56 protein-coding genes and 1 riboswitch (2 of these 57 running past the window's edge) are annotated in these 54,691 nt (G+C 72.3%); of the genes, 22 read left to right on the top strand and 34 right to left on the bottom strand.

Annotated features, from left to right (window positions below; translation table 11 throughout):
* Nucleotides 1–728: the 3' portion of an acyl-CoA dehydrogenase family protein gene (locus tag D581_RS0103705; protein WP_018955883.1), read on the top strand. It extends 931 nt beyond the left edge of the window; 728 of the gene's 1,659 nt are visible here — the last part of the coding sequence; its start codon lies off the left edge, out of view; the stop codon is at nt 726–728.
* 169 nt (nt 729–897) lie between these two features.
* Here the strand turns inward: D581_RS0103705 and D581_RS0103700 are convergent, their stop codons facing one another.
* A complete protein-coding gene (locus D581_RS0103700) occupies nt 898–1,638 on the bottom strand; it encodes a TioE family transcriptional regulator (protein WP_026290163.1) in 741 nt (246 codons plus the stop codon).
* 58 nt (nt 1,639–1,696) lie between these two features.
* On the opposite strand from D581_RS0103700, the gene D581_RS0103695 reads away from it, so the two are divergent.
* The 8 genes from D581_RS0103695 to D581_RS0103660 all read left to right on the top strand — a co-directional run bounded on the left by D581_RS0103695 (nt 1,697) and on the right by D581_RS0103660 (nt 10,712).
* Nucleotides 1,697–2,923, top strand: coding sequence for an erythromycin esterase family protein (locus tag D581_RS0103695; protein WP_018955881.1), 1,227 nt, complete (start codon nt 1,697–1,699; stop codon nt 2,921–2,923).
* Nucleotides 2,924–3,032: 109 nt separating this feature from the next.
* A complete protein-coding gene (locus tag D581_RS0103690) occupies nt 3,033–3,932 on the top strand; it encodes a TIGR03620 family F420-dependent LLM class oxidoreductase (RefSeq protein WP_026290162.1) in 900 nt (299 codons plus the stop codon).
* 126 nt (nt 3,933–4,058) lie between these two features.
* Nucleotides 4,059–5,153 carry a Rieske 2Fe-2S domain-containing protein gene (locus D581_RS0103685; protein ID WP_026290161.1) on the top strand — a complete coding sequence of 365 codons (1,095 nt, stop codon included), beginning with the start codon at nt 4,059–4,061 and terminating at the stop codon, nt 5,151–5,153.
* 407 nt (nt 5,154–5,560) lie between these two features.
* The gene (locus D581_RS0103680; RefSeq protein WP_018955878.1) at nt 5,561–6,322 is read left to right on the top strand and encodes a DeoR/GlpR family DNA-binding transcription regulator; all 762 of its coding nucleotides are present in this window, start codon (nt 5,561–5,563) and stop codon (nt 6,320–6,322) included.
* Between the two features lie 202 nt (nt 6,323–6,524).
* Complete coding sequence (locus D581_RS0103675) at nt 6,525–7,892, top strand: ABC transporter substrate-binding protein (protein ID WP_026290160.1); 1,368 nt, start codon at nt 6,525–6,527, stop codon at nt 7,890–7,892.
* Nucleotides 7,889–8,851: a carbohydrate ABC transporter permease gene (locus D581_RS0103670; protein WP_018955876.1), complete on the top strand. Its 963-nt coding sequence runs from the start codon at nt 7,889–7,891 to the stop codon at nt 8,849–8,851. The genes D581_RS0103675 and D581_RS0103670 overlap by 4 nt, the downstream gene beginning before the upstream one ends.
* Entirely contained in the window at nt 8,848–9,726 is an 879-nt protein-coding gene (locus D581_RS0103665; protein ID WP_018955875.1) for a carbohydrate ABC transporter permease, read from the top strand. Before D581_RS0103670 ends, D581_RS0103665 begins: the two co-directional genes overlap by 4 nt.
* Complete coding sequence (locus D581_RS0103660; RefSeq protein ID WP_018955874.1) at nt 9,723–10,712, top strand: zinc-dependent alcohol dehydrogenase family protein; 990 nt, start codon at nt 9,723–9,725, stop codon at nt 10,710–10,712. The genes D581_RS0103665 and D581_RS0103660 overlap by 4 nt, the downstream gene beginning before the upstream one ends.
* 297 nt (nt 10,713–11,009) lie before the next feature.
* Here D581_RS0103660 and D581_RS1000000141875 read toward each other — a convergent pair whose 3' ends face one another.
* The 4 genes from D581_RS1000000141875 to D581_RS0103645 form a co-directional block, all read right to left on the bottom strand.
* Nucleotides 11,010–11,087 (bottom strand): 50S ribosomal protein bL37, encoded by a 78-nt coding sequence (locus D581_RS1000000141875; RefSeq protein WP_373292019.1) that lies wholly within the window; start codon nt 11,085–11,087, stop codon nt 11,010–11,012.
* A gap of 167 nt (nt 11,088–11,254) precedes the next feature.
* Nucleotides 11,255–11,683, bottom strand: a complete 429-nt coding sequence (locus D581_RS0103655; RefSeq protein WP_018955873.1) for a hypothetical protein — start codon at nt 11,681–11,683, stop codon at nt 11,255–11,257.
* Between the two features lie 94 nt (nt 11,684–11,777).
* Nucleotides 11,778–12,335 carry a nitrobindin family protein gene (locus D581_RS0103650; protein WP_018955872.1) on the bottom strand — a complete coding sequence of 186 codons (558 nt, stop codon included), beginning with the start codon at nt 12,333–12,335 and terminating at the stop codon, nt 11,778–11,780.
* 184 nt (nt 12,336–12,519) lie between these two features.
* Nucleotides 12,520–13,413 carry a siderophore-interacting protein gene (locus D581_RS0103645; protein WP_026290159.1) on the bottom strand — a complete coding sequence of 298 codons (894 nt, stop codon included), beginning with the start codon at nt 13,411–13,413 and terminating at the stop codon, nt 12,520–12,522.
* Nucleotides 13,414–13,564: 151 nt separating this feature from the next.
* On the opposite strand from D581_RS0103645, the gene D581_RS0103640 reads away from it, so the two are divergent.
* On the top strand, nt 13,565–14,593 hold the full coding sequence (locus tag D581_RS0103640; protein WP_032752462.1) for a S66 family peptidase: 1,029 nt from the start codon (nt 13,565–13,567) through the stop codon (nt 14,591–14,593).
* A 35-nt stretch (nt 14,594–14,628) separates the two neighbouring features.
* The gene (gene bla / locus D581_RS0103635) at nt 14,629–15,588 is read left to right on the top strand and encodes a class A beta-lactamase (protein ID WP_018955869.1); all 960 of its coding nucleotides are present in this window, start codon (nt 14,629–14,631) and stop codon (nt 15,586–15,588) included.
* An 8-nt stretch (nt 15,589–15,596) separates the two neighbouring features.
* Here bla and D581_RS0103630 read toward each other — a convergent pair whose 3' ends face one another.
* From D581_RS0103630 to D581_RS0103620, 3 genes are all read right to left on the bottom strand, one after another.
* Nucleotides 15,597–16,160, bottom strand: a complete 564-nt coding sequence (locus D581_RS0103630; RefSeq protein ID WP_018955868.1) for a type 1 glutamine amidotransferase domain-containing protein — start codon at nt 16,158–16,160, stop codon at nt 15,597–15,599.
* A 118-nt stretch (nt 16,161–16,278) separates the two neighbouring features.
* Nucleotides 16,279–17,370: a glutamate--cysteine ligase 2 gene (locus tag D581_RS0103625; RefSeq protein WP_018955867.1), complete on the bottom strand. Its 1,092-nt coding sequence runs from the start codon at nt 17,368–17,370 to the stop codon at nt 16,279–16,281.
* A gap of 29 nt (nt 17,371–17,399) precedes the next feature.
* Nucleotides 17,400–17,627, bottom strand: coding sequence for a DUF5133 domain-containing protein (locus tag D581_RS0103620; RefSeq protein ID WP_018955866.1), 228 nt, complete (start codon nt 17,625–17,627; stop codon nt 17,400–17,402).
* A gap of 346 nt (nt 17,628–17,973) precedes the next feature.
* Here D581_RS0103620 and D581_RS0103615 point away from each other — a divergent pair, with 346 nt between their 5' ends.
* Entirely contained in the window at nt 17,974–18,222 is a 249-nt protein-coding gene (locus D581_RS0103615) for a hypothetical protein (protein WP_018955865.1), read from the top strand.
* 180 nt (nt 18,223–18,402) lie between these two features.
* Here the strand turns inward: D581_RS0103615 and D581_RS1000000141870 are convergent, their stop codons facing one another.
* From D581_RS1000000141870 to D581_RS0103575, 8 genes are all read right to left on the bottom strand, one after another.
* A complete protein-coding gene (locus tag D581_RS1000000141870; protein WP_018955864.1) occupies nt 18,403–18,531 on the bottom strand; it encodes an LPFR motif small protein in 129 nt (42 codons plus the stop codon).
* Between the two features lie 198 nt (nt 18,532–18,729).
* Entirely contained in the window at nt 18,730–18,933 is a 204-nt protein-coding gene (locus D581_RS0103605) for a cold-shock protein (protein WP_003964323.1), read from the bottom strand.
* Nucleotides 18,934–19,415: 482 nt separating this feature from the next.
* The gene (locus tag D581_RS0103600; protein ID WP_018955863.1) at nt 19,416–19,814 is read right to left on the bottom strand and encodes a DUF6221 family protein; all 399 of its coding nucleotides are present in this window, start codon (nt 19,812–19,814) and stop codon (nt 19,416–19,418) included.
* A 94-nt stretch (nt 19,815–19,908) separates the two neighbouring features.
* Nucleotides 19,909–20,364 (bottom strand): VOC family protein, encoded by a 456-nt coding sequence (locus D581_RS0103595; protein WP_018955862.1) that lies wholly within the window; start codon nt 20,362–20,364, stop codon nt 19,909–19,911.
* A 3-nt stretch (nt 20,365–20,367) separates the two neighbouring features.
* Nucleotides 20,368–22,029, bottom strand: a complete 1,662-nt coding sequence (locus D581_RS0103590; protein WP_018955861.1) for an MFS transporter — start codon at nt 22,027–22,029, stop codon at nt 20,368–20,370.
* A 185-nt stretch (nt 22,030–22,214) separates the two neighbouring features.
* Nucleotides 22,215–23,231: an FAD-dependent monooxygenase gene (locus D581_RS0103585; RefSeq protein WP_018955860.1), complete on the bottom strand. Its 1,017-nt coding sequence runs from the start codon at nt 23,229–23,231 to the stop codon at nt 22,215–22,217.
* Nucleotides 23,228–23,761 carry an isoprenylcysteine carboxyl methyltransferase family protein gene (locus D581_RS0103580; RefSeq protein ID WP_018955859.1) on the bottom strand — a complete coding sequence of 178 codons (534 nt, stop codon included), beginning with the start codon at nt 23,759–23,761 and terminating at the stop codon, nt 23,228–23,230. Before D581_RS0103580 ends, D581_RS0103585 begins: the two co-directional genes overlap by 4 nt.
* Before the next feature lie 15 nt (nt 23,762–23,776).
* The gene (locus D581_RS0103575; protein WP_018955858.1) at nt 23,777–24,829 is read right to left on the bottom strand and encodes a 3-oxoacyl-[acyl-carrier-protein] synthase III C-terminal domain-containing protein; all 1,053 of its coding nucleotides are present in this window, start codon (nt 24,827–24,829) and stop codon (nt 23,777–23,779) included.
* Nucleotides 24,830–24,947: 118 nt separating this feature from the next.
* Between D581_RS0103575 and D581_RS0103570 the strand changes: the two genes are divergently transcribed.
* From D581_RS0103570 to D581_RS0103555, 4 genes are all read left to right on the top strand, one after another.
* Entirely contained in the window at nt 24,948–25,871 is a 924-nt protein-coding gene (locus D581_RS0103570) for a UbiA family prenyltransferase (RefSeq protein ID WP_018955857.1), read from the top strand.
* A 164-nt stretch (nt 25,872–26,035) separates the two neighbouring features.
* Nucleotides 26,036–28,987, top strand: a complete 2,952-nt coding sequence (locus D581_RS0103565; RefSeq protein WP_018955856.1) for a CARDB domain-containing protein — start codon at nt 26,036–26,038, stop codon at nt 28,985–28,987.
* Nucleotides 28,988–29,122: 135 nt separating this feature from the next.
* Nucleotides 29,123–30,202, top strand: coding sequence for a dihydrodipicolinate reductase (locus tag D581_RS0103560; protein WP_018955855.1), 1,080 nt, complete (start codon nt 29,123–29,125; stop codon nt 30,200–30,202).
* Nucleotides 30,199–30,681, top strand: a complete 483-nt coding sequence (locus D581_RS0103555; RefSeq protein ID WP_018955854.1) for a carboxymuconolactone decarboxylase family protein — start codon at nt 30,199–30,201, stop codon at nt 30,679–30,681. The genes D581_RS0103560 and D581_RS0103555 overlap by 4 nt, the downstream gene beginning before the upstream one ends.
* A gap of 90 nt (nt 30,682–30,771) precedes the next feature.
* Here the strand turns inward: D581_RS0103555 and D581_RS0103550 are convergent, their stop codons facing one another.
* Together D581_RS0103550 and D581_RS0103545 are read right to left on the bottom strand one after the other, a co-directional pair.
* Complete coding sequence (locus tag D581_RS0103550; RefSeq protein WP_199787765.1) at nt 30,772–32,415, bottom strand: GMC oxidoreductase; 1,644 nt, start codon at nt 32,413–32,415, stop codon at nt 30,772–30,774.
* Nucleotides 32,416–32,590: 175 nt separating this feature from the next.
* A complete protein-coding gene (locus tag D581_RS0103545; protein WP_018955852.1) occupies nt 32,591–33,433 on the bottom strand; it encodes a LysM peptidoglycan-binding domain-containing protein in 843 nt (280 codons plus the stop codon).
* A gap of 3 nt (nt 33,434–33,436) precedes the next feature.
* A riboswitch (cyclic di-AMP (ydaO/yuaA leader) is annotated at nt 33,437–33,591 on the bottom strand.
* A gap of 488 nt (nt 33,592–34,079) precedes the next feature.
* On the opposite strand from D581_RS0103545, the gene D581_RS0103540 reads away from it, so the two are divergent.
* Nucleotides 34,080–35,471, top strand: coding sequence for an FAD-dependent oxidoreductase (locus tag D581_RS0103540; RefSeq protein ID WP_018955851.1), 1,392 nt, complete (start codon nt 34,080–34,082; stop codon nt 35,469–35,471).
* 37 nt (nt 35,472–35,508) lie between these two features.
* Here the strand turns inward: D581_RS0103540 and D581_RS0103535 are convergent, their stop codons facing one another.
* Entirely contained in the window at nt 35,509–38,043 is a 2,535-nt protein-coding gene (locus D581_RS0103535; protein WP_018955850.1) for a SpoIIE family protein phosphatase, read from the bottom strand.
* A 160-nt stretch (nt 38,044–38,203) separates the two neighbouring features.
* Nucleotides 38,204–38,821: a hypothetical protein gene (locus D581_RS0103530; protein WP_018955849.1), complete on the bottom strand. Its 618-nt coding sequence runs from the start codon at nt 38,819–38,821 to the stop codon at nt 38,204–38,206.
* Between the two features lie 243 nt (nt 38,822–39,064).
* Here D581_RS0103530 and D581_RS01000000136785 point away from each other — a divergent pair, with 243 nt between their 5' ends.
* Together D581_RS01000000136785 and D581_RS0103520 are read left to right on the top strand one after the other, a co-directional pair.
* Nucleotides 39,065–40,729: a helix-turn-helix domain-containing protein gene (locus tag D581_RS01000000136785; protein WP_051114535.1), complete on the top strand. Its 1,665-nt coding sequence runs from the start codon at nt 39,065–39,067 to the stop codon at nt 40,727–40,729.
* A 112-nt stretch (nt 40,730–40,841) separates the two neighbouring features.
* Nucleotides 40,842–41,849: a PHP domain-containing protein gene (locus tag D581_RS0103520; RefSeq protein ID WP_020679166.1), complete on the top strand. Its 1,008-nt coding sequence runs from the start codon at nt 40,842–40,844 to the stop codon at nt 41,847–41,849.
* Nucleotides 41,850–41,970: 121 nt separating this feature from the next.
* On the opposite strand, the gene D581_RS0103515 is transcribed toward D581_RS0103520, so the two are convergent.
* Nucleotides 41,971–42,162 (bottom strand): DUF6381 family protein, encoded by a 192-nt coding sequence (locus D581_RS0103515; RefSeq protein ID WP_018955846.1) that lies wholly within the window; start codon nt 42,160–42,162, stop codon nt 41,971–41,973.
* Between the two features lie 282 nt (nt 42,163–42,444).
* On the opposite strand from D581_RS0103515, the gene D581_RS0103510 reads away from it, so the two are divergent.
* Both D581_RS0103510 and D581_RS0103505 read left to right on the top strand, forming a co-directional pair.
* Nucleotides 42,445–42,627: a DUF6480 family protein gene (locus D581_RS0103510; RefSeq protein ID WP_018955845.1), complete on the top strand. Its 183-nt coding sequence runs from the start codon at nt 42,445–42,447 to the stop codon at nt 42,625–42,627.
* Nucleotides 42,624–43,298 carry a hypothetical protein gene (locus D581_RS0103505; protein ID WP_018955844.1) on the top strand — a complete coding sequence of 225 codons (675 nt, stop codon included), beginning with the start codon at nt 42,624–42,626 and terminating at the stop codon, nt 43,296–43,298. The genes D581_RS0103510 and D581_RS0103505 overlap by 4 nt, the downstream gene beginning before the upstream one ends.
* Before the next feature lie 170 nt (nt 43,299–43,468).
* On the opposite strand, the gene D581_RS0103500 is transcribed toward D581_RS0103505, so the two are convergent.
* Together D581_RS0103500 and D581_RS0103495 are read right to left on the bottom strand one after the other, a co-directional pair.
* On the bottom strand, nt 43,469–43,648 hold the full coding sequence (locus D581_RS0103500) for a hypothetical protein (RefSeq protein ID WP_018955843.1): 180 nt from the start codon (nt 43,646–43,648) through the stop codon (nt 43,469–43,471).
* A gap of 75 nt (nt 43,649–43,723) precedes the next feature.
* On the bottom strand, nt 43,724–44,113 hold the full coding sequence (locus D581_RS0103495) for a hypothetical protein (RefSeq protein ID WP_018955842.1): 390 nt from the start codon (nt 44,111–44,113) through the stop codon (nt 43,724–43,726).
* An 87-nt stretch (nt 44,114–44,200) separates the two neighbouring features.
* Here D581_RS0103495 and D581_RS0103490 point away from each other — a divergent pair, with 87 nt between their 5' ends.
* Nucleotides 44,201–44,566, top strand: coding sequence for a DUF779 domain-containing protein (locus D581_RS0103490; protein ID WP_018955841.1), 366 nt, complete (start codon nt 44,201–44,203; stop codon nt 44,564–44,566).
* A 42-nt stretch (nt 44,567–44,608) separates the two neighbouring features.
* Here D581_RS0103490 and D581_RS0103485 read toward each other — a convergent pair whose 3' ends face one another.
* From D581_RS0103485 to D581_RS0103435, 11 genes are all read right to left on the bottom strand, one after another.
* Entirely contained in the window at nt 44,609–45,352 is a 744-nt protein-coding gene (locus D581_RS0103485; RefSeq protein WP_026290156.1) for a hypothetical protein, read from the bottom strand.
* 123 nt (nt 45,353–45,475) lie between these two features.
* Nucleotides 45,476–45,670, bottom strand: coding sequence for a hypothetical protein (locus D581_RS0103480; RefSeq protein ID WP_018955839.1), 195 nt, complete (start codon nt 45,668–45,670; stop codon nt 45,476–45,478).
* 117 nt (nt 45,671–45,787) lie between these two features.
* Nucleotides 45,788–46,666 (bottom strand): phosphatidylinositol-specific phospholipase C/glycerophosphodiester phosphodiesterase family protein, encoded by an 879-nt coding sequence (locus D581_RS0103475; protein WP_018955838.1) that lies wholly within the window; start codon nt 46,664–46,666, stop codon nt 45,788–45,790.
* A 276-nt stretch (nt 46,667–46,942) separates the two neighbouring features.
* Nucleotides 46,943–47,623, bottom strand: coding sequence for an ATP-binding cassette domain-containing protein (locus tag D581_RS0103470; RefSeq protein ID WP_018955837.1), 681 nt, complete (start codon nt 47,621–47,623; stop codon nt 46,943–46,945).
* Nucleotides 47,616–48,545 carry an ABC transporter ATP-binding protein gene (locus D581_RS0103465; RefSeq protein WP_486585787.1) on the bottom strand — a complete coding sequence of 310 codons (930 nt, stop codon included), beginning with the start codon at nt 48,543–48,545 and terminating at the stop codon, nt 47,616–47,618. The genes D581_RS0103470 and D581_RS0103465 overlap by 8 nt, the downstream gene beginning before the upstream one ends.
* Nucleotides 48,546–48,610: 65 nt before the next feature.
* Nucleotides 48,611–49,468 carry an ABC transporter permease gene (locus tag D581_RS0103460; protein WP_018955835.1) on the bottom strand — a complete coding sequence of 286 codons (858 nt, stop codon included), beginning with the start codon at nt 49,466–49,468 and terminating at the stop codon, nt 48,611–48,613.
* Nucleotides 49,461–50,426: an ABC transporter permease gene (locus D581_RS0103455; protein ID WP_018955834.1), complete on the bottom strand. Its 966-nt coding sequence runs from the start codon at nt 50,424–50,426 to the stop codon at nt 49,461–49,463. Before D581_RS0103455 ends, D581_RS0103460 begins: the two co-directional genes overlap by 8 nt.
* A 23-nt stretch (nt 50,427–50,449) precedes the next feature.
* Nucleotides 50,450–52,066, bottom strand: a complete 1,617-nt coding sequence (locus tag D581_RS0103450) for an ABC transporter substrate-binding protein (RefSeq protein WP_026290155.1) — start codon at nt 52,064–52,066, stop codon at nt 50,450–50,452.
* A 134-nt stretch (nt 52,067–52,200) separates the two neighbouring features.
* Nucleotides 52,201–53,319 carry an acyl-CoA dehydrogenase family protein gene (locus D581_RS0103445; protein ID WP_018955832.1) on the bottom strand — a complete coding sequence of 373 codons (1,119 nt, stop codon included), beginning with the start codon at nt 53,317–53,319 and terminating at the stop codon, nt 52,201–52,203.
* Nucleotides 53,316–54,509, bottom strand: coding sequence for an acyl-CoA dehydrogenase family protein (locus D581_RS0103440; protein WP_018955831.1), 1,194 nt, complete (start codon nt 54,507–54,509; stop codon nt 53,316–53,318). The genes D581_RS0103445 and D581_RS0103440 overlap by 4 nt, the downstream gene beginning before the upstream one ends.
* On the bottom strand, nt 54,506–54,691 hold the end of the coding sequence (locus D581_RS0103435) for an NADPH:quinone oxidoreductase family protein (protein ID WP_026290154.1). Its footprint extends 780 nt past the window's final position; only the last 186 of its 966 coding nucleotides appear in the window; its start codon lies beyond the right edge, outside the window; it ends in the stop codon at nt 54,506–54,508. The genes D581_RS0103440 and D581_RS0103435 overlap by 4 nt, the downstream gene beginning before the upstream one ends.

Genomic DNA, 54,691 nt, shown 5'->3' with positions numbered 1-54,691 from the left:
TCGGTTCCGCCGCCGGCATCCGTGCCGCGCTCGCGCAGGCGGCCCACCACGCGCGCCACCGCTCGGTGTTCGGCGCCCGGCTGTTCGACCAGCCCCTGATGCGCAATGTTCTGGCGGACCTGTCCCTGGAGTCCGAGGCCGCCACGACCCTGGCCCTGCGCCTGGCGGGAGCCGCCGACCGCGCCCACCGGGGCGACGACGGGGAGCGCGCCTTCCTGCGCCTGGCCACGGCCATCGGCAAGTACTGGGTGTGCAAGCGGCAGCCCGTGGCGGTGGCCGAGGCGCTGGAGTGCCTCGGTGGCAACGGGTACGACGAGGCGTCCGGCATGCCTCGGCTGTACCGCGAGGCCCCGCTCAACGGTATCTGGGAGGGCTCCGGCAATGTCAACGCCCTCGACATGCTGCGGGCGTTGACGCGGGAGCCCGCGTCGCTGGAGGCCTTCCACGCCGAGATCGAGGCGGCGGCCGGGGCGGACGCGCGCCTCGACACGGCCTGGCGGGAGCTGCGGGCCGAGCTGGCGCGCACTCAGGACGCGCAGCTCCGGGCCCGCCGGGTCGTCGAACGGGCCGCCCTCGTGCTCCAGGGATCGCTGCTGGTGCGCCACGCACCGGCGGCGGTGGCCGACGCGTTCTGCGCGTCCCGCCTCGCGGGGGACCAGGGCCTCGCCTTCGGCACGCTTCCCGCGGGCACGGACTTCGCGGCACTGCTGGGGCGGCTGCCCGCCTGACGGGGCCCGGGAGAGGCGGCTGCCCGCCTGACGGGACCGGGGAGAGGCGGCCGCCCGCCTGATGCGACCGGGGAGAGGCGGCCGCCCGCCTGATGCGACCGGGCGGGTCGGCGGGCGCCTTGCCCCCGCCCGGCGTACGGGCCCGTGCCGGCGGCCCGCTGTCGTTCCGTCAGGGGACGTCGTGTGCGTGGCGGAGGTAGGCGTCCAGCTCGGCGGCCCCGGCCAGCATCGCCCTCCCCCGCGCGGCCAGCCGGGCGTGCCAGTCGCGCAGGGCGGCCGCCAGCGGCTCCAGACCGCCGGCCGCCCGGACCTGCGCGATCAACGGTGCGATCTGCTCAAGACGGTAGCCGCCCCGCCTGAGCTGGTGGGCCAGTCCGGCGTCCCGTACGTCGGCCTCGGTGTACACCCGGTAGCCGGTCCGCGGGTCGCGGCGCGGGGTCACGAGTCCGGCGCGCTCCCACTTCCGCAGCGTGGCGGGTCTGATTCCCAGCTTCCTGGCCAGCGGTCCGACGAACACCCCGTCGGCGCTCGCCGCGCCGTCGGGTGCGGGGGTGACGCCGGGCCCCAGATCACCGAGGGCCCGCTCGACCGCTCGCAGTGTGCGCCGGTCCTCCAGGAGCTGGGCGTGGCTCTCGTCGACGATGCGGAACGCCTCCTCCTGATCGTCGCGGTTCACCGCCCGCATGATCGACGCGGCGGTCCCGTGCCCATGCCCGGGAACCAGCGCGAGGAACGCCGCGAGGGCGTACGCGTGCAGCGGCGCGTAGGTGCGGTAGCCGTGGGGGGTGCGCCCGGCGGCCGGGAGGATTCCCGCCGCCTCGTAGTTCCTGACGGCCTGCGTCGACAATCCGTGCCGACGGGCCAGATCGACGGGCCGGAGTCGTCCTACTGTTTGAGGGTTCTGCCTCATGCATCCCAAGATATCGTGTAGAAGTCTCAACCGAGGGTTCAACGATACGGTTGAAGCCATGGCCAACGACATCCAGGACATCGCCCACGCCGTCGACGCGGCTTCCGTCATAAGGCTGTTCGCCTCCCCGCCCCGGGTGCTGACTCTGGGCGAGCCCACCCACGGGGTCGACGCCCCTCTCCTTCTGCGCAACGCGCTCTTCCGGCAGCTCGTCGAACGGGAGGGCTACCGCACCATCACCATCGAGAGCGACTGTGTGGCGGGGCTGCTGGTGGACGACTACGTGACGACGGGCGCGGGCACGCTCGACGAGGCGATGGGGCGGGGGTTCGGCCACGGACTCGGCGAGTCGGCGGCCAATCGTCAACTGGTGAGCTGGATGCGCGCGTTCAACGACGGCCGGCCCGCGCCCGACCGGGTCCGCTTCGCCGGCTTCGACGGGCCGCTGGAGATGGCGTACGCGGCGAGCCCTCGCGAGGCCCTCACCTCGCTCCACCGCGTTCTCGCCGCCCATGTGGACCCGGGCCTGCTGCCCTGCACCGCCGCAACGCTCGACCGCCTCCTCGGCCCGGACGACCGGTGGACCGACCCGGCGGCGATGCTGGACCCGTCCGCGTCCTTCGGGCGGTCGGCCGAGGCCGGGCGACTGCGTCTGCTCGCCGATGACCTGGGCGTGCTGCTCGACGCCTGGACGCCGCACCTGATCGCGGTGGCCTCGCGGGACGCGTTCGACCGGGCGCTGCTGTACGCACGGGCCGCCTCGGGGCTGCTGCGGTACCACTTCTGGATGGCGGACACGTCACCGAGCCGGCTGTCACGGCTGACGGGCCTGCGGGACCAGATGATGGCCGGCAATCTCCTCGCGCTCGCCGAGCGGGGGCCGGTTCTGGCGCACGCCCACAACAGCCATCTCCAGCGGGACATGAGCTCGATGCGGATGGGCGGCCGGCGGCTGGAGTGGTGGAGCGCGGGCGCCGTCGTCGACGCCCGCCTGGGCGAGGAGTACGGCTTCCTGGCCACCGCCTTCGGCACGATGAGGCACCAGGGGGTCGACGTTCCGCCGCCGGGCACCCTCGAAGGAACCCTGTACGCGCTCCCGGAGGAGTCCTGCCTGGTGGACGCCTCCGAACTGGCCGCCGTCCTCGGTGCCACGGACCTCGTCCGGCGCACCTCCCCGTACTTCGGGTACGCCCCGCTCGACCCGGCGCACCTGACCCGTATCGACGGAGTCGTGTTCATGAAGGACGTTCAGGGGGACGTTCAGGGGAACGTTCAGGGGGAGTGAAGACGCTCGTGACACGCGCCGGAGAGCTCCTCCGCCCACTCCGCGCGTCCGGACGAGTGAATCGCCGTCAGGTCAGGAATACGTGGGCCCGGCCATAGTTGACCACACCATGACTTCTGAGATTTCCGGAACGGGCAGGGCGTTTCGACGCGTGGGGATCTGGAGCGGCGCCCTGCACGCTTCACGGGTGGACGACGCGGGCGGGAAGGCGATCGCGGAGGCGCTCGCCGAGCTCGAAGCACTGGGGTACGGCACCGTCTGGATCGGGGGCAGCCCGACGCCCGAGGACGCGGCGGCCGTCGTGGCCGCCACCCGGTCCATCACGGTGGCCACCGGCATCCTGTCCATCTGGAACCACACGGCCGAGGAGGTGGCGGCCGCGATCGCGGCGATCGATCCGGCGGCGCGCCGTCGCTTCGTCCTCGGTCTGGGCGTCAGCCACGGTCCGATGGTGCCGCAGTACGCGAAGCCGTACAGCGCGATGGTCTCCTACCTCGACGCGCTCGACGCCGCCGAACCGTCGGTGGGCTCCGGTCATCGGGTCCTGGCGGCCCTCGGTCCGAAGATGCTGAAGCTCGCGGCCGGCCGGTCGCTGGGGGCGCACCCCTATCTCGTCACCACCGAGCACACCGCGGAGGCCCGTGAGGCGCTCGGCCCCGACGCGCTGCTCGCCCCGGAGCTGACGGTGGTGCTGGACACCGATCTCGACCGGGCGCGCACCACCGCGCGGACGATGCTGGGGATGTATCTGCGGCTGCCCAACTACACCGACAACCTGCTGCGTCTGGGATTCACGGAAGGCGACTTCGACGGCGGCGGCAGCGTCCGTCTGCTCGACGCCCTCTTCGCGCTGGGCGACGCCGGGCAGGTGAGGCGCCGGACCCGGGAGTACTTCGACGCCGGCGCCGACCACGTCGCGTTGCAGGTGCTCACCGCCGAGGAGGGCGGCGGCGGCCTGCCGCGTGCCGCATGGCGTGAGCTGGCCGAGGCTTTCGGCGACGAGCTCTGACGGGCGCGGACCCGGACCGTCAACACGTCGCACCCATTGCCCCGTTCGGGTGCGGTGCGGCGTGTCGGGAGGATTTCGGGGCGGCTCTGGGCAGCCTCCGTGCGAACCGACCGTGGAGGGGAAGTCGTGGGAGTGGCACGTGAGTACGGGCGCACCATCAGTGAGGGTCCGACACCGGCCGATACGGCGGGAGCGCCCGCCTTGCCCTATCCGAGCGGCTGGTCCGCCCTGGCCTTCTCGCACGAGCTGCGGCCGGGCACCGTGCTCACCCGGCCACTCGCGGGGCGCGACGTCGTCCTGTACCGCACCGGCACGGGGGCACTCCGCGCCGTCCGTCCGTACTGCCCGCACCTGGGGGCCCATCTCGGTCTGGCGAAGGTCGAGGGGGAGGATCTCACGTGTCCCTTCCACTTCTTCTCGTTCGGACCCGACGGCACCTGTGTGCGCACGGGGTACGGCACGCCGCCGCCGCGGTCACCGCTGACGCAGCTGCCCGTCCAGGAGGTGAACGGGGGCGTCTTCGTCTGGCGGCACCACGACGGCCGGGATCCGGACTGGTCCGTCCCGCAGTGGCACGAGATCGGGCGCAGGCCCGCGCGTACCGCCGCCTGGGAGCTGGCAGGCAACGTCCAGGAGGTCATCGAGAACTCGGTCGACCTCGGACACTTCGCCACCCTGCACGGCTGGGCGAAGGCCGAGATCGACGGCCCTGTGGCGTACGACGACGCGACGTTCCATGTCGCCATGCGGGCCTATGAGTCGGCGCCGCTCATGGGCGACTTCACCGTCGACGTGAAGGTGGACGGCTATGGACTCGGCTGTCTGCACGCTGACGTCCACACGCCCCGCTTCGGGCTGCGGATGTGCACGATGGTGATGCCGACGGCCATCGGGCCCAACCGCATGCAGTTCCGCCAGCTGAACCGCATCGCCTTCGACGAGCCGGGCCGACTGCCGCCCGGGCTCGCCCGAATCGTCAGCCGTACCGCGGCGCGGCTCCTGGACCGCCCCGTCTTCCGGGCCAGTTGCGAGTTCACCGCCGCCGACTTCCCGATCTGGCACCACAAGCAGTATCAGCAGCCACCCCGGCTGGCTTCCGGTGACGGACCGATCGGCCCGTTCCGGCGCTGGGCCAAGCGGTTCTATCCGGAGGCGCCGGGCAGGTCCGCGGTGACCCGCCCGCGCCGCAGCGAGGGCGAGGACAGTGCCGTTCTCTCCTGACGCGACCTGAGTGCCGACCTGTGCCCGCCCGGGCGCCGTACCCCGTCGTTGCCGGTCCCTTGCCTCCCTTGCCCCAGCGTTACCTCGTCCCTTGCCCAAGCGCTGCCTCGCCCCTCGCCCCGGCCTACGCGTGCCCTTCCCGGGCACCGCGGACGCCGGGGCTCCGCACTTCGGGCGCCATTCGGGCGCGGATCGCAGGAGAGCGGGCAGCCCCAGTGACCGGACCCGCGACCGTCCCGGGCATGACCAGCGCCGTCACCCGCGGGAAACGGGCACGATCGGACTGAGGGGATCTGGTGAAGCGGCTGGTAGTAGCCCCGGTACTGCTTGTACAAACGACACATGAGCCCGAACGGACAGACGGGCTCCGCCCGTAACGGGCCCAGCAGCGACCAGGGAAGTGCGCCGTGGACACCGAGGAACGCCGTCGGGGAATTCTGGACACGGCCCGGCGAGAGGGGTCGGTCGGAGTGAACGCCCTCGCGGACCTGTTCAAGGTGGCCAAGGAGACCGTCCGCCGCGATCTGCATGTACTGGAGGAGCACGGACTCGTCCGCCGGACCCACGGTGGCGCCTACCCGGTGGAGTCGGCCGGCTTCGAGACCACGCTCGCCGTCCGCACCACACGGAACGTTCCGCAGAAGTCGAGGATCGCGACCGCCGCCGCCGATCTGCTCGGCGACGCCGAGACGGTCTTCGTCGACGAGGGCTTCACCCCGCAGCTCATCGCCGAGGCACTCCCCCAGGACCGGCCCCTGACCGTGGTCACCGCGTCCCTGACCGTCGCCACCTCCCTCGCCGGGGCCGAGAAGACCTCGGTGCTGCTCCTGGGCGGCCGGGTACGCGGCTCGACGATGGCGACCGTCGACCACTGGGCCTCCCGGATGCTCGCGGACTTCGTCATCGACCTCGCGTATCTCGGAGCCAACGGCATCTCCCGCGAGTACGGCCTCACCACCCCGGACCCCGCCGTCGCCGAGGTGAAGGCGCAGGCACTGCGCAGCTCACGGCGCAGGATCTTCGCCGGGATCCACAGCAAGTTCGGGGCGGTGAGCTTCTGTCGGTTCGCCGGGGTCGGCGACTTCGAAGCGATCGTCACCGACGCGGGGCTCTCCTCGGCCGAGGCTCAGCGCTACTCCCTCCTGGGACCCCAGGTCATCCGCGTCTGACCGCCCCCGTCAGCCCGGCCGACCGCCCCTGCCCGACCGGCCCGCCCCCACCAGCCCGCCCGCCCGCCCGCCAGACGCACCGCCGACCGCACGGCTCCCGCACCCACACCCCGTATCACCGCTCCCCCGCACCGCCGGAGCCCGCTTCGCCATGCCCGCGACGACCCGATCACCGAGCCGCTACGACGGATCAGGAGCCCCCATGCCCCATCCAGGACGCCGCAGCCGACCACGCGTACGCGGTCGGGCCCGCGCCGTGACCGCCGCACTGGCCCTGCTCGCCACCGGCTGCGCCGGAGCGGGCGGGACCTCCTTCGGGGGCGGCGACGCGCTGAACGTACTGATGGTGAACAACCCGCAGATGGTCGAGCTGCAGAGGCTGGCCGCGAAGCACTTCACGGAGAAGACCGGCATCAAGGTCCACTTCACGGTGCTGCCCGAGAACGACGTACGCGACAAGATCAGCCAGGACTTCTCCAACCAGGCCGGTCAGTACGACGTCGCCACCATCAGCAACTTCGAGCTGCCGTTCTTCGCGAAGAACGGCTGGCTGCACCCCCTCGACGCCTACGCGCAGGCCGACACCGCCTTCGACCAGGAGGACATCCTCCAACCACTGCGGGAGTCGCTGACCGCCGAGGACGGCAAGCTCTACGCCCAGCCCTTCTACGGCGAGTCGTCCTTCCTCATGTACCGCGAGGACGTCTTCGAGGAGCAGGGCCTCAGCATGCCCGAGAAGCCGACCTGGGAGCAGGTGGCGAAGCTCGCCGAGCGGGCGGACGGGGCGGAGCGCGGGATGAAGGGCATCTGCCTGCGCGGGCTCCCGGGCTGGGGCGAGGTCATCGCCCCGCTCACCACGGTCGTCAACACGATGGGCGGCACCTGGTTCACCGAGGACTGGGAACCGCGCCTGAACGCGCCGGAGTTCAAGAAGGCGACGAAGTTCTACGTCGACCTGGTGCGGAAGCACGGACAGCTCGGCGCTCCGCAGTCCGGATACGCCGAGTGCCTGAACAACATGACCCAGGGCAAGACCGCCATGTGGTACGACGCGACAGCGGGCGCCGGGTCCCTGGAGGCGGAGGGCTCCCCGGTGAGGGGGAAGATCGGGTATGTTCCCGCCCCGGTGGAGCAGACCAAGAGCTCGGGCTGGCTCTACACCTGGGCCTGGGGGCTGCAGAAGGCGTCCAAGAAGGCGGACGACGCCTGGAAGTTCGTGTCCTGGGCTTCCAGCAAGGAGTACGAGGAACTCGTCGGGGCCACCAGCGGCTGGTCCAACGTACCCGCCGGCAAACGGGCTTCCACCTACGCCAACCCCGACTACCGGGCCGAGGCGGGCGCGTTCGCGGACGTCACCCAGCGGGCCATCTCCGAGGCCGATCCGAGGAATCCGGGCACGCAGCCCCGCCCGACGGCGGGCATCCAGTTCGTCGGTGTACCGGAGTTCACCGACCTGGGCACCCGGGTGGCGCAGGAGATCAGCGCCGCCATCGCGGGCCGCCAGTCGGTGGACGCCGCGCTCGCCGCCTCCCAGAAGCTGGCCGAGAAGGTCGCGGAGGAGTACCGATGACCGTCACCGCAACCAGAGAGACCACGTCCCCGTCCATCCCTGCGAAGAGGCCGGGCGGTGGTGGCCGGCGGCGTGCCTGGGCGACCCGCGCTCCCCTGCTGCCGGCGCTCGTCTTCCTGATCGCCGTCACCCAACTGCCCTTCGTGGCGACCCTGGTGATCTCGCTCTTCGACTGGAACTCCCTCAAGCCGGAGAAGCGCCACTTCACCGGGTTCTCCAACTACGCCTCCGTCTTCACCGACGAGGCGTTGCGCGAATCGGTCGTGACGACCGTCGTCCTCACCGTGTCCGTCGTGATCGTCAGCGTGGTGCTGGGGCTCCTCTTCGCCCTGCTGCTGGACCGCGCCTTCTTCGGCCGGGGGTTCGTACGCACCCTGCTGATCACCCCGTTCCTGCTGGTGCCGGTCTCCGCCGCGCTGCTGTGGAAGCACGCGCTCTACAACCCCGAGTACGGGCTGTTCAACGGGGCGCTCACCTGGTTCGGCGAGCTGTTCGGCATCGAGTCGACCGCGCAGCCCGAGTGGACGTCCCAGATGCCGCTGATCGCCATCGAGGCGTCGCTCGTGTGGCAGTGGACACCGTTCATGATGCTGATCCTGCTGGCCGGGCTGCAGAGCAGGCCGGCCGAGATCATGGAGGCCGCCCGGCTGGACGGGGCCGGACCCTGGCAGATGTTCCGCTATCTGACCCTGCCGCATCTGCGCCGCTACCTCGAACTCGGCGTCCTGCTCGGGTCGGTGTACATCGTGCAGAACTTCGACGCGGTGTTCACGATCACCTCCGGCGGTCTGGGCACCGCCAACCTCCCTTACACCGTCTACGAGACCTTCTACCGGGCCCATGAGTACGGGCTGGCATCGGCGGCGGGCGTGGTCGTGGTGATCGGCACGATCGTCATCGCCACCTTCGCGCTCCGGACGGTCTCCTCCCTCTTCCGTGAGGAGGCGAGCCGCGCATGAGCGCCTCGACCGCGACATCCGCATCCGCATCCGTCAACGCCGCTACGCGCAGGGCCCGTCGGCGCTCCGCCGCCCTGGGCGTGGCCGCCTGGGTCGTGGGGATCGGCTTCTGTCTGCCCGCCCTGTGGATGGTGCTGACGTCCTTCCACGCGGAGGCCGACGCCGCGACCAACCCGCCGTCGATCGCCGCCGCGCTGACGCTGGACGGCTACCGCACCTTCTTCGGCGGCGGAGGCGGCCCGACGCCGTGGCCGCCGCTGGTCAACTCGCTCGCGGCCTCGTTCTTCTCGACCGTGCTGGTGCTGCTGCTCGCGCTTCCGGCCGCGTACGCGCTGTCCATCCGGCGGGTGCGCAAGTGGACGGACGTGATGTTCTTCTTCCTGTCCACCAAGATGCTGCCGGTGGTCGCCGGGCTGCTGCCGGTGTATCTGTTCGCGAAGAACACGGGGCTGCTGGACAACATCTGGCTGCTGGTCCTCCTCTACACCGCGATGAACCTGCCGATCGCGGTGTGGATGATGCAGTCCTTCCTCGCGGACGTCCCCGTCTCCATCATCGAGGCGGCTCAGGTCGACGGGGCCCGGCTGCCGACGGTGCTGCGCCGTGTCGTCGCCCCGGTCGCCGGTCCCGGCATCGCCGCGACCGCCCTGATCTGCTTCATCTTCAGCTGGAACGAGCTGTTGTTCGCACGGGTGCTGACCGGCGTCGTCGCCGGGACCGCCCCCGTCCATCTGACCACCTTCGTCACCAGCCAGGGCCTCTTCCTCGCCCAGCTGTGCGCGGCGTCCGTGGTCGTGTCCCTGCCGGTGCTCGTCGCCGGCTACGCCGCCCAGGACAAACTCGTCCAGGGCCTCTCTCTGGGAGCAGTCAAATGAGGGCAGCCATCGTCGAAGCCCCCGGCAAGGTCTCCGTGACCACCGTCCCGGACCCGTCACCCGGCCCCCGCGACGTGGTGGTCGAGGTGGCGTCGTGCGGGCTGTGCGGCACCGATCTCCACATACTCCAGGGCGAGTTCGCCCCGACCCTGCCGATCGTGCCCGGGCACGAGTTCGCCGGGGAGGTCGTCAGCCTCGGTGCGGACGTCACGGAGCTGTCCGTCGGCGACAAGGTGGCCGTCGACCCCTCGCTGCACTGCCACGAGTGCCGCTACTGCCGTTCGGGCCGGGGCAACCTCTGCGACAACTGGGCGGCGATCGGCGTCACCGTGCCCGGGGGCGCGGCCGAGTTCGCGGTGGCACCCGTCGCCAACTGCGTCACTCTGCCGGAGCACATCGACGTCCGGGACGCGGCGCTGATCGAGCCGCTGTCCTGCGCGGTGCGGGGCTACGACGTCCTCAACGGCAATCTCGGGGCGCAGGTGCTGATCTACGGCTCCGGAACCATGGGGCTGATGATGCTGGAGCTGGCGAAGCGCACCGGCGCCGCGTCGGTGGACATGCTGGACGTCAACGCCCAGCGGCTGGCCACCGCGACGACTCTGGGGTGCACAGGCGCGGCGGCCCGTGCGGATGAGCTGGACCGTCCGGGCGGCTGGGATGTCGTCATCGACGCCACGGGCAACGCCACGGCCATTCAGGATGGTCTGGGGAGGGTCGCCAAAGGCGGCACGTTCCTCCAGTTCGGGGTCGCCGACTACGCCACCACCGCGGTGATCGAGCCGTACCGGATCTACAACCAGGAGATCACCATCACCGGTTCGATGGCGGTCCTGCACAGTTACGAGCGGGCCGCGGCGCTCTTCGCGAGCGGGGCGCTGGACGCGTCGGTGTTCATCAGTGACCGGCTGCCGCTGGAGCAGTATCCGCAGGCGATCGAGCGCTTCCGGGCGGGTATCGGCCGCAAGATCGTGGTGGAGCCGTGACGGATTTCCGTGCCTTCGCCTGCCGCGGATCCCGGTTCCGTCCTCGTGCTCGGTGAGGCGCTGGTGGATCTGGTACCGGCCGGCGGTGACGCCGGGCGATGCTGGAGTACGCGGCCGCGAGGGGCACGGCGGTCTGTGCCAGGGCGGGAACGGAACCCACGGCCCCGGTCGGGGTGTGAACCCGGCACACATCGGGCATCACCCTCAGGACCCGAGTTCCGCACGGCCCTCCCCCGGCCCACGGAAGCCGCCGCGGCCCCACCTGGCTCCTCCGCCCGGTGGGGCCGCGGCGTCGCCTCAGCTCTGCGGGCGCCTGCCGTGGTTCGCGGCGTTCTTGCGGCGGGCCTTCTTCTTACGACGTCGCTTCGATGACATCGAACCCTCCTTCTTTCTTCTGCTCTGTACTCCGTTGCGGACGGTCCACCGGGCGGTGAGGCCCGGAGATCACCGGGCCGCCTACCCATGGACACCGTGGCAAACACCAGGTGCGGGTGCAACCGGCGGCGCGCCGCCGGGCGCGTACGGACAGGTGTGCGGATCCGTTAGTTGATCAGCTCGTCGACGAAGTCCTCCGCGCACCGGTCCTCGGCCGCCTGGCCGTTGGCCCGGTTCATGCAGTCCTCAAGGTTCCTGAACTCCTGGGAGTCGAGCACGGAGACGGCCACCACGAGGACGATGGCGGAACCGATGAGCCCGAGCGCCCCGAACGCCGCGCCGACTATCGCCATCACCCGGCGCGGCGCGCGGCCCTGGCGGGTACGGAGCGCGGCGATGATTCCGAAGACGACGGCGAGCAGGCCGAGCAGCAGCCCGGCCACGACGGTCCAGAAGAACAGGCAGGCGATGAGGCCGAGCACGAGTGCGGCGACCGCGAAGCCGTTCGTCCGGGCGGGCGCCTGGCCGCCGTAGGGGTCGTGGTCGGCGGCGGGCTGCCCCGGGTACGGGGAATCCGGGTACGAGGGAAGGGACATCGGGGAAGTGCTCCTGTTCTCCTGGCTTCCCGTCCACCTGCCCTGTGGCCCGTCCGCCATGCACGCCTTTGGTCACACTCCGGCAACGAGAGGCCTAAATGCCCTGGCCAGAGGCTTCCCGGCGGAGCCGCGCCGACAGGTGGTGCTGGAGCGGCCGGCCGACGGCGGCGAGATCGTGGACGAAGGCGAGCGTGTCCGGATCCGTCAGGGTGTAGCGGCGGCGGGTGGCGTCGACCTCCTTGGCCGTGGGGGCTAGCGACACCCGCTCGGTGGCGAGGTCCACAACGCCGTCGCGAGCGTGGCCGACCGAGATCTCCGCGATGCCGGTGGGCTGGGTGATCAGGGCCTCCACCCGACCGTCCGGCCGCAGACGCCACCATCCCGTCTCGCGGGCGGACGGCCGCAGGGGCAGCCCGTCCGCGTCGAGCAGCCAGGCCCGGGCCTCGTATGCGAGAAAGGGCCGCCCGTCGTGGCTGAACGTGACCTCCTGCGCGTAGGTGAAGTCCGCCTCCAGCGTCGGATATCCGCCGCGGCCCGTGCCCCGCCAGGTGCCGATGAACCCGGTCACCGGGGCGAGCAGCGGATGCGGCGCGGGAGAGGCTCCGGGGTGGAGGGCGTCGGGGAAGGGGAGTCCGGGGGCGGGGTCGTGCATGCGGGTGCGCTCCTGGGTCGGTACCGGTACAGGGTCGCAGCCTAGGGGTTGCCCGGTGAGTACGGACGCGGCCCCGCATACGGGTGGGCGGGGCCGACGCTGACTGGGCGGCCGGCGCGAAGTACGGGATGGGCCCGGCGCTCGCCACCGCCGCCCGCCCAGGCCGGTGGCGAGATCGGCCCGGTCAGAGCCCGAGGTCGCTCAGACGGGCCTCGTAGCGGATGGTGAGGTCCTCGGAGTCGCCGGCCGGGTTGTCCCAGAGGGCCTCCAGCTCGGAGCGCACGGCGTCGGGCAGCGCCTCGTAGCGCTCGGACCAGGTGTCGGAGTTCGGTATCCAGTAGCCGACGACCTTGAAGCGGTCCGCCGGGAGCCCGAGGTCGCGGCGGAGGTAACGGCGCACCGAGCGCAGGGCGTTGGTCTCCCCCGCGACCCAGACGTACCCGCCCGCGAGGTCCGTGCCGGGCGGGACGGCGGCGGCCACCAGGTCGGCCAGGCGGCTCGGGCCGTGACCGTTCCCGCCGTACGTCCAGGTCACCTTGGAGTCGGAGGGCTCCCGCAGGGGCAGCACGGCCGAGGGCGCGGGCGCTTCCAGCACCACCCGGGTCCTGACGTGGTCCGGCGTGTTCTCCAGCAGCCGCGCGGCGGCGGGCAGACCGGTCTGGTCGGCGACCAGCACCTGCCAGGAGAGGTCGGCCGGGGGGCTGTAGAGGCCCGTCGGATCGTTGACGCCCACGACGTCCCCGGGCCGCGCCTCGGCGGCCCAGCCGGACGCCACGCCGCCCTCGTGCAGCACGAAGTCGATGTCGACCTCGCCCGCCTCCGGGCGCACCGCGCGGATCGTGTACGTGCGCATGGGCGCGACGGGCTGTCCCTCGGGGGTCTCCCACCCGCCCTGCTCGGTCGTCCGGGGCAGGGAGACCTCGGTGCGGTCCGGGCCGTGCGGAAGGAAGATCCGTACGTACTCGTCACCGACCCCGGTGGTCCTGAAGCCCGCCAGACCCTCTCCGTGGAGGGTGACGCGCGTCATGGTCCCGGTGAGCGGCTGCACTCGGGCAACGACGGCTCGGTGGATCGTCATGGACTCTGCCCCTTCGTACGCGTGGTCGGCCTGAGCGCCTCGCCCGCCGGGACGAGAGAACCGAATTGACTTAGGCCAGCCTAACCTTTCACGGGTGCCAGTTCGATACGGCATCGGTCGTACGGGCGGGCGCTGTGGCAAGATCCGACGCATGTCCGTTCGATATCCACGCCCTCTGCGCCCCGGTGACCGGATCGGCGTCACCTCCCCGTCCAGCGGAGTGCCCGGGGAACTGGGCGGTCGGCTCGCCGTCGCGGTGCGCGATGTGGAGGCACGGGGGTACGAGGTCGTGACCGGCCGGTGCATGGACGGCGGCGGGCACGTCAGCGCGTCCGCGGCCGACCGGGCGGCCGAGTTGACGGCCATGCTGACGGATCCCGCCATCAGGGCCGTGGTGCCCCCGTGGGGCGGGGAGACCGCCATCGACCTGCTGCCCCTGCTCGACTGGGACCGGCTGCGCGGGGCCGAGCCCACCTGGGTGGTGGGCTACTCCGACATGTCGACCGTCATGACGCCGCTGACCCTCCTCACGGGGTCGGCGACCGTGCACGGGAACAACCTCTTGGACACCCCCTATCAGGTGCCGGAGGGGCTGGTGTCCTGGCTCGACGTCGTCGCCGCGCCGCCGGGTCACCGGTTCACCCAGATTCCGCCGGAGCGTCACCGGGCCACGGGCTACGACGACTACGCCGAGCACCCGGAGGTCCGCACGTTCACGCTCGACACCCCGGGCCGGTGGAGGAGGCTGGACGGCGGCGGCGACGTGGACGTCGAGGGGCGGCTGATCGGAGGCTGTATCGAGATGCTGAGCAACCTCACCGGGACGCCGTACCTCGACACCTCCGCCTTCGCCCGGGCTCATGCCCCGGAGGGCCTCCTCGTGTATGTGGAGGCCGGCGGCCACGACGCGTTCACCATCTGCCGCAATCTGCACGGGATGCGGCTGGCCGGGTTCTTCGACGCGGCCAACGCCGTTCTCGTGGCCCGGACTTCGGCCCCGGACAGCGGCTCGCTCACCCAGCGTCAGGCGGTGCTGGACGCGCTCGGACCGCTGGGCGTGCCGATCGTCGCCGACGTCGAGTGCGGCCATGTGCAGCCGTATCTCCCCCTGGTCAACGGGGCGCGGGGCCGGGTCGTCCACACGGCGACGCGCAGTGAACTGACGCAGACGCTGGACTGACCGGCCGGACGGCATGTGCGTCCTAGCATGACGGGATGAACCGACTGCCGAACCCCCACGCCCGGCGTTCCGTACTCCGTCTGCTGGGCGGCGCCCTCGTGTCCGTGCCGCTCGCGGCCTGTGGCACGGAATCCGACTCGCCCTCGCCCTCGCCCGCCGGGACTGCGGCCGAAACTCCCTCGGCCGCGGCGCGGGGCGCCGGGCTCGCCTTCGCGGCGCTGGAGAAGGAGTACGCGGCGCGGCTCGGCGTGTACGCCGTCGACACCGGGACCGGGCGCACGGTCGCCCACCGTGACGGGGAACGGTTCGCCTATGCCTCCACGTTCAAGGCGCTCGCGGCGGGGGCCGTGCTCCGCGAGCACGGGCTGGGCGGGCTGGAGCGGGTCGTCACGTACCGCCGTGAGGATCTGGTCGACCACTCCCCCGTCACCGAGAAGCACGTGGCCACCGGAATGAGCCTGGGCGATCTGTGCGACGCCGCCGTGCGCTTCAGCGACAACACCGCGGGCAATCTGCTGTTCGACGCGGTCGGCGGGCCCCGGAAGCTGCAGGCGGTGCTCGCGGAGCTGGGGGACGGTGTGACCCGAATGGAACGGCGGGAGACCGAGCTGAACGAGTGGACTCCCGGAGCCACCCGTGACACCAGCACCCCCCGGGCCCTGGCCGGGGATCTGCGGGCGTTCGTCCTGGGCGACGCCCTCGGCAGGCCCGAGCGGGCCCGGCTCACCCAGTGGCTCACCACCAACACCACCGGCGGCGAACTGATCCGGGCTGGGGTTCCGGAGGGGTGGACCGTCGGCGACAAGACCGGGGCGGGCAGTACGTACGGGACGCGCAACGACATCGCCGTGGTGTGGCCGCCCGACGCGGCGCCGTTGGTGCTGGCGGTGCTCTCCAACCGGGCGGACGCGGACGCCGACTACGACAACACGCTGATCGCGAAGGCGGCGTCCGCCGCCGTCGCCGCCCTGACCGGGCGGCGGGACCGTCCGTAGCGGAGGGCTCAGGACTCGTCGAGCACGGCGTCGATCTCGCCGAGGAAGTCGTCCAGGTCGCCGGGGTTCCTGGAGGTGATCAGCGGCCAGCCGGAGGCGTCGTCGCGGACCACCGGCTTGTCGACCCAGGTGCCGCCCGCGTTGGTGATGTCGGTCCGCAGCGACGCGTACGAGGTCAGCGTCTTGCCCCGGACGTAGCCGCCCTCGACCAGCGCCCACGGCCCGTGGCAGATGGCGGCCACCGGCCGGCCGGAAGCGGCGAACGAGCTGACGATCCGGGTGGTGGCGTCCTCCAGCCGCAGCGAGTCGGCGTTCAGCGTGCCGCCCGGGACCAGCAGCAGGTCGTACGCGGCGGGGTCCACGTCGTCGAGCGTGAGGTCGGGCCGCACGGTCTCGCCGGGGTCGCGGTCACCGACGAGGGTGCGGATCCCGTCGGCGGAGACCGCCGCCACGCTGACCTGCGCCCCGTGTCCGCGCAGGTGTTTCACGGGGACGACGAGTTCGTCCTGCTCGACTCCGTAGTTGGTGACGATGGCCAGGATCCGGCGGTCGTCGAGAGCGGTGGTGGGCATGGGCTGCTCCGTTCCTGTGGTGTCGTTCTTCCGTCGCCGTTCGTACGCCGGAGTGAGTGTCGTGTCGTCGCGGCGGCTCCCGTTTCGCCGTATCGGCCGGCAGGGGCCCGGGGGCGGCTCATCCGGCCGTGATCCGGACGCACGCGGCGACGGTGTCGCGCAGGCTCCCGGTCCGCGCCAGGATCTCGCGCTGGATCCGCGCCCCGTTCCCGCGCCGGACCACGTCGGCCAGGGCCCGCTCCGCGTCCTCCAGGTCCCCGCTGTCCTCCAGGGCGTCCCGCACATGGTCCAGCAGGGCGCGCAGTACATCGGGGGCGGGCTCCGGGCGCAGGGTGCGGGGGTGGACCAGCCGGTCCTCCAGACCCGAACGGCCCGCCTGCCAGGAGGCCACGCGCAGCAGGGACGTGCTGACGTCCGGGGGCGGCTCACCGGCCCGCCACTGGCGTGCGGCCGTGTCCACCAGCCCTCGTACCAGCGTGGCCAGCAGTACGGTGTCGGCCGGGTCCAGGCAGACGTCCGCGATCCTGACCTCCACCGTGGGGTAGCGGTGCGAGAGGCGCACGTCGAAGTAGACCATCCCCTCGTCCCGGAGCACCCCGGTGCCGATCAGGGACCGCACCTGGGCGTGGTACGCCTCGGCGGTGCCGTGGACCTCCACCGGGCCGGCCGACGGCCAGCGCCCCCACACCCGACTGCGGTAGCTGCTGTACTCGCTGTCCCGCCCCTGCCAGAACGGGGAATTGGCGCTCAGGGCGAGCAGGACGGGCAGCCAGCAGCGCACCCGGTCGATCACGGCTACGCCCTCCTCGTCCGATTCCACCGAGACGTGGACGTGGCAGCCGCAGGTCAGCTGCTCCTGAGCGGTCAGCCCGTAGCGTTCCGCCATCCACCGGTACCGCTCCCCCGTGCCGATCGTCGGGCTGACCGGGAGCGGCGAGGTCGCCAGGGCCACGACCGACGCGCCGACGTCCGCGGCGTGCCGTACCGCCTCGGTGCGCCACTGGTGGACCGAGGCGGCGAGTTCACCCATGTCCGCGCAGGGGTGCGTGGAGAACTCCAGCTGCTGGCTGTGCAGTTCCGGCTCAAAGGCCGACTCGCCGACCGCCTTCTTCTCGGCGATGGCCAGTACCGCCGAGGACAGGGCGCGTGCCTCTCCGCTCGCCGGGTCGACCAGCAGCAGCTCTTCCTCGACACCCACCGTGCGGGCCACGGCACCCTCCCTTCCACGGTCGACGGCGGTCAGGCGGAGAGGACGGAGTCGTCCTCGGGCCGGGCGCCGGGCAACTGGTGGCGGGCGGCGACCAGCGCGCTGTCGACGTCACCCGTGCCGGTCGACACGCACAGCGTGTACGCCACGTCGTCCATGCGCTGCCGGGCCTCCTCGCCGCCGCTCTCCGCGTGCAGCACACGCAGTGCCTCGTACTGCTCGATCAGATTGCGCAGTACCGTGGGATGGGCCATCAGCATGCGGAGCGTCCTTTCGCCGTCATCATCGCGTGGTGTCCTGCTCGCCCGGGTGGGCAACGCCCCGGGTACCCGCCCACGGGCAAGCCACACACCAGGGCACCGCGTCCGACGCTCCGGGCCGCGCGACGCGCTCCCGGCCGGTGGCCGGAGCTCCAATATGGCCGGGGGGCAGGGCCTCCGCATCTTCTCCGCCCCTCCTGGCCGCCTCCCGGCCGCCTCCCGGCAGCGGGGCCCTGTGTCCCGGCCCTCATCGGGCCCCAGGAGTGATCCGCACGGCAGCGGGTACCCAGCAGGGCGCATCACCCGTCCCCCGGTCGCACCGGGGGCAGTACGGAAGGAAGCTCTCATGACCGACCGCAGGCCGGAAGGCACCGCCTACACCGGGGCTTCCGGCAGCCCGCCCCCCGTTCCCGCGGACATGCAGGACCAGCAGACGCAGGAGGGCGAGGACGCTCTCGACATACCGGTGCCGGAACGGGTGGCCCGCCAGGGCGGACACCCCGACCTGGACGAGGCCGGCGCCGGCCGGAACACGCCGCGCAACGCGGGCCCGCACCCCGAAAGGCATCCGACCCCGGACGAGTCGACGGGCTGAGGAGCACGTCCGCGCTCAGGGACTCCGGCCGGGTGGACGCTCCCCCCCCAGGCCAGAGTCCCTGGAGGAGTCCGGGGACGCTCGCCCCTGAGCCCCGGCCCCGGAGGAGTCCGGACGGCTCATCGCGCACGACATGCCCGTGCCCCGGCCCGAAAGGGGCCGGGGCACGGGCATGTGCGCTCAGTGGTGGCCGCGCGCGCTGCTCGACGCGCCGCCGAACAGCCTGGCCAGGGCCCGGAAGGGCAGCGTGACCACGGTGGCGATGGCTCCTGCGATGGAGCGGAGTACATCTGCGATGGCCTTGAGCATGGGTCGCCCTCCATTCCCCCGACCGGCCTTCCGGAAGTTCCGGAACGACCGGTGCGAGATCCACCGCGTACCCGGCACGCGCCGTCCCAACCGGGGAACCGCCCGGCAGGAAGCCGGCCGGTACGCCCTGGAGCCCCGATACGCCCTGGAGCCCCGGAGCGCGCTGCGCTCCGGGGCTCCAGGGTCGGTCAACCCGGATCAGGCGGTGGTGATGTTCTCCGCCTGCGGGCCCTTCTGGCCCTGCGTGATGTCGAAGGTCACCGCCTGGCCTTCCTGGAGCTCACGGAAGCCGGTGGAGTTGATGTTGGAGTAGTGCGCGAAGACGTCGGGACCGCCGCCGTCCTGCGCGATGAAGCCGAAGCCCTTTTCCGAGTTGAACCACTTGACGGTTCCGCTGGCCATGCCCGTACCTCTCAGCAGTAAACGGATCCGCACCGCGCGGACCCGGAGGTGATCGCCCTGGTTCTCAGGCACTGCACAGCAAAACGCCCGCGCCAGGCGCGGGCAGGTACTGCGAACCACGACATCTTCCGGCGACGCTACACGCCGGGATCACTCCTCACCAGAGAGCAACGCCATTTTGCTGTGGATCACCTTCACGGTCACCGGCTCGTACCACACCGACTACGGTCCGTTCAGGGGCCGTCGGCGCCCCTGGCGACACCGCGCGCCCACCGGACCAGCGGCACCTGGAGGGGCGGCCGGGCCCAGGCCGCCACCCGCTGCGGACGGGGCCGGTGGCACCGGTCGACGGCCGTCCGCACATTGGCCGGAAACACACCGATCGAAGAAGCCGGTCGTCGCCCGACGGGCGGCCCTGCGGGGCAACTGGAGGTGACGCACCGGCACTCACGGGATCGGCGGGCGGCCCGGGCCCCCGGGTGCTACTGGATGAACCGGGGCAGCCAGCGGGCCTGGTAGTCGGCGTGGCCGGCGTACTCGGCGGCCAGTTGCCGTACGGCGAAGCCCAGGCCCACCGCACGGCCGGAGCGGAAGTCCTCGGCCGGGCGGTCGGTGTCCAGGTCGGCGACCTCGACGTACTCGCCGAGCATGACCCGGTTCGTCTCGATGCGCTCCAGCGTCCGCGCGGGGTCCTGGAGCGCGATGTGCTCGTCGAAGCCCCGGCCCCGCACCGTGAACGCCACCCCGCCGGTGCGGTCGTGGACCTCGCCCGGCACATCGGCCGGGCACCGCCATCGGTCCCCGCCGGCGGCCAGTGCGACGTGTTCCTCGTCGGCGAGCCGCGCCCGGACGAAGGCCACCATGTCTGCGTTGGCGCCCATTGGATGCCGCTCCCTTGCGCTGATGGATCTCTGCACTCGATACGGGGAGCATTCTGGTGGACCGGACGCGGCGCGATCCACCTCCGCATCCGGTTCACCCCACCGTGTCCCCCTCGTTGCTCGCGGCCAGGTCGGCGAGGACCTTGTGCAGGGGTTCGGTCTTCCGGCGGCGATACTCCTGCACGGCCCAGCCGTTGCCGTCGGGGTCGGTGAAGTACATGAAGGTCGCCCCGTCGTCGGGGGCGTACCGCTGCGGCTCGGAGACCTCGACGCCCCGGCCGACGAGCTCGGCGTGCGCGGCGTCGATGTCGGTGACGCAGAGCTGGAGGCCGTGGTACGTGCCCGGCCGCGGGGTTCCGGTCGGGTTGGGCAGTCCGTCGGTGAGCGCGATCGAGCAGCCGGAACCGGGTGGCGTCAGCTGGACGACGCGGGCGCCGGGCATCACCTCGGCGTCGATGTCGACGTGGAAGCCGATGCTGTCCCGGTAGAAGTCCCGGGCCCGGTCGACGTCGGTCACGGGCAGCACGATCACTTCGAGGGTCCAGTCCATGGGTCAGCTCTCTTTCGCGGGTCGCTCGGCCTCCGGGCCGGGCCGTGGTTCGTCGATGCCCGGCTGCCGTGGCGCGTTCGTGCCGCCGGGCCGTGTCCCGTCCGTTTCTGCGTCGTCCCTCGTCTCACCCGCGAGGGGTGCCGCGCCGCCCTGGAGGCGGGCCAGGTCGGCGGGCCTGACCTGGATGACGAACAGGGCGACCAGGGCGGCGACCACGGCGAAGCAGGCCGCGACGACGAAGGCGCTGGAGACGCCCGAGGTGAGCACCTGGTCGCCCCAGGGCGGTGGCAGCTCGCCGGTCCTGCGGAACTCCAGCAGCTGGGCGGGCGTGCCTTCCTGGAGGAATCTCGGCACCTGGTCGGTGGCTTCGTTACGGCTGGCCGTACCGAACGTCGTGACCAGGATCGACAGGCCCAGGGACCCGCCGACCTGCTGAGTGGCGTTGAGGATGCCGGAGGCGGCGCCCGCCTCCTTCGGGGCGACGCCCGAGACCGCCATGAGGGTCAACGACACGAACTGCATGCCCATGCCGAAGCCGAACACGAGCATCGGGCCGAGGACCGAGCCGAGGTAGGAGCTGTGGACGTCGGTCAGCGTCAGCCAGCCGAGACCGGCTGCGGCCAGCAGCGCGCCCACCACCATGAAGGGTTTCGGTCCCCACCGGGGCAGCAGTTGGGAGGCCAGGCCGGCGCTGACCGCGATGACGGCGCTCACCGGCAGGAAGGCGAGGCCGGCCCGCAGCGGGCTGAAGTCGAGGACGTTCTGCACGAAGAGGGTCAGGAAGAAGAACATCCCGAACATCGCGGCGGCGAGGCTGAGCATCATCGCGTAGGAGCCGGCGCGGTTGCGGTCGCGGAACATCCACAGCGGCGTGATGGGCTGTTTCGAGCCACGTTCGACGGTGATGAACACCGCGAGGAGCACCACGGCCACCACGAACGAGCCGAGGGTCAGCGCGTCGGTCCAGCCGTCCTCGGAGGCGCGGATGAAGCCGTAGACGAGCAGCACCATGCCGACCGTCGAGGTGAGCGCGCCGGCGATGTCGAAGTGGCCCGGACGGCGTGCGGACTCGGGGATGTAGCGAGGGGTCGCGAAGGCGATCAGCAGACCGATCGGAACGTTGACGAACAGGACCCAGCGCCAGTCCAGCCACTCCACCAGCAACCCGCCGGCGAGCAGGCCGATCGCGCTGCCGCCCGCCGAGACGGCCGCGAACACCCCGAACGCGCGGTTGCGTTCGGGGCCCTCGCGAAAGGTGGTGGTGATCAGCGACAGGGCGGTGGGGGAGGCGATCGCGCCGCCGACGCCCTGGAGCGAGCGGGCGGCCAGCAACTGCCAGCCCTCCTGGGACAGCCCGCCGAGCAGCGAGGCGAAGACGAAGAGGAGCACGCCGAAGACGAAGACCCGACGGCGGCCGAGGATGTCGCCGAGGCGTCCGCCGAGCAGCAGCAGGCCGCCGAACGTCAACGTGTAGGCGTTGACGACCCAGGAGAGGTTCTCGGTGGAGAATCCCAGGTCCTTCTGCATGTGCGGAAGCGCGATGTTGACGATGGTGACGTCGAGCACCACCATCAGCTGACACGAGGCGATGACCAGCAGTGCCAGTCCGCCGCGGTGCCGATCGGAGGTGGCCGTATCGGCGGGTGTCGCGTGGGAGCCCGTCATGGTGGGGTTCGTCTCTCGTACCGAGGGCGGTGCGCCCGGTGCGGGCGGCCGGTCTCTGCGTCGGTCGGATGAACGCGGGCGTTCACCCGACCGACGTTATGCCGGAACCCGGAGCCCCGCCATTCGAGCGACCGCCGCCCGCGCGAGCGACCGGATTCACTGGAGTGCGTGGACCGCGGTGCGGTTCACTGGAGTGCGTGGACCGCGGTGCGGAAGAGGACGGGTGCCCGGTGGGCGGCGGCGACGATCAGCCGCCCCGAGGACGGATGGCCGGCGGCGCCCAGCAGGGCCGCGGTGAGCAGGCGGTAGCGTCGCGTGACCCGCGCCCACCGTCGGGGGTAGTCCTCGGGCCGCCCGGCGGTCAGGCAGTCGACCGCGGCCGTCGCGGTGGCCACGGCGAGGGCGATGCCCTCCCCGGTCAGGGCGTCCACGTAGCCCGCGGCGTCGCCGACCAGCAGGACACGCCCGGCCCTGGGGCCCTGTGCCCGTTGGCGCAGCGGTCCGGCCCCGCGTACGGGGGTTGCCCCCGCGCTGCCCGCGAGCCGGGCCGCGAGAGCGGGGAAGGCGGCCAGATGCCGGTCGTAGGGGCGGCGGTCGCGGCTCAGGACGGCCACCCCCACCAGGCGGTCGCCGACCGGGGTCACGTACGCCTCGCCGTGCCGGGACCAGTGCACCTCGACGTGGTCCGTCCACGGGGCGATCGGGTAGTGGCGGCGCAGGCCGTAGCGTCCGGGCCCGGTGACGGGCCGGTCGAGGCCCAGGGAGCGGCGCAGCGGCGAATGGAGCCCGTCGGCGGCGACGAGCCAGCGCGCGGTGAGCCCGGCGGCGGTGACGCTGTCCTCGTCCTGCCGGATCTCCCCCGCCTTCGCGGCGACGACGCGTACGCCGAGGGCGGCGGCCCGCTCGTGCAGGGCGGTGTGGAGTTCGGTGCGGCGGACACCCGCGCCGGGGCCGCCCCGGAAGGCCGCCTCGGCGCTGCGCCGGCCGTCGGTGTAGCGGATGCCGCGCAGTTCGTGGCCGGTCACCCGTACGCCGAGGTCGCGCAGGGCCGCGACGCCGCCGGGCATGATGCCCTCGCCGCACGCCTTGTCGACGGGGGTGGTGCGCGGCTCGACCACCACCGCCTCCAGGCCCGCCGAAGCGGCCCGGATCGCGGCGGCCAGTCCGGCCGGGCCGCCGCCCACGACCAGGACGTCGATCACGCGGGTGCGTCCGCGGCCGGGAGGCGGGCGAGCGCCCCGTCCTCGCACCGGATCCGCACCACCATGAGCACGGCGTTGAGGACGGTGAAGACGAGCGCGGTCGCCCAGGCCCCGTGGACCAGGGGCAGCGCGAGGCCTTCGGCCGCGACGGCGACGTAGTTGGGGTGGCTCAGCCACCTGTAGGGGCCGCCGGTGGCCCGGGGCAGGCCGGGGACCACGATGACCCGGGTGTTCCAGCGGGGGCCGAGGGTGCGGATGCACCACCAGCGCAGCACCTGCGAGGCCACGACGACGGCGGCCATCGTCCAGCCGAGTACGGCCGGGAAGGGGCGTTCAGCGAACCGCACCTCCGCCAGGCAGCCGACCAGGAGCGCGGTGTGCAGCGCGACCATCGCCGGATAGTGCCCGCGGCCCGATTCGACGCCGCCCCGGGCGAGGCTCCAGCGGGTGTTGCGCCGGGCCACGACGAGTTCGGCGAGGCGCTCGGCCGCGACGGCCAGCACCAGGAGGGTGTACCAGGTCGAGGTCATGGGGGTCTCTCCTTCCTACCAGCGCAGCAGCACCAGTTCGCAGCAGAATCCCGGGCCCATGGCCAGCAGCAGTCCGGGGGTGCCCGGCTCGGGGCGGCGCTGTTCGATGGTGTCCCGCAGGACGTGCAGGACCGAGGACGAGGACAGGTTGCCGACGTCGGCCAGCGACCGCCAGGTGACGTCGAGCGCGCCGTCGGGCAGATCGAGGACCTCGGTGACGGTCTCCAGCACCTTGGGGCCGCCCGGGTGGCACACCCAGTGGGCGACGTCCTTCGGCTTGAGGCCGTGCTCGTCGAGGAACTCCCGTACGTCGTCCGCGAGATATTGGCGGACGACGTCGGGGACCGCTGGGTCGAGGACCACGGTGAAGCCGGTGCCGCCGATGTCCCAGCCCATGACGTGCTCGGTGTCCGGGTACATCCGGCTGCGGGTGGCCACGATCTCGGGGCCGGCGACGGCCCGGCGGGCGCCGAGGGCGACCACGGCGGCCGCTCCGTCGCCGAACAGCGCGGTCGACACCAGGTTGGCGGGCGACGTGTCGTGGCGCTGGAAGGTGAGGGAGCAGAGCTCGACCGAAAGGAGCACGGCCACGTCGTCGGGACGGCCGAGAAGGTAGTCGTGCAGCCGGGCCGTCCCGGCGGCTCCCGCGACGCAGCCGAGGCCGAAGACGGGCAGCCGTTTGACGTCCGACCGCATGCCGAGGCGGGCCACGAGCCGGGCGTCGACGGAGGGGGCGGCGATGCCGGTGACCGAGGTGAACATCAGCAGGTCCACATCGGTGGGCCGCAGCCCCGCCGCCCGCAGCGCACCGCGCACGGCCTGGGCGCCGAGGTCCACGGCGGACCGGATGAACACGTCGTTGGACGCACCGAAGCCGTCGAGGTCCCGGTAGCCGTCCAGGGGCAGCACGGTGTGCCGGGTGCGGACCCGGGCGTTCTCGTGGAGCCGGTCCAGGACACGGCGGTCGGCTCCGGGCGGCAGGCAGGTGCGGGCCACCATGTCGGTGACCTCGCGCTGGGTGTGGCGGTGGGGCGGCAGAGCCCCGTGAACCGCGGCGATGCGGGTCATTCTGCCTCCTGGTTCGGTGGCGTCATGGCCCCATCCTGCCCACAAGGTTCGAGGGAACGGCGTAAAGGACCCGCCCGGTCGCCGCATTGACGGGGCGCCAGGCCCCTACGATCGCCCGATGGACGCCACGGACAGGGTGAGCCGGGCCGGAGTGGATCCGGCCGACGCCGGGACGGTCGGAGCGGCGCCCGCCGGGACGGGGCCGGCCGGCGCGGGGCGACGCGGCCGGGTCGTGGGGGTCGCGCTCGCGTGCCACCCGGGGCCGGCGCTCGCGGTGACCGCGCTCGCGTGCGCCCTCGCCCTCGGCTCCGGCCTCGGCGGCCCCCGCTCCGCGCTGGTCACGGCCGCGGTGCTGACCGGCCAGCTCTCGGTGGGCTGGTGCAACGACGCGTACGACGCGCGGCGTGACGCCGATGCCGGCCGCCGGGGGAAACCCGCGGCCGACGGCACGGTCGGGGCGCGTGCGGTGTGGGCCGCGGCAGCGGTCGCGCTCGCCCTGTGCGTACCGCTCTCGCTGGCCTGCGGGATCCTCGCCGGCACGGTGCACCTCGCCGCGGTCACCGCCGCCTGGCTCTACAACCTGCGGCTCAAGGCGACCGCCCTGTCCTGGCTGCCGTACGTGGCCGGATTCGGCGCCCTGCCCGCCGTCGTCGCCCTCTCCCTGCCCGGCGGACCGTGGCCCCGGTGGTGGACGGTGGCGGCCGGCGCACTGCTCGGGTTCGCGGCGCATCTGGCCGACACCCTCCCGGACATCGCGGCGGACCGGGCGGCCGGGATCCGGGGCCTCCCGCACCGGCTGGGCGACCGGGGCACCCGGCTGCTGCTGCCGGTACCGCTCCTCGGCGCCACGGCCGTGCTGGCGTTCGGCCCGCCGGGACCGGTGGACGCCGCGGGCGCCGCGGCACTCGTCCTGGCGGGTGCGGCGTCGCTCGCGGGCCCGGCTCTCGGCCGCCGGTGGCGCAAGGCCGCCCTGGCCGGAGCGGTGGCCGTGGCCGCGGTGGATCTGGCGCTGCTGCTGGCCCGGGGTGCCGCCGGGGCCTGAACAACCCCGCCCGATCTGTGACCTGACGGCACGTCAACCGTGGCACGCGAATGACATGACCATGCGAAGACCGTTGACAAATCAGAAACAGGGCAGAAATCTATGAACCTCTCACCGCAAAAGATTGACTTGTGCACTCAAATATCGTGGAAGCAGAGGGCGTCATGAGATGGAAGCGACTCACCGGACAGTCGATCACCGGGCTGCTGATAGCCGGAATGGTTTCGGTCGGGCTCCTGCCCGTCGCCGCGAGCGCGGCTGAGGCCACCGATCTGGCCCGGGGCAAGCCCGTCGTCGCCAGCGGATCGCACAGCGGGTTCCCGGCCGCCAACGCCAACGACGGCAAGGTCGACAGCTACTGGGAGTCGAACGGGCTGCCGGCCGACCTCACGGTGAAGCTCGGCGCCGACGCGGACCTGGAGTCCGTGGTGGTCAAGCTCAACCCCGACCCGATCTGGGGCAGCCGGACGCAGGACATCCAGGTGCTCGGCCGGAGCCAGGACGGCACCGCGTTCACCTCGCTCCGGGCCCGCGCCGGCTACGCGTTCAACCCGTCGGGCAACCAGAACACGGTGACGATCCCGGTGGACGGCCGGGTCGCCGACCTCCAGCTCAAGTTCTTCGCCAACACCGGGGCGCCCGGCGGACAGATCGCCGAGGTCCAGGTCCTGGGGACGGCCGCGCCCAACCCGGACCTCACCGTGAGCGCTCTGTCCTGGAGCCCCTCCTCCCCGTCCGAGACGGACGACATCACCATCGAGGGGACCGTCCGCAACGCCGGTTCGGCCGCCTCCCCCGCGACGACCGTCAATGTGAGCCTGGGCGGCGTGGTCGTGGGCAGCGCGCCGGTCGGCCCGCTCGCCGCGGGAGCCTCGGCCCCGGTCGCGGTCGAGGCCGGCAAGCGGCCGCAGGGCTCGTACACCGTCTCGGCTCTGGTGGACCCGACCGACACGGTCGTCGAGTCGGACAACGCCAACAACAGCCGTACCACGGCCTCCCCGCTGGTGGTCGGGCAGAGCCCCGGCCCCGACCTGGAGGTCCGCTCCATCTCCTCCAGCCCGGCCAACCCGGCCGTCGGCGCGGCGGTCACCTTAACCGTGGCGGTGCACAACCGCGGCACCAGCGCGGTGAGCGCGGGCACGGTCACCCGTCTGACCGTCGGCTCCACGACGCTCAACGGCACCACACCGGCCATCGCGGCGGGCGCGACCGCCGACGTCACGGTCGGCGGCAGCTGGACGGCGGCGAGCGGCGGCGCGACGCTGACCGCCACCGCGGACGCCACGAACCAGGTCACGGAGACCAGCGAGACCAACAACACCTTCGCCCGCTCCATCGTGGTCGGTCGCGGCGCGGCCGTTCCGTACACGGAGCTGGAGGCGGAGAACGCCGCCTACCGGGGCACGCTGCTGAAGTCGGACGCCGAGCGCACCTTCGGGCACACCAACTTCGCCACCGAGTCCTCAGGACGCGAGTCGGTGCGGCTCAACTCCACCGGCCAGTTCGTCGAGTTCACCTCGACCGCCCCGTCGAACTCGGTCGTCGTGCGCAACTCGATCCCGGACGCGCCGGGCGGCGGCGGCCGCGAGGCGACCATCAGCCTGTACGCCGACGGTCAGTTCGTCCGCAAGATCGACCTCTCCTCGAAGCACAGCTGGCTGTACGGGAACACCGACAGCCCCGAAGGACTCACCAACACCCCCGGCGGCGACGCACGGCGGCTGTTCGACGAGGCGCACGCCCTGCTCACGCAGACCTATCCGGCGGGCACGAAGTTCCGGCTCCAGCGCGACGCGAGCGACAACGCCTCCTTCTACATCATCGACCTGATCGACCTGGAGCAGGTGGCGGCGCCCTCGTCCCAGCCCCCGGGCTGTGTGTCCATCACGACGTACGGCGCGGTGGCGAACGACGGGATCGACGACACGGCGGCGATCCAGCGCGCGGTGACGGCGAACCAGACCGGTCGGATCGACTGCGTGTGGATCCCGGCCGGCCAGTGGCGCCAGGAGCAGAAGATCCTCACCGACGACCCGCTCGACCGGGGCCAGTTCAACCAGGTCGGCATCCGCGATGTGACGATCCGGGGCGCGGGCATGTGGCACTCCCAGCTCTACACCCTCACCCCGCCGCACGAGGCGGGCGGCATCAACCACCCGCACGAGGGCAACTTCGGTTTCGACATCGACGAGAACACGCAAATCTCCGACATCGCCATCTTCGGCTCCGGCACCATCCGCGGCGGCGACGGCAACCACGAGGGCGGCGTCGCGCTGAACGGCCGGTTCGGCAAGGACACGAAGATCAGCAACGTCTGGATCGAGCACGCCAACGTGGGCGTCTGGGCAGGTCGCGACTACACCAACCTCCCGGAGCTGTGGAACCCGGGCGACGGCGTCGAGTTCACCGGGATGCGGATCCGCAACACGTACGCGGACGGCATCAACTTCGCCAACGGCACCCGCAACTCCACGGTCCACAACTCGTCGTTCCGCAACACCGGCGACGACGCGCTGGCGGTCTGGTCCAGCAAGTACGTCAAGGACCAGTCCGTCGACATCGGCCACGACAACAGCTTCCGCAACAACACCATCCAACTCCCGTGGCGAGCCAACGGCATCGCGATCTACGGGGGTTACGGCAACAAGATCGAGAACAACCTGATCTCCGACACGATGAACTACCCGGCCATCATGCTGGCGACCGACCATGACCCGCTGCCCTTCTCCGGGCAGACGCTGATCGCCAACAACGGCCTGTACCGCACCGGCGGAGCCTTCTGGAACGAGGACCAGGAGTTCGGCGCGATCACCCTCTTCCCGCAGAACCTGCCGATCCCCGGAGTCACGATCCGTGACACGGACATCATCGACTCCACCTATGACGGCATCCAGTTCAAGACGGGCGGCGGCCTGATGCAGGACGTCACGATCGAGAACGTCCGGATCGACAAGTCCAACAACGGATCCGGCATCCTGGCGATGGGCGGCGCGCGCGGCAACGCGACGCTCAGAGACGTGACGATCACCGACTCGCGCGACGGCCACGTACTCATCGAGCCCGGTTCGCAGTTCACGGTCACCGGCGCCCCGAACGGCGCACGGTACAAGCGGTAGCCGCTTGTACGCTTCCAGGCCGGCTGATCGCCGCCGGCCTGGAAGCACCTCTTCTCGAGAACACCCCTTTCCACCCGGCGAACTGGGTCCCGCACGGCTCTGGGAAGTGCAGGGGCCCGGGGCTACCCTCCGCGCATGATTCCCACGGTTGTCTGGGGTACCGGCAACGTCGGCCGCGCGGCGATCCGCGCCGTCGAGGCCCATCCGGCACTGGCACTCACCGCCGTCCTCGTGCACGATCCCGCCAAGGTCGGCCGCGACGCGGGCGAGCTCGGCGGGGCCGGGCGCCCGCTCGGGGTCGCGGCCACCGACGACATCGCCGCCGTCCTGGCCGCCCGCCCCCGGGCAGTGGTCTACGCGGCGTCCGGCGACATCCGTCCCGACGACGCCCTCGCCGACATCGGCCGGGCGATCCGGGCCGGCGCGGTGGTCGTCACGCCCTGCCTCTATCCGCTCTACGATCAGCGCAACGCCCCGCCGGAGCTGCGGGACCCGGTCCTGGCCGCCATCGCCGAGGGGGGCGGTTCGCTCTTCGTCTCCGGGGTCGACCCCGGCTGGGGCAATGACGTCCTGCCCCTGCTGGTCAGCGGGCTCGGTACCGAGGTGGACGTCATCCGCTGCCAGGAGATCTTCGACTACTCCACGTACGAGCAGGAGGAGTCGGTGCGCCATCTGATCGGCATGGGGCACCCGATGGACTACGAGCCGCTGATGCTGGCGGAGAGCGTTCCGACGATGGTGTGGGGCGGTCAGATACGGCTCATGGCGCGGGCGTTGGACGTCGAGCTGGACGGGATCCGCGAGACCATGGACCGTCGGGCGCTGGAGTCGACGGTCCGCACACGCACGATGGGAGAGTTCGCGGCGGGCACGCAGGGGGCGGTGCGCTTCGAGGTGCAGGGCGTCGTGGGCGGCGTGCCGCGCATCGTCATCGAGCACATCACCCGGATCCATCCCTCGTGCGCCCCGGACTGGCCGTCCCCGCCCGACGGGGTGGGCGCGCACCGGGTGGTGATCGAGGGCCGCCCCCGTATCGAGGTGACGGTCGAGGCCTCCGACGAGGACGAGAACCGGTCGGCGGGCGGGAACGCCACCGCGGTCGGGCGGCTCGTCTCCGCCGTCGACTGGCTGGTGGACGCGGAGCCGGGCCTGTACGACGCACTGGACGTTCCGCTGCGGCCTGCCGTCGGCAGGCTGGGAAGGAGACCGGCATGATCATCGACATCCCGGAGGGCCAGGAGCCCATCGGTTACGTGTGGGGGGAGATGGTCCCCGGCATCGGCATGGCCGCCGCCGCCTTCTCGATGTCCGTGTACGAGCACACGACGCTGGGGCTGCGGGAGTTCGAGGCGGCCAGGCTGCGGGTCGCGCAGATCAACGGGTGCCTGTTCTGCCTGGACTGGCGGACCGAGCGGGACGGGGCGAAGGTCGAGGAGGAGTTCGCCGGCGCGGTGACCGAGTGGCGTACGACCGGCGCCTTCGACGAGCGCACCCGGCTGGCGGCGGAGTACGCCGAGCGGTACACGCTCGACCACCACGGTCTGGACGACGCCTTCTGGCAGCGGATGACCGCGCACTACAGCCAGGCGGAGATCGTGGAGCTGACGATGAGCATCGGCTCGTGGCTGGCGTTCGGGCGGCTCAACCATGTGCTGGGGATCGACGCGGTGTGCGTCCTGCCCGGTCACGGGTGAGGGGCGGGCTCCTACTGACGGAGTCCGGGGCCGCCGGGTTGGCACTCCCGGCCCCGGGCTCTTTGCGGGTCCCCGCGTCTCGTGGGTCGCCTACAGATCGGTGGCGATGATCCGTTCGATGTTGCGCTCGGCGAGCGCGGTGATGGTGACGAACGGGTTCACGCTGGTGTTGCCGGGAATCAGCGCGCCGTCGATGACGTACAGGCCCGAGTAGCCGTGCAGCCGGCCGTAGTTGTCGGTGGCCTTGTCCAGGACCGCGCCGCCCAGCGGGTGGTAGGTGAGGTGGTCGCCCCAGATCTTGTGGACGCCGAAGAGGTCCGTGCGGTAGATCGTCCCCTCCTTCTGGTTGATCTTGTCGAAGATGGTCTTCGCGGCGTCGATGGACGGCTGCTTCCACGCCGTCTGCCAGTTCAGCTCGGCCTTACCCGCCGCCGCGTTCCAGGTGAACCGGGCCCGGTTCGGGTTCTTGGTGATGGAGAGGTAGAACGAGGCCCACGTCTCGATCCCGGTGGGCAGCGGGGCGACTTCGGCGAACGCCCCGCCGGCTTCCCAGTTGTCGATGCCGCCGGTGGGGATCGACGACTGCACCTTCCCGGTCGGGTCCCAGAGGTGGTTGGCCCGGCCGCACATGACGTTGCCGTTGTCGCCCCACCCCTTGCCGACCTCGCTGTTGAGGAGGGGCAGCGCGCCGGTGGCCTTGAGGCCGACGAGCAGCTTGCTGGTGCCGACACTGCCCGCGGCGAAGAACACCTTGTCCGCCGTGACGGTCTTGGTGGCGGTCGTCCGGCCGACGGTGTCCAGCTGGTCGATGAGCACCGTGTAGCCGCCGCCGGGGGCCGGGGCGACCCTGGTGACCTGGTGGAGCGGGGAGATGGTGACCCGGCCGGTGGCCCTGATCCGGTCGAGGTAGGTCTTCTGGAGCGATTTCTTGCCGTAGTTGTTGCCGTAGAGGATCTCGGCGTCCAGGGCCGACTTGGGGACGGTCCCGGCCGCCTCCTGCTTCATGTAGTCCCAGTCGTAGACGGCGGGGACGAAGAGGAACGGGAAGCCGGAGCGCTGGGCGTGTTTCCGGCCGACCCGGGCGTACTGGTAGCAGTCGACGCTGTCGAACCATGCGGGGTCGATGGTGGTGACGCCCAGTCCGCTGTTGGCGCGCGGGTAGTAGGTGCTGTACATCTCCTCGGCGTTCACCGTGGGGAGGATCGCGCCGAAGTTCTCCCGGCGTGGGGTGACGGCCATACCGCCGTTGACCAGGGACCCGCCGCCTACGCCGCGGCCCTGGTAGACGGTGATGCCGGCGAACTCCTCGGCGTCCAGGATGCCGGTGTAGCGGTTGACGTGCCTGTCGATGGGGAAGCCGAGGAAGTTGCTCAGCGGCTGCTTGGTCCGGGTCCGCAGCCAGAAGGAACGGTCGTCGGGCCTGGTGGTGTTGGCGAAGATCTTGCCGTCCGCGCCCGGCGTGTCCCAGGCCATGCCCATCTCGACCATATGGACGTCGACGCCGGCCTGGGCGAGCCGGAGGGCGGCCACGGAGCCGCCGTATCCGGTGCCGACGACCAGCACCGGCACTCGGGCCCCGGAGCCGATCGGCGCTGCTGCCGCCCGGACTCCCGCCCACGCCGGTGCGGAGTGCCCGGCGATCACCGCAGCACCCAGAAGAGAACCTGTTCCAGAAATGAATCTTCGACGCGAGACACCCTTGGTCTCGCCATCCCGCATGGTGGTGTCGCTCATGTGACACACCTCACTCTCGACAGAGTGCAACAGGTTCTACTGTCGATGGGGTGGTAAGTCACTAGAAACTTCGGGGTAACTTCCCGGTACGCCCGAGGGGCCCCGGACCAGGAGGATGCTGTTGGCCGACAGCATCCATGAGGTCCGGGGCCCCTCGGCATTGGGCGCGCAGGGATCAGTAGGCGCCGAAGACGTTGTCGATCGAGCCGTACCGGTCCGCCGCGTAGTTGCACGCGGCCGTGATGTTGGCGACCGGGTCGTAGCTGTCGGTCGAGGTGCCGGGCACGTGGTAGGCCTGGAAGGTCGGGTCGATGACCTGGAGCAGCCCCTTGGACGGGGTGCCCTTGACCGCGTTGGAGTCCCAGTTGTTGATCGCGGCCGGGTTGCCCGAGGACTCGCGCATGATGTTGCGGTGGATCCCCTCGTAGGTGCCGGGGATGCCCTGCTCGGCCATGACCGCCAGCGACTCCTTGATCCAGCCGTCGAGGTCGTTCGTGTACGTGACGGCCTTCTCGGCGGCCGGAGCGGCCTTTGCCACGGGAGCGGCGTCGACGCGCTCCGAACGGTCGGCACGGTCCGCTTCGGCACCACGTGCGGCGGACGGGGAAGCCTTGGCGGCCTTGTCCGCCTTACCGCCCGAAGAGGCCGCGGCCTTGACTCCGAGACTCAGCTTGATACCGGGCTGAATAAGATCGGGATTCTCTCCGATGATCTTCCGGTTGCCTTCGTACAGCTTCTCCCAGCCGCCGCTGATGGAGTATTCGCGGGCGATCTTGGAAAGCGTTTCACCGGCCGTCACGGAATGCTGGGCGGGCGCGGCCTGCACGGCGGAATTCGCCTGGGGCATCGAGGCGGGCGCCACGGCCTGCTGCGGCGCCGCGGCGGGCGCGGGGGCGGCGAAGGCACTGGTGGCGCCGATCACCGGGAGGGCGAGGACGGCTCCACCGGCGGTCACGGCGGCGAGGCCGCGGCGCAGCGAGGTGGACGGGGAACGACGGTGCTTACCCTGTGCGGGCATGGGGGATTTCCTCTCCGGCGCCTGCGAGGTGAGCTGTCGGGTTCAGACGGGAGATGTCTGGCCGCACGCTCGTGCGACTTCACCCCAAGCCGTTCCGGTTATGGATCGGCGACTTACCTGGGTCCCCCGCTCCTGCCGTGCGTGAGTGGGTTTCGGATTCCCGGACGGCGGCAGGATTCGGCGTTCCATCCGGATTGACGGTGACCGTAGGCGAGAAACGTCGAACAGAACAAGCCCCGCATTCCGGATTCCCTTTTTCACGCAAGATCGAAAGGCGGAATCGCCGGATCGGGCCACTCCGTCACGTCGTCAACTTTCTTCGCACAGAAGGGAACCGATGCTTCCACTTCCGCGTCCGTCCGTCTCGGACGTGACGCTCACCACTCCCTCGCGGTGATGGCGAAAATGAGGCCACGGAAATGCCCCAGCAGCCCCAATAGGCCGCTTATCGATCAAAATGCCCAAAAGAAACAAATCGCCCATACCGGCACGAGAAAACGGGCCAATCGGACACTCTAGGCAGGGCCGATCGAAGGGCCCGCGGGGCGATCGCTTACGGTGTGCGGTGGAGACTAGTAAGCCAACCCTTACCTCCGACGTACGCTGTACCTGCCCGCGTTCGCCCGCCCTGAAGGATCACCACGCCATGACACGCCCCGTCCGCGTCGCCATTGTCGGAGCCGGCCCCGCCGGTATCTACGCTGCGGACGCGCTGCTCAAATCCGAGGTCTGCCAGGACCCGGGGGTCTCCATCGACCTCTTCGAGCGCATGCCCGCGCCCTTCGGCCTCATCCGTTACGGCGTGGCCCCCGACCACCCGCGGATCAAGGGCATCGTCAAGGCGCTGCACCAGGTGCTGGACAAGCCCCAGATCCGGCTCTTCGGAAACGTCAGCTACCCGCACGACATCGGCCTGGACGACCTGCGGTCGTTCTACGACGCGGTGATCTTCTCCACCGGCGCCGAGGCCGACCGGGCGCTCGACGTCCCCGGCATCCAGCTGGACGGCTCCTACGGCGCGGCCGAGTTCGTCTCCTGGTACGACGGGCACCCCGAGGTCCCGCGCACCTGGCCGCTCACCGCGGAGAAGGTCGCCGTGCTCGGCGTCGGGAACGTGGCCCTGGACGTGGCCCGCGTCCTGGCCAAGACGGCGGACGAGCTGCTGCCCACCGAGATCCCGGACAACGTGTACCAGGGCCTCAAGGAGAACAAGGCGCTGGAGGTACACGTGTTCGGGCGGCGTGGCCCCGCACAGGCCAAGTTCAGCCCGATGGAGCTGCGGGAGCTGGACCACTCCCCCAACATCGAGGTCATCGTCAACCCCGAGGACATCGAGTACGACGAGGGCTCCATCGCGACCCGCCGGGAGAACAAGCAGGCCAACATGGTCGCGCAGACCCTGGAGAACTGGGCGATCCGCGATGTCGGCGACCGCCCGCACAAGCTGTTCCTGCACTTCTTCGAGTCCCCGGTCGAGATCCTCGGCGAGGACGGCAAGGTCGTGGCGCTGCGCACCGAGCGCACCGAGCTGGACGGCACCGGCAACGTCCGGGGCACCGGTCGGTTCACGGACTGGGACATGCAGAGCGTCTACCGTGCCGTCGGCTACTACTCGGAGGAGCTGCCCAAGCTCCCCTTCGACGTGGCCTCCGGCACCGTGCCGCACGAGGCGGGACGCGTCATCGCCGGCGACGAGCACATGGCCTCGGTCTACGTCACGGGCTGGATCAAGCGCGGTCCGATCGGTCTGATCGGACACACCAAGGGCGACGCGAACGAGACGGTCGCCTGCGTCCTGGAGGACCGGGCGGCCGGCCGGCTGCCGGAGCCGGCCACGCCCGCTCCGGAGGCCGTCGAGGCCTTCCTGGCGGACCGCGGCGTCCGCTACACGACCTGGGAGGGCTGGCACAAGCTGGACGCCCACGAGCAGGCGCTGGGCGCGGCCCAGGGCCGTGAGCGGATCAAGGTCGTGGAGCGCGAGGGGATGCTGGAGGCCTCCGGCGCCTTCGCGCCGGCAGAGCCGCCGGCCGACGCCTGATCAACGCCTCAGCAGCGCCTGACCGGCAGGACGACTCTCAGGGGGCCGGATCCGGTGCGCCCGCCGTGGGCCCCGGGTCCGGCCTCCTGAACGTGCGCCACAGGTCGGGACCGGGCGCCCGGTCCTCCCGGGGCCGGCGGACCTCCGGGGCCCCGGCCCACCGGGCGGCGAGCAGGATCGCGATGTCGTCGGGGCGGTCGGTGGCCGCCCTGGCCTCTCCGATGACCTGGTCGGCCGTCTCGGCCAGGGGGACCGCGCCGATGCGTTCGACGGTGGCGCGCAGCCGCTCGATCCCCTCGTCGATGTCCGTCCCGGGGCGCTCGATCAGCCCGTCCGTGAACAGGGCGAGCATCGCGCCCGGTTCGAGGCGCATCTCCGTGACCGGATAGGCCGCCTGCCCGTCGATCCCGAGCACGATGCCGCCGGGCAGGTCCAGCACTTCCGTCCGGCCGTCAGCCCGCCGCAGCACGGGCTGCGGATGCCCCGCCCGTACGGCGCGGGCCACTCCGGTCACCGGGTCCAGCGCGATGTAGCAGCAGCTCGCGAACTGTCCCGGGTCGAGGTCGATGAGCAGCCGGTTCGTCCCGCTCATCACCTCCTGGGGATCGTGCTTGCTCAGCGCGAACGCCCGTACCGCACTGCGCAGTTGCCCCATGGTCGCGGCGGCGGAGACACCGTGTCCCTGTACGTCGCCGATGATCAGGGCGAGTTCGTGGCCGGTCTCGATGACGTCGTACCAGTCGCCGCCCACGTCCATGCCCTGGGTGCCGGAGAGGTAGCGCCCCAGGGTGTCCACCCCGTCCACCTCGGGCAGCCGGTGCGGCAGCAGGGCGTTCTGGAGTCCGCGGGCGAGGGCCGACTCGCTGTCGTAGCGCCGGGCGCGCTTCAGGGCCTGGGCGATGAGTCCGGCCAGTGCCGTCAGGACCGTGCGTTCCTCCGGGCTGAAGCCGCGAGGGCGGTCGAACCCGAGGATGCAGGAGCCGACGGGCCGCCCCGAGGCGATCAGCGGCAGGAACGCGCGGGCCCCGACGTCCGCGTCGATCGGAATGCCCGGGTAGGCCTCGGCCAGGCGCTGCATGGACTCGAAGAACATCGGGCGGCCCGTGGTCAGGGTCTCCACCCCGGGAATGCTGACGTCGAGCTCGACCCCTTCGAAACGGTCGAGGAAGCCCTTCGGGAACCCCGTCTCGAAGGCCAGATGGAGATGGCCCTCGTCCAGGAGGTAGATGGCGAGCCGGCGGCCGCCGAACGCGGGCAGCAGCTCCTCCGTGACCACCTCGGAGACCTGACGTGCCGTGACCGCCTCGGTCAGCGCGATGGCGAGGGCCACCGGCCGGTACAGCGCCGAGGAGCGGTCGGCGGTCGAGCCGATGCCGAGGCCGGGCGCGGTGACCGAGCCCGGGGCGTAGTCCGGCCGGTCGGTCTCCTGGAGGACGACGCTCACCCCGTCGTGGCCCGGGTACAGGGAGACCGACAGCCAGCGCGAGGGCGGGCGGCGGGCGAGGAAGTGGACGGGCTCGTCGGCCATCAGGGCGGCCCGGTAGTGGTCCTCGTAGGCCTCGTGCCCGAACCACGGCAGGGCCTGCCACACGACGTGGCCCACGAGCTCCTCCCTGGAGTGGCCGAGCAGCTCCTCGGCGAGGCCGTTCGCGTAGGTGATCCGGCCCAGCCGGTCGAGGGAGAGGACGCCGCGCGGCAGCCGGTCGGCGGCTTCCGCCACGACGGGCCCCGCGCCGAGGTCGACCAGGAAGCCGCTCAGACGGCTGGCGGACGCATCGCCGACCGGGTGCGTCCAGCGCCCGGACAGCTCCAGCAGATGGGACCGGCCGTCGGGGCCGCGCAGCCGCATCCGCCGGACGACCGGTTCGGCCGACTCCACCGTCTGGCGGGCCAGCGCCCACAGCCCGTACACGTCCTCCGGGACGAGCCGTTCGGCGAGCGCGTCCACGGTGCCCGGGAAGGCGGCGGGCTCGAAGCCGAGGATCGAGCAGAGTTCGTCGTCGGCGGCGACCTGCCCGGAGTGCAGGTCCCAGTCGAAGCGGCCGACGCGGACCGGGGGCGTGGTGGCGGCGGGCAGTTGCACGGGGACCGGCTCGGTCTCCCATACGCAGTCGACGCCCCGTTGGTCCAGATCGGTGAGCGCGTCACCGAGTCGGTGGCCCAGGCGGTGCAGCCGGTCGCCGTCGGCGGGGGCCACCGGCTGCCCCGGCGTGGAGGCCCGCAGGATCACCAGCACGCCCAGGCTCCCCCGGGGTCCGGTGATCGGCACCCACAGCGAACCGAACGGGAACGGCAGTCCGGCCATCAGCTGCGGGAACCGGCGCATCGCCTCCTCCGCGTCGGAGAGCAGCACGGGCCGGCCCGAGCGGTAGGCCTCGGACAGCGGGAAGGGCCGGTTCACCTGCATCCGCCACCAGGGCCGGAACAGCGGTCCCGGCAGTCCGGCGAGCACCGCGAGCCGCAGGAGCCCGGGCGTCCGACTGCGGAGGTAGACGCCGCCCGCGTGGCCGTCGCTCGACTCGACGGCGCTGACTAGGGCCTGCGCGAGTACGAGGGACAGTTCGTCGGGCACTCGGCCACCCTCGTGTCCCCCGGCCGCGGCCCCATTTCCGGCGGGCGGGGGATGCCGGGGCGTTCCGTGCCGGGTCACACAGCCAGCATGCTCCCGGTGCCGGGTACCCCGCACCTCCGGCGACCGGCCGCCCCCCGACGGCCGGTCGTCGGACGCGGCCTCAGTACAGCTTGGCGACGGCGGTGCGGGTCGTGTTCCTGAAGCCCTCCAGCGGTGCGCCGTCGAGTTCGCCCAGCTGCCCCCACTCGACGACGGTCACGGCCCTGCCGTCGCGGCCCACGGAGTAGAGCCCGATGTCGGTGGAGCCGACCTCCGGGTAGGACGTGTCGATGCTGTAGACGTGCGCGCCCTCCTCGATGTCGACACGGCCGTGGTAGAGTGCCTCCCCCTCCAGGCCGGGGTCCTGCTCCTTCAGCCGGTCGAGGCAGGTCTCCAGGGCGCTGCGCAGCTCGGCGGCGAGCGCCTTGGCCCGGGCGGTGGTGGTGGCGACCGTGATGGTCTGGCGGGCGCCGGTGTCCAGTTCGGTGCGGAAGTCCCGGTGGCGGGTGCCTGACGCCGGGGCGATGCCGGCGGTGCACACCGACCCTTCCGCGGGCACTCCCTGGCGTACGGGGCCGGCCGTCCAGGGTGTGGTGGAGGCCGGCAGCTGGCCCGCGCTCAGGAACTTCGGCTGGACGGGAGCGGGGGCCGGCGCCGCGGCGGCGGGCGCCTGGGCCAGTGCGGTGACGGCCAGGCCGGCGGCAGCGGCGGTCAGGACTGTGGTGCGAAGGGTGCGCATGGTGAGGTTTCCCCGTTTCGGATGGTGCGGTCAGGTGGTCGTACGGCGTCGCGCCGAGGCGTGCGGAGCCCGCTGAGGGGCCCTGCGGCAGCGGTACGGGAACGAGCACCAGCCTGGGCCGCCGCCCAGGACGCGGACAAGCGCGACACGGGTTCCCGCCGGGCTGGAACCGTCCCACCCCTGGTGACGTGGGTGTTCTCGGGGGGCTGGAACGCCCTGGAACGGCTGTGGGGGAGGTCGAGCGTGTCGGGTGACGCCGAGGGGGCCGCGCGGGTGGTGCTGGCGGAACGGCTGAGCGCGCTGCGGGAGCGGTCGGGCCGGACGTACGCGTCGCTGGCCCGCCGGATCGGGGTCAGCGGCTCGACGCTGCACCGGTACTGCACGGGGCGGACGGTGCCCGCGGAGTTCGCCCCCGTGGAGCGGCTGGCCCGCCTGTGCGGCGCACCGGCCGGGGAGCGGGAGGCACTGCACCGTCTGTGGATCCTGGCGGACCGCGAACGCCTCGATCGCCAGGGGGCGGCGGAGGGGAAGCCGGAGGAGAAGGCTGACGCTGAGCCTGGGGCTGGGACTGGGACTGGAGCTGGGACTGGAGCTGGGACTGGAGCTGGGACTGGGACTGGGGCTGGAGCTGGGGCTGGGGCTGGAGCTGGAGCTGGGGCTGGAGCTGGAGCTGGAGCTGGAGCTGGGGCTGGAGCGGAGGCGGATCCGGCGGAAGTCGTGCCGGTGGACGGATCAGCAGGGGAGACGGTGTCGCCCGGGCGGGGGCCGGCGCTGCCCCACGACGCCGGAGCCGGGCCGTCCGGCGGAGCTGTGTCCGGTCCGCCGCCGGCCGCGGCCCACGAGCCGTCCGGCCCCACCGGCCCTCGCCCGGGGCCGGCTTCCGTCGCCGGTGAGGTGGCCACGATCGACGGGACGCCTCGGGGGCCGGGAACCCGCTCGCGTCGAGCACGCCGGTACGGGCAGGGGCTCGGTGTCCTCGCCGCCGCGGTGCTCACACTCACCCTGGTCGCGGCCTTGGGAGAGACGTCGCTCCCGGGCGCGGACCGGCGCCCGTCGGTGGCCCAGCGGCCGGACGGGCCCCCGGCGCCCGGCCCGCAGCCCTCGCCTTCCGGCTCCCTCACGCCCGGGAAGCCGCAGGGCACGCCGAGCGCCTCCCCGCGCCGATCGCCGTCCGGCGGCGCCCGGCCGGCGACCGTGCCGCCCGGCGTCGAACAGCGCGGGGAGGCGCTCCCCCGGGCGTCTGCGGGTTCGCCGGGCCCGAAGACCGTACGTGTGCCGTTCACCTGGACCGCCGACGACCACGTCTGGAAGAACGGCTGCGACCACTCCTACCTCGTCGACCGGGCGCCTGCCGCCGTCCCGCCGCCCCCGGTCGAGGCAGACGCGGCGTCCTGGGCCGGAGCGCTCGGCGCGGTGCACGCGGGCGAGGCCGGTGTCCGGATCACCTTGCAGGGCAAGGACGAGCGGGCCGTGGTGCTGGAAGCCCTGCGGATCCGCGTGGTCGAGCGTCGTTCGCCGGCGGAGGGCCGGGTCTACCGGATGAGCTCCGGCTGCGGCGGTGCCCTCACCCCGAGGATGTTCGGCGTGGATCTCGACGCGCCCCGCCCCGTCGCCCGCTCGGTCGCGGGCAACGACTCGGGCGAGCCCATCGAGGCGGTCACCTTCCCGTACAGCGTCTCCGTCACCGATCCCGAGGTCCTCCTGATCACGGGTCGCACGGTCGGCTGCGACTGCGACTGGGTCGCGGAGCTGACCTGGAGCGCCGGCGGCCGGTCGGGCACGGTGCGCATCGACGACGGCGGGCGGCCGTTCCGTACGAGCGGGGTGCGGGGGCGGCCGGTGCTCGACTACGACACGGGCACCGGCCGCTGGGTGTCGGTGCCGGACGCCGGGGAGGCCGCGTCCTGAAGCGGCGGCCTCCGCGCGGAGGCGCCCGGGGGCGGATGCGCCCATCCTGGTGGGGGGCGGACTGCCCGCCGCGGACCTGTGCCGGCCGCGGACGCTTGTGGTGGAGGTGCCGATGGACCCGGTCGACGCCCTGCGGCGGATCGCCTTCCTGCTGGAACGCTCCCAGGCCGCCACGTACCGGGTGAAGGCCTTCCGCACGGCCGCGGCCGCCGTGGACGCGATGGCCGCCGGGGAGGCGGCCGAGCGGGTGGCCGCGAACTCCCTGGAGCGGGTCGCCGGGATCGGACCCCGCACCGCCGAGGTGATCCGCGAGGCCCTGGCCGGGCGGACGCCCGGGTATCTGGACCGGCTGGAGGCGGAAGCCGCCGCCAAGCCGCCCGTCGAGGGGGGCGAGGATCTCTTCGCCCGGCTGACGGGCGACTGCCATATGCACTCGGACTGGTCGGACGGGGGCAGCCCGATCGAGGACATGGGGCGGACCGCCGCGGAGCTGGGGCACGCGTGGGCCGTCCTCACCGACCACTCGCCCCGGCTGACGGTGGCCCGCGGCCTGTCGCCGGAGCGGCTGCGGGAGCAGCTCGCGGTGGTGGCGCGGCTCAACGAGGTGTGGGCCCCGTTCCGGCTGCTGACGGGCATCGAGTGCGACATCTTCCCGGACGGCTCGCTCGACCAGGAGCCCGAGCTGCTGGAGCGGCTCGACGTGGTCGTGGTCTCGGTCCACTCCAAGCTGCGGATGGACCCGGAGCCGATGACCCGTCGCCTGGAGGCGGCGGTACGCCACCCGCGGGCGCATGTGCTCGGCCACTGCACGGGACGCCTGCTGGCCGGGCGCGGCCGGCCGGAGTCGCGGTTCGACGCGGACCGGGTCTTCGCGGCCTGCGCCGAGGCGGGAACGGCGGTGGAGATCAACTGCCGTCCGGAGCGGCGGGATCCGCCCCTGCGGCTGCTGCGCGCGGCCGTCGCGGCGGGGACGCTGTTCGCGATCGACACCGACGCGCACGCCCCGGGACAGCTCGCCTGGCAGCGGTCGGGATGCGCCCGCGCCGAGGAGTGCGGGGTGCGGGCCGACCGAGTGGTGACGACCTGGAGCGCGGACCGGCTCCTGGAATGGGCCCGCTGACCGCATCCGGGTGCGCACGGTCGCCGCGCGGGGGCGCGTGGCCTCCCGGGCCCACCCGCGCGGCCGCCCGCCCGGAGTTTCGGCAGGTCTCTCCGGAGCGGGCGGGCACGCGTCGGCCGGGCTACTTCTCGGGATAGACGTCCCCGGCCTCCATGGCGCTCTGCTGCTCGCTCCGGTCCCGGATCGTCCGGGACTTCTTCTCCAGCCGCTCGCGCTCGTGCGGGTCGCTCGCGCGCTCCGCGGCCTCCGCGAGCTGCTGGGCCTTCTCACGCATCTGCCGAGCCAGGTCGGCTGGTTCGTCCGGACCGCTCATCACCACTCCTTGGACGCTGGGGACCTTTGGGGCATGCCCGGCGGATCAGGGCCGGACATGCCCCAGCCCCCAGCGAACCAGCGACCGGCCGCCTCCGCATCCCGCGCGGCCCGCGCCTCTCGCGCCGGACCCGGGGTGTCCTCCGCCGCCTCCGCGTCGGCGGCGAGCGCAGGACGACGACCCGGTGGCCCCCCGTCTCACCCTGGAGTCGAGGGTGAGACTCTGCTCCGCCCAGGGGCCGGACGGCGTGCGCGGGGGCTCGAACGGAGAGACCCTTGATTCATGGCTGTTCTACTGAATCCCCCAGGAGAGACACCGCCGGCCGAGGGTTCCATCGGCGAGGCCCACCAGGAGCGCCCGGACGGAGGGCCCTGGGAGCACCCCGGCGTCTGGACCGCCCTGATCGTGATCGGCGCGCTGGTGGTCGCCGGATTCTTCCTCGCCCGGATCTTCGGCTACGGATGACGAGCCGCGAGGTGTCCGCATCGGCGCTCCGGATCACCGACGCGCTGCTGGAGGGGCACGGGCGGACGTATGCGGAGGAGGCGGGGATCCGGCTGCGTGACACTCCGCAGCCGCTCTACCAGCTCCTGGTGCTGAGTCATCTGCTGAGCGCGCGGATCCGGGCGTCGGTCGCCGTGGCCGCCGCGCGGGCGTTGTTCGCGGACGGCATGCGCACCCCGCGCCGGATGGCCGACGCGACCTGGCAGCAGCGTGTGGACGCGTTGGGCGAGGGCGGCTACCGCCGCTACGACGAGCGGACCTCCACCCAGCTCGGGGAGGGCGCACACCTCGTCCTCGACGTCTGGAAGGGCGACCTCCGCCGCCTCCGCGCGGAGGCGGACGGCGATGGGGAGGTGGTGCGTGCGGGGCTCCAGCGGGTCCAGGGGATTGGACCGGCCGGGGCCGACATCTTCGTGCGCGAGGTACAGGACCTCTGGCCGGAGACCGGGTTCCGGGCCGGAGCGAAGGGCCTCCAGGGAGCCGAGAGGCTCGGTCTGCCCACCTCCCCCGGCACGCTGGCGGAGCTTGCGCACGGCCGGAGCCGGGCGGCGCTCGCCGCGGCGCTGGTCAGGGCGGCCCTCGACCCGGAGGTCGTCGAGACCGTCCGGGAGAACGCACAGGCCCGGAAGTAGCCGGCCGCGTCGGACCCTCGTAGGGCCCCGCACGGCAGCGTCCCCGGGCGACGGGGCTTCCTCCGGCGACGATGGGAAGTACGGCCGGCGGGGCTTCCTCCGGCGACAGGAGGTGCGGCAGCGGACTCTCGCGGGTGCCCGGCGTGACGGCACGGGCACCCGCGCTCCTCTCAGCGGTCGGAGGCCGCCCGCGCCGCGCGTGCCAGGGCCTCCTCGCGGCGGGCCTCGGCCTGTTCCTTCCTGCCCTCGGCCTTCAGCCGCTCGTTCTCGAGGGCGATACCGTCCGATTCCTTGATCATGCCTTTGAGCCTCCGCGCCTTGGCGCGGGCGATGTCGGTGCTCTTTCCCACAGCTGCCTCCATGCCGCGAGGGAGATACGCGCTTCCCCCTCCACTATGCATACCCGCGCGGCGGAACGCAGGCCGCTACAGCAGTGGATCCTCGTCGTCGTCCGGCCCGCCGCCCTCGACCCGCAGCGCGAGGTCCTGGAGGACGTCCGCCGACGACACGTCGGTCTGCCCGGAGTCGTGGACCTGGGCCAGCATCGTGAACGCGAGGGTGAAGGCGCTCACGAGCTGCTCGACCGCACCGCCGACCTCGCGCCCGACGACGGTGACCACCTCCTCCACGGAGAAGTCGTCGGGGATGGCGATGTGGGGCATCGTCTCGTTCAACAGGGCGGTGACGGCGCCCGCTCCCGTGTCCAGATCTTCCCGTTCGAGGTCCGCCTCCAGCAGACGCTGCATTTCGCGCGCCTCTGTGAGGATGCCGATCACGCGCTTCACGACTTCCCGTTGCTCCATGGCCGCGAGCATAGGGCGTGCAACCCGGTCGCAACGTCCGGTCGAGTTGACTCGCGTCCGGTTGTCGCGGCGTCGCCGTAGCCGAGAAGGGGCAGGTCCATGGAGTGTGACCCGAAATCTCCCGCCGTCGAGCTGACACCGGCCGCGGCCGATCTGCTGCGACGGCTGCGGGCGGACCACGGCCCGTTGATGTTCCATCAGTCGGGCGGCTGCTGCGACGGCAGCGCGCCCATGTGCTATCCGGCCGGTGAGTTCCGTACCGGGAACGCCGACGTGCTGCTGGCGGACCTCGCCGTCGACGGAATGCCCGGGAGCGTGCCCTTCTGGATGTCGCGGAGCCAGTACGAGGTGTGGTCCCACACCCGGCTGATCGTGGACGTGGTGGAGGGCCGCGGCAGCGGGTTCTCGCTGGAGGCTCCGGAGGGGGTGCGGTTCCTCATCCGTTCCCGTCTGGTGGACGGCTGAGGCGCCACGTGCGGCAGCGCCCGCGACGCACCGCGCCGCGCCCTATCCGCGCGGCGGAGGCTTCCTGTGCGAGCGGTTCTCCAGCATCGCCCGGCGGATGCGGGCCGCCGCGGCCCGGGCGTGCTCCGGCGTCGCGGTGTGGTCGGCGACCGAGGTGACGAAGCGGTGCAGCGGCTGCCGGCAGCGGGGGCACGGGGTGTCGGTGGTGACGCGGTGGCCGTCCTCGCACTGACGGTCGGAGCACGAGCCGGGCATCAGCAGCTGTTCGGCGATGTCCTGGGCGCTCCAGCGGCGGCGGCCGTCCTCGTCCTTCTCGTTGAGGGCGTGGGCCCAGCGCAGGTTCCAGCGGCGTTCGATACGTTCCCGGAGGAGACCCGCGCTGCGGTTCGCCAGCTCCTGGTGGATCAGGTCGTGGACGGTGCTCGGGACCCGGCCGCCGAGCGCCTGGAGGAGCTGCTGAGGCAACGCCTGGAGGACGTAGCCGCGCGGGTTGCTCTTGGCGTTCTCCCGCCAGCGGTCGCAGAAACAGGTCCCGTCGGGCCGTTTCGGGGCGTGGCAGCGGCCGCACAGGCCGCGGCACTCGGCGCACAGCCCGCCGTCGAGCCCGTCCAGGTGGGGCGCGGGCGCCCGGCCGCAGGACTGGCAGCAGGCCGCGCACGGCCCGCAGAGCCGCTCGTTGCCCGCCTTCGTCGTCCAGATCCGCATCTGGCACCGGCAGCACAGGCCGGTGTTGCAGTACTCGTGGTGGGCGGCGCCCGAGTGCCGGCCGGAGGGCGGAAAAGACATCTGCCCATTGTGCGGGATGTCCGGGCGCGGCGTGGACGGGCCGTCGGCCCGGCCGGGCCGACGGCGGGTTCCGTGTCGACGGCGGGTTCCGTGTCGAGCCCGGGGGGCGGGAGTGGGCCGGGGTCAGGGGTGGAGGCCGCTGACCAGGTCGGCGGTGGCCCCGACGCCGTCGTGGATGGTCGGCGCCATGCTCGTACCGGCCAGGAAGAATCCCAGCAGGACACAGACCAGTGCGTGGGAGACCTTCAGTCCGCCGTTGCGCAGGAAGATCACTGCCAGGATCAGCATGAGCAGGACCACCGAGATCGAAACGGCCATGGCCAACCTCCTCCGCCGCGCCGGATTTGCGGCTTTCGGCCGCCAGTGTGGCGTAGCGGAGGAGCTGTTCGGCGCACCTGCGTGTCGGCCGAACGGGTACTTCCGGGCCGGGAGGCGTTACGGGGTCGGGGCGCCGTTCCCGCGGGCGCGGAGAAATCGTTCGAGTCCGGCCAGATCGTCGGTGTTGAGGTGGTCGACCCCGGCGGCGAGCAGTTCGGACCAGACGGCCTCGCGTGCGGGTCCGGGCAGGTCGGGTGTGGCCCAGAAGCGGATGCGGCGGCCTTCCCGGTGGGCGGTGGCGACGAGGGTGCGGAGCCGGTCGCGCTCGGCCAGGGGGAAGGGGCCGGCGCCGAGCCAGCCGAAGCTCTGGGTCCAGTTGGCACTGACGAGCGGGGCGAACGACGCGGGGGCCCCGGTGCCGAGGTCGTCGAGGCGGCCGTCGTAGAACGCGTACCGGGTGCGCTGCGCCTCCATGGGGACGCGGGCGGCGCGGTCGCCGGAGACGACCGGGGTGACCGCGCCGGGGTGGACGCGGCCGTGGCTGTAGCGGGTGAGGATCCGGTGGTGGCGGCGCAGTTGCCGGTCCAGTTCGCGGTAGGCGGCGACGCCGTCGGCCTTGATGTCGATAAGGAGCTGCAACGGGGTGCGGTGGTGCGGGTGGACGCTGCCGCGCCCGGCGCGGACGAGGGCGGCGAGCGGGTCAAGGTAGAGCGAGGCGAGGGTGCGGGTGGGGTCGAGCGTGGCGGGCTCATGGGCCACGAGCAGGTCGCCGCCGACGAGAAAGACGTCCGCCTCGACGCTGGTGAACCCGTGGGCGAGCGCGTCGTACAGCGGCCCGGGGTGCAGGTAGTCGTTGTGCGCGTGTGCCTGGCGTAACGGGCGCGGACCGCGCGGGCGGGCGGGTGCGGCGACCGCCGTCGCGGTGGGGACGGCGACGGCCACGGCGGCGGTGGCGAGGGCGACCGTGAGCGCGCGGCGGCGGGTGGGGTGGGCCATGGGGACTCCCTGAGCGGCGTACGTGCGGGGTGGACGGTCGCGTCGAGTATGGAGCCGCACCCCCACCGCTGGGCAGGTACCTGCCAAGAGTTGGCCGACCCGTCGCCCGCCGGTCGGCCGGGCCGCATCGGCTGTTCTCCGGGCGCCACGGTCCGTGGGCCGTGGCGTGCGCCGTTCCTCATGCGCCGTTCGCTGCTCGCGGTGCGTCGTTACCCGTGCGCCGTTCGCTGCTCACTGCGCGTCCTTCGCGTGGGGTGCTCGGGCGACAGCCGCCGGTCAGCCGACCGCCACGCGCCCGCTTCCGGCGGTCCGCTCGCCCCAGCGGACCGTACGGTCGCACCAGCGCTCCAGCAGCACCCGGTCGTGGCCGACCGCGAGCAGGGCCGCCCCGGACGCGGAGCGGTAGCGCTCGACCACGGCGACGAGGGCGGCCGTCGTGGAGGCGTCGAGCATCGCGGTCATCTCGTCGCAGATCAGCAGCCGGGGCTCCAGCACCAGGGCCCGTGCCAGGCAGGCCCGCTGGAGCTGGCCGTCGCTGACGGCGTGCGGGCGGCGCTCCAGCAGCTCATCGGAGAGACCGACCAAGGGGGCCAGTTCCGCCACCCGCTCGGGGACGTCCCGGCGGCGCCCGGTGGACCGCAGCGGCTGGGCGATCAGTTCGCGCAGGCTGAGCCGGGGGTCGGCGGAGAGCCGGGGCTGCTGGAAGACGACGCCGACGGCCGTGCGCTGCTCGCGCGGGGCCCGGTGCCGCCAGCCGCGTACGACCGTGCCGTCGAGGGTCATGGTTCCGGCGTCCGGGCGGTGCAGGAAAGCGGCGACCTTGGCCAGGGTGGACTTGCCGCAGCCGCTGGGGCCCAGCAGCCCGACCGCCTCGCCCGCCGCGACGTGCAGGGAGACATCGCGGACGACGGGGTCGCGGCGGTCGTATCCGGCGGTGATCCGGGTCAGCTCAAGCATCGGCGGCCTCCTTGAGGGGATGCGTCCGGCCGGGCAGTGCGTGGTGGCAGGCCAGGTCCGACACGAAGGCCGGGCGTTCGCCGGCGCAGCGGGCGTCCGCGTGCGCGCAGCGGGCGGCGAAGGCGCAGCCGTCGGGCAGCGACCCCAGCTCCGGCGGCATCCCGGGGATCGGGGCGAAGTCCCGCTCGGGCAGGGCGTCCAGCAGGCCCTGGGCGTACGGGTGGCGGGGGCCGGGTGCGCCGAAGAAGGGGCCCGCTGCGGCGATCTCGACGATCCGGCCCGCGTACATCACGGCGACCCGGTCCGCGATCCGCATCGCGGCGGCCAGGTCGTGGGTGATGATCAGCAGCGCCCGGCCCTCGTCGGTATGGCGGCGCAGTTCGTCGACGGTCCGCTCGACGAGGTCCCGGTCGAGCCCGGTGGTCGGTTCGTCGGCGAGTAGCAGCGGAGCGTCGCCGACCAGGGCGAGGGCGGTCGCGGCGCGCTGGGCGAGGCCGCCGGAGAGCTCGTGCGGGTAGCGGTCGAGGTGGTCCGCGGGGAACGAGGCGCGGTCGGCGGCTGCCACGGCGGCCTTCGGCAGCTCGCTCCCCCGCACCCCGGTCAGCTCGCGCAGGCTCTCCTCCAGCTGGGCCCGGACCGTGCGCACGGGGGTGAGGTGGGCGGCGGGACTCTGCGGTACGAGGCCGATGCGCCGTCCCCGTACGGTGCGGGCGAGGGTGCGCTCGTCGGCGGTGAGCAGGTCCGTGTCCCCGCCGAGCACCGCGCTGCCGGTGGTCGCCGCGTTGGCGGGCAGCAGCCCGAGCAGGGCCGAGGCCAGGACCGACTTGCCGCAGCCGCTCTCGCCGACCAGGGCCAGGCACTCCCCCGGCGCGACGGAGAACCGGACGTCGGTGACGGCCGCGATGTCCCGGCCGCCGCGCATCCGGAAGCGGACGGAGAGGTTCTCGACCGCGAGGACGGGGGGCACGGCGGATTCAGGGGCGCGGGTCACAGCATCAGCTCCGATTTCCGGCGCGGGTTGATCCGGTCGCGCCAGGCTCCGGCGAGCCCCGCGAGCGCGAGGGTCGGGATGATCAGGAAGAGGCCGGGGAAGAGGGTCGGCCACCAGTCCCCCGCGAGCAGCGAACCGCGCGCGGACTGGACGAGGTTGCCGAGGCTCGCCTGATGGGCCGGGAGCCCCAGCCCGAGGAAGGACAGCGCCGACTCGTGCCACATCGCGTGCGGCACCATCAGCACCGCCGCCAGCCCGGCCTGCGGGAGCACCCCGGGCAGCAGGTGCCGCACGATGACCCGGGTACGGGAGGCGCCGCCGGAGACCGCCGCGTCGATGAAGGGGCGCGAGCGCAGCGAAAGCACCTCCGAGCGGACGATCCGGGCGGTGGACAGCCAGTGCGTCAGGGCGACCGAGATGATCACCGGCCAGACGCCGGGCCGGAACATCGCGACGATGAAGATGCCGAGGAGCAGGTGCGGCACGGAGGACAGGGCGTCGACGACCCGCATGACGACCCGGTCCGTCCAGCCGCCGAACGCCCCGGCGAGGGCGCCGATCGCGGTGCCGATGACGGTGGCGGTGAGGGCCGCGACCAGGCCGACGAGCAGCGATACGCGCAGGCCGTAGACGCAGCGCAGCAGGAGGTCGCGGCCGACGTCGTCGGTGCCGAACGGGTGGGCCCAGGACGGCGGGTCGAGCTTGTTGGCCAGGTCGACGGCCTGCTGGTCGAGCTGGGCCAGCGGCGGCACGACGAGGACGGCGAGCGCCACGGCGACGACGATCGTGGCCGAGGTGACGATCCGGACGCGGCGGGTGGTGCGGCCGGGGAGGGCGAGCGCGGTCTCAGCCATCGAAGGCCACCCGGGGGTCGGCGAGTCCGTAGAGGAGGTCGGAGAGGAGGTTGCCGAGCAGTACGGCGGCGGTGGCGAGCACCGTGAGCGCGGCGAGCAGGGAGAAGTCCACCGAGGTGGCGGCCTCCACCGTGGCGGCGGCGATGCCGGGCCAGCTGAACACCGTCTCCACGAGCAGCGCGCCGGTGATGAGTTCGGGGACGCGGGAGCCGATCAGGGTGAGCATCGGCAGCATCCCGGAGCGCAGGGCGTGGCCGAGGAGCACGGTGCGCTCGCTCAGCCCCCGGGCGCGGGCGCCGCGCACCGGGTCCTCGGCCAGCGCGTCGGCGACGCCCTGGCGTACGTACAGGAAGAACCACGGCAGCTGGGAGACGCCGAGGACGGCGGCGGGCAGCACCAGGTGGGAGGCGACCTGGCCGAAGGTGACGACGTCGCTGCCGGCGTCGGTGAGTCCGCCGGCCGGGAGGACGTCCAGCTTGAGGGCGAAGAACCAGATGGCGAGCAGCCCGAGCCAGAAGGCGGGGGCGGCCTCCAGGGTGTACGCGGCGGAGCTGACGCACCGGTCGAGCCAGCCGCCGGGCCTGCGGGCGGCGAGGACGCCGAGGCCGGTGCCGAGCAGGATCGCGACGAGGAAGGCGGTGGCGGCGAGCAGGACGGACCAGCCCATGCGCTCGGCGATGACGTCGGCGACCGGCTGGCGCATCACGCTGGAGTCCCCGAAGTCGCCCCGGAGCGCCGAGGTCAGCCAGTCCCACCAGCGGGCGACGAGCGGCTGGTCGACGCCGAGGTTGGCCCGCAGCTGGTCGAGGTTCTCCTGCGATGCGGTGAGGCCGGCGGTGCCCGCGTAGGCCTTCACCGGGTCGAAGGGGGACGCGGCGGCGACGGCGAAGACGCCGAAGGTGACGACGCCGAGGACGGGGACGGCGAACAGGACTCGCCGTCCCGCCATCCGCGCCATCGGCCCCCAGGGGAGGCTTCGGCTCACTTCTTGGAGCCTCCGGAACCCTCGGTGGACCACTTCTCCACGTTCCACCAGGGGCCGGAGGCCAGCCCGTGGTCGTGCGGCTCGACCTGGGTGGTGAGGGGGCCGAAGCGGCTCTCGACGACGTAGAGGTGGTCGATGTGGGTGAGGAAGGTGTAGCCCGGGTTCTTCACCAGCTCGCGCTGGACGGTGTCGTAGGCCTTCTTGCGCTCGGCCTTGTCGCCGCTCCTGCGGCCGGCCTCGATCGCGGCGTCGACGGCCTTGTTGTCGTACCAGGCCATGTTGTTGAAGCCGTCGCCCGCGAGGGAGGACTTCAGCAGGGTGTACTGGTCGAAGTCGGGATCGGCGGGCGAGCCGCCGCCCGCGAGCACGGCGTCGTGCTTCATCCGGGGCTCGATGACCTCCCAGGTGCCGGCCTCGGCGGTGATGGCGATGCCGGCCTTCTTGGCGTCGGAGGCGTAGGCGAGGGCGTGCTCCTGGCGGAGCTTGTCGCCGGTGAGATACCAGAGCGGGAAGGCGGCACGGACGCCGTCCTTGACCCGGACGCCGTCCTTGCCGGGCTTCCATCCGGCCTCGTCCAGGATCTTCTTCGCGGCGGCGAGGTCGTGGGGGCGCTCGGTGCCCTTGGTGAACCACTCGCTGTCGGTGGGGACGGGCCCGTAGGCGGGCTTGCCCTCGCCGTTGAGGATGGCGTCGACCATGGTCTCGCGGTCGACGGCGACGTCGAGGGCGCGGCGCACGGCGGTGTCGCCGGCGACCTTGTTGTGGGTCGGGAGGGTCACCGTGCGGTAGTCGTAGGTGGTGGCGGCGACCGTCTTCTTGCTCTTGTCGTCGGCGAAGCCCTTGGCGAGGTTGGGCGGCAGGATCGCGCCGTCGAGGTCGCCGGAGCGCAGCCGGGTGGCGCGCACGTCGTCGTCCTTGATGATCGCCATGGTGAACTTCTTCACCTCGGGTTCGCCGCCCCAGTAGTGGGGGTTGGCGGTGAAGCTGATCTTCTCGCCCTTGGACCACTTGGTGAGGACGTAGGGCCCGGTGCCGATGGGGCGGGTGGTGAAGTCCCCGGTGTTGACGTCCTGCTCGCCCGCGATGTGCTGGGGGGCGATGGGCAGGACGGTGCGCTGGGCGAACGGCGCGTAGGGGTACTTCAGCGTGAAGACGACGGTGTCCTCGCCCTTCGCCGTGACGTCCTTGACGGCGTCCAGCTCGGTGCGGGAGGCGTTGTTGGTCTTCTCGTCGAGGATGGTGCGGTAGGTGAAGACGACGTCCTTGGCCCCGAACGGCTTCCCGTCGCTGAACTTCACGCCCTGGCGCAGCTTGTACGTGTACGTCAGACCGTCGGCGCTGACCTCGGGGAGTTCGGCGGCCAGGGCGGGGCGGAGCTTCATGTCGCCGTCCAGGGCGAGCAGTCCGTCGAAGATCTTGGAGTTGCCGTCCTTGCCGTAGCCGAGCAGCGGGCTGAGGCTGTCGGGCTCGTAGGCGATGCCGACGACGGCCGAGGTCGACCCCGATCCGGAACCGCTCCTGGCGGTGTCCGGGTTCGAGCAGGCGGCTGCTGTCAGGGACAGTGCGGTCGCCATCGTCGCGGCGAGCGCCACCCGTATCGATCGGGCCGTCATAGTCTGCACATCCCTGTTCAAGATCGGCTGTTATTGCGAACAGTGTGCAATTAAACATCACGTAAAAGACCCTGGTACAGCCCGCCTCGACAGACGAGACGGGTGCACCAGGGCCGATGCGTCCGAGGGCGCCCCTACGGAGCCGGAAGTTCCGCCAGCTCCGCGACGGCCTGACGGTGACGGCCCGCCGTGCCGTACGCGATCGAGTCGGCCTTGGCGCGCTTCAGGTAGAGGTGCGCGGGGTGTTCCCAGGTCATGCCGATCCCGCCGTGCAGCTGTACGCACTCCTCGGCGGCGTGGACCGCGACGCCGGAGCAGTACGCCTGGGCCACCGCGACCGCGAGCGGGGCGTCGGGGCTGCCGGTGGCGAGGGCGTCGGCGGCGTTGCGGGCGGCGGCGCGGGCCGAGACGACCTCCAGCCAGAGTTGCGCCATCCGGTGCTTGAGCGACTGGAACGAGCCCACGGGCCGGTTGAACTGGTGGCGTTCCCGGGTATACCGGACGGTCTCGGTCAGACACCACTCCGCGAGGCCGAGCTGTTCGGAGGCGAGCAGTCCGGCCCCGGCGAGCAGTCCGCGCCGTACGGCGGTGGCGCTCGCGTCCGCGTCGGCCAGCAGGGTCCCGGCGGCCCCGGTCAGGGTGACGGCGGCCGGCGGCCGGGTCAGGTCGAGCGGGACGAGCGGCTGTACGGCGACGCCGGGGTCGGCCGTCCCGACGGCGTACAGCCCCTCGGCGGTCGGCACCAGCAGCACATCGGCCACCGCCGCGTCGGCGACGCCGCGTACCGTCCCGTCCAGTGAGGCGAGCACCGCGTCCGCCCCGGCGGGCGGGGTCGCGAAGGGCACGGCGAGGACGGCCGTACGGGCGCCGGAGGCCAGCTCGCCCAGGAGCGCGGCGCCCGGACCGTTCTCGGCGCCCAGGGCGAGCAGCGTCTCGGTGGCCACGACGGAGCTGGTCAGATACGGGGCGGGGGCCACGGACCGGCCGAGCTCCTCCAGGACCACGGCGGCCTCGCGGTGGGACGCGCCCTGGCCGCCGAGCTCCTCCGGCACGAGGAGTCCGGCCGCGCCGATGCCGGTGGCGAGCGAGGTCCACAGCCGCTGGTCGTACGGCGTGTCGGACTCGGTCGCCGCGATCACCGTAGGCGCGTCGGCCCGGTCGGCGAGGAGGGCGCGCACGGCGGCGCGCAGGTCCTCCTCGTCCCTGGAGTAGAGCAGGTCGGGGGTGGCGGGGGGCTGGGCGGGCGCGCTCATCGGCTCAGGTCCTTCCAGGCGACGTCCTTGTCGTTGCGCGGTTCGGAGGGCAGGCCGAGGACGCGCTCGGCCACGATGTTCAGCAGGACCTCGCTGGTGCCGCCCTCGATGGAGTTGCCTTTGGAGCGCAGATAGCGGTAGCCGGCGTCCCGTCCGGTGAAGTCGACGAGCTCCGGGCGGCTCATGGTCCAGTCGCCGTACAACAGGCCTTCGTCGCCGAGCAGTTCGACTTCCAGGCCGCTGATCTCCTGGTTGAGCCGGGCGAAGGCGAGCTTCATGCCCGAGCCCTCGGGGCCCGGCTGTCCGGCGACGAGCTGCTGACGGAGCCGCTCGCCGGTGAGCCGGGCGACCTCGGCCTCCACCCAGAGGGTCAGCAGCCGCTGGTGGGTGTCGGGGGTGCGCAGTTCGGGGCGCTCGCGCCAGGTCCTGGCGACCGGGCCGATCATGCCGCCCTCACGGGGGATGCGGGAGCCGCCGATGGAGACGCGCTCGTTCATCAGGGTGGTCTGCGCGACTTTCCAGCCCTCGCCGACGGGGCCGAGGCGGTGGCTGTCGGGGATACGTACGCCGGTGAGGAAGACCTCGTTGAACTCGGCCTCGCCGGTGATCTGGCGCAGCGGCCGGACCTCGACGCCGGGGTCGGTCATGTCGCAGATGAAGTAGCTGATGCCCCGGTGCTTGGGCAGGTCCGGGTCGGTGCGGGCGATGAGGATCGCCCAGCGGGCCAGGTGGGCACTGGACGTCCAGACCTTCTGGCCGTCGACGATCCAGTCACCGCCCTCGTCCCTGACGGCACGGGTGGCGAGGGCCGCGAGGTCGGATCCGGCGCCGGGCTCGCTGAACAGCTGGCACCAGACCTCCTCCCCCACCCACAGCGGGCGCAGGAAGCGGCGCTTCTGCTCGTCGGTGCCGAAGCCGAGGATGGTGGGCGCGGCCATGCCGAGGCCGATGCCGATGCGGCGCGGGTCGTTGTCCGGCGCGTCGGCGGCGGCGAGTTCGGTGTCGACGGCCTGCTGGAGGGAGCGGGGCGCGTCGAGTCCGCCGAGGCCCACCGGGTAGTGGACCCAGGCCAGGCCGGCGTCGAAGCGGGCCTTCAGGAAGTCGGTGCGGTCGGTGGTGGCGGGCGGGTGCGCGGCGAGCAGTTCGCGGGTGCGGCGGCGGACCTCGGCGGCGTCGACGGCGGGGCTCATCGGTCTCCTCCTGCCAGGACGACGATGCGGCCGGTGCTGGTGCCGTCGGCGACGCGCTGGACGGCGTCGGCCGCTCGGGCCATCGCGACGCGCTCGCTGACCAGGGGTTTGACGATGCCCTGCTCGGCGAGCTTGGTCAGTTCGTCGTGGCAGGCGCGGACGGCGGCCGGGTCCTTGGTGTT

It is taken from the genome of Streptomyces sp. CNB091, assembly GCF_000377965.1.
This window is presented reverse-complemented; position numbering and strand designations above follow the sequence as displayed.

What these genes read in the sequence shown, in the direction of transcription:
- D581_RS0103665 (WP_018955875.1), top strand. Translation starts at nt 8,848, where the DNA reads ATGAGCGCCTCGACCGCGACATCCGCATCCGCATCCGTCAACGCCGCT.
- D581_RS0103580 (WP_018955859.1), bottom strand. Translation starts at nt 23,761, where the DNA reads ATGACCTCGACCTGGTACACCCTCCTGGTGCTGGCCGTCGCGGCCGAG.
- D581_RS1000000141875 (WP_373292019.1), bottom strand. Translation starts at nt 11,087, where the DNA reads ATGTCATCGAAGCGACGTCGTAAGAAGAAGGCCCGCCGCAAGAACGCC.
- D581_RS0103570 (WP_018955857.1), top strand. Translation starts at nt 24,948, where the DNA reads ATGGACGCCACGGACAGGGTGAGCCGGGCCGGAGTGGATCCGGCCGAC.
- D581_RS0103520 (WP_020679166.1), top strand. Translation starts at nt 40,842, where the DNA reads ATGGACCCGGTCGACGCCCTGCGGCGGATCGCCTTCCTGCTGGAACGC.
- D581_RS0103475 (WP_018955838.1), bottom strand. Translation starts at nt 46,666, where the DNA reads ATGGCCCACCCCACCCGCCGCCGCGCGCTCACGGTCGCCCTCGCCACC.
- D581_RS0103670 (WP_018955876.1), top strand. Translation starts at nt 7,889, where the DNA reads ATGACCGTCACCGCAACCAGAGAGACCACGTCCCCGTCCATCCCTGCG.
- D581_RS0103545 (WP_018955852.1), bottom strand. Translation starts at nt 33,433, where the DNA reads ATGCCCGCACAGGGTAAGCACCGTCGTTCCCCGTCCACCTCGCTGCGC.
- D581_RS0103560 (WP_018955855.1), top strand. Translation starts at nt 29,123, where the DNA reads ATGATTCCCACGGTTGTCTGGGGTACCGGCAACGTCGGCCGCGCGGCG.
- D581_RS0103660 (WP_018955874.1), top strand. Translation starts at nt 9,723, where the DNA reads ATGAGGGCAGCCATCGTCGAAGCCCCCGGCAAGGTCTCCGTGACCACC.
- D581_RS0103700 (WP_026290163.1), bottom strand. Translation starts at nt 1,638, where the DNA reads ATGAGGCAGAACCCTCAAACAGTAGGACGACTCCGGCCCGTCGATCTG.
- D581_RS0103590 (WP_018955861.1), bottom strand. Translation starts at nt 22,029, where the DNA reads ATGACGGGCTCCCACGCGACACCCGCCGATACGGCCACCTCCGATCGG.
- D581_RS0103460 (WP_018955835.1), bottom strand. Translation starts at nt 49,468, where the DNA reads ATGGCTGAGACCGCGCTCGCCCTCCCCGGCCGCACCACCCGCCGCGTC.
- D581_RS0103440 (WP_018955831.1), bottom strand. Translation starts at nt 54,509, where the DNA reads ATGAGCCCCGCCGTCGACGCCGCCGAGGTCCGCCGCCGCACCCGCGAA.
- D581_RS0103675 (WP_026290160.1), top strand. Translation starts at nt 6,525, where the DNA reads ATGCCCCATCCAGGACGCCGCAGCCGACCACGCGTACGCGGTCGGGCC.
- bla (WP_018955869.1), top strand. Translation starts at nt 14,629, where the DNA reads ATGAACCGACTGCCGAACCCCCACGCCCGGCGTTCCGTACTCCGTCTG.
- D581_RS0103470 (WP_018955837.1), bottom strand. Translation starts at nt 47,623, where the DNA reads ATGCTTGAGCTGACCCGGATCACCGCCGGATACGACCGCCGCGACCCC.
- D581_RS0103530 (WP_018955849.1), bottom strand. Translation starts at nt 38,821, where the DNA reads ATGCGCACCCTTCGCACCACAGTCCTGACCGCCGCTGCCGCCGGCCTG.
- D581_RS0103540 (WP_018955851.1), top strand. Translation starts at nt 34,080, where the DNA reads ATGACACGCCCCGTCCGCGTCGCCATTGTCGGAGCCGGCCCCGCCGGT.
- D581_RS0103640 (WP_032752462.1), top strand. Translation starts at nt 13,565, where the DNA reads ATGTCCGTTCGATATCCACGCCCTCTGCGCCCCGGTGACCGGATCGGC.
- D581_RS0103650 (WP_018955872.1), bottom strand. Translation starts at nt 12,335, where the DNA reads ATGCACGACCCCGCCCCCGGACTCCCCTTCCCCGACGCCCTCCACCCC.
- D581_RS0103615 (WP_018955865.1), top strand. Translation starts at nt 17,974, where the DNA reads ATGACCGACCGCAGGCCGGAAGGCACCGCCTACACCGGGGCTTCCGGC.
- D581_RS0103495 (WP_018955842.1), bottom strand. Translation starts at nt 44,113, where the DNA reads ATGCTCGCGGCCATGGAGCAACGGGAAGTCGTGAAGCGCGTGATCGGC.
- D581_RS0103490 (WP_018955841.1), top strand. Translation starts at nt 44,201, where the DNA reads ATGGAGTGTGACCCGAAATCTCCCGCCGTCGAGCTGACACCGGCCGCG.
- D581_RS0103695 (WP_018955881.1), top strand. Translation starts at nt 1,697, where the DNA reads ATGGCCAACGACATCCAGGACATCGCCCACGCCGTCGACGCGGCTTCC.
- D581_RS0103655 (WP_018955873.1), bottom strand. Translation starts at nt 11,683, where the DNA reads ATGTCCCTTCCCTCGTACCCGGATTCCCCGTACCCGGGGCAGCCCGCC.
- D581_RS0103485 (WP_026290156.1), bottom strand. Translation starts at nt 45,352, where the DNA reads ATGTCTTTTCCGCCCTCCGGCCGGCACTCGGGCGCCGCCCACCACGAG.
- D581_RS0103575 (WP_018955858.1), bottom strand. Translation starts at nt 24,829, where the DNA reads ATGACCCGCATCGCCGCGGTTCACGGGGCTCTGCCGCCCCACCGCCAC.
- D581_RS0103445 (WP_018955832.1), bottom strand. Translation starts at nt 53,319, where the DNA reads ATGAGCGCGCCCGCCCAGCCCCCCGCCACCCCCGACCTGCTCTACTCC.
- D581_RS0103605 (WP_003964323.1), bottom strand. Translation starts at nt 18,933, where the DNA reads ATGGCCAGCGGAACCGTCAAGTGGTTCAACTCGGAAAAGGGCTTCGGC.
- D581_RS0103690 (WP_026290162.1), top strand. Translation starts at nt 3,033, where the DNA reads ATGACTTCTGAGATTTCCGGAACGGGCAGGGCGTTTCGACGCGTGGGG.
- D581_RS0103600 (WP_018955863.1), bottom strand. Translation starts at nt 19,814, where the DNA reads ATGGGCGCCAACGCAGACATGGTGGCCTTCGTCCGGGCGCGGCTCGCC.
- D581_RS0103505 (WP_018955844.1), top strand. Translation starts at nt 42,624, where the DNA reads ATGACGAGCCGCGAGGTGTCCGCATCGGCGCTCCGGATCACCGACGCG.
- D581_RS0103480 (WP_018955839.1), bottom strand. Translation starts at nt 45,670, where the DNA reads ATGGCCGTTTCGATCTCGGTGGTCCTGCTCATGCTGATCCTGGCAGTG.
- D581_RS0103645 (WP_026290159.1), bottom strand. Translation starts at nt 13,413, where the DNA reads ATGACGATCCACCGAGCCGTCGTTGCCCGAGTGCAGCCGCTCACCGGG.
- D581_RS0103620 (WP_018955866.1), bottom strand. Translation starts at nt 17,627, where the DNA reads ATGCTGATGGCCCATCCCACGGTACTGCGCAATCTGATCGAGCAGTAC.
- D581_RS0103455 (WP_018955834.1), bottom strand. Translation starts at nt 50,426, where the DNA reads ATGGCGCGGATGGCGGGACGGCGAGTCCTGTTCGCCGTCCCCGTCCTC.
- D581_RS0103450 (WP_026290155.1), bottom strand. Translation starts at nt 52,066, where the DNA reads ATGACGGCCCGATCGATACGGGTGGCGCTCGCCGCGACGATGGCGACC.
- D581_RS0103465 (WP_486585787.1), bottom strand. Translation starts at nt 48,545, where the DNA reads ATGCGCGGCGGCCGGGACATCGCGGCCGTCACCGACGTCCGGTTCTCC.
- D581_RS0103565 (WP_018955856.1), top strand. Translation starts at nt 26,036, where the DNA reads ATGAGATGGAAGCGACTCACCGGACAGTCGATCACCGGGCTGCTGATA.
- D581_RS0103630 (WP_018955868.1), bottom strand. Translation starts at nt 16,160, where the DNA reads ATGCCCACCACCGCTCTCGACGACCGCCGGATCCTGGCCATCGTCACC.
- D581_RS0103555 (WP_018955854.1), top strand. Translation starts at nt 30,199, where the DNA reads ATGATCATCGACATCCCGGAGGGCCAGGAGCCCATCGGTTACGTGTGG.
- D581_RS0103510 (WP_018955845.1), top strand. Translation starts at nt 42,445, where the DNA reads ATGGCTGTTCTACTGAATCCCCCAGGAGAGACACCGCCGGCCGAGGGT.
- D581_RS0103515 (WP_018955846.1), bottom strand. Translation starts at nt 42,162, where the DNA reads ATGAGCGGTCCGGACGAACCAGCCGACCTGGCTCGGCAGATGCGTGAG.
- D581_RS1000000141870 (WP_018955864.1), bottom strand. Translation starts at nt 18,531, where the DNA reads ATGCTCAAGGCCATCGCAGATGTACTCCGCTCCATCGCAGGAGCCATC.
- D581_RS0103550 (WP_199787765.1), bottom strand. Translation starts at nt 32,415, where the DNA reads ATGAGCGACACCACCATGCGGGATGGCGAGACCAAGGGTGTCTCGCGT.
- D581_RS0103595 (WP_018955862.1), bottom strand. Translation starts at nt 20,364, where the DNA reads ATGGACTGGACCCTCGAAGTGATCGTGCTGCCCGTGACCGACGTCGAC.